Here is a 55,736-nt window from a genome sequence, read left to right on the forward strand (position 1 = left end):
GGCGTCGTTCTGGTGGAAGACGGCGATCTTCTTCAGGCCCAGGCTGGTGGTCTGCTTCACGATCAGCGCCGTCTCGTCGTTGTACGAGGCGCGCAGGTGGAAGGCGTAGCGGTTGAAGGGCTGGCGCAGGCCCATGGCGCCGGTGAACGGGGCGAAGAAGGGGGTCTTCGCGGCGGTCGCCAGCGGCAGCGCCGCCAGGCTGGTGGGCGTGCCGACGTAGGCGAACAGCGCCAGCGGGTCGTCCGCCAGCAGCTTGCGGGTGTTCTCGGCGCAGCGATCCGGCTCGTAGCCGTCGTCGAGCCGCACCAGCTCGATCGGCCGGCGCTGCACGCCGCCCTGGGCGTTCACCTGCTCGAAGTAGAGCCGGGCGCCCTGGTGGAACTGGATGCCGAGCTGCGCGGCGGGGCCGCTGAAGGGGGCGGATTGGGCGAGCAGGATGCGCTCGGACTGGGCGCGCAGGGCGGGCGCGGCGAGGGAGGCCGCAGCGCCCGCCGCGGCGCCGGCAAAGGCACGACGGGTGAGCATGCCGCCATTGTCGGCGGCGCCACCTTCGGCAGGCTGACGACGCGCGGCCTACTCGCGCACGCGGCCCTGTGAGTCGATCAGGCTCAGCTCCACCATCTTGGAGGCCACCCGCTCCTCGGCGAAGTGCACGCGGAAGCCGCCCACGCTGACGTCGTCCAGGGCCTGGATGGCGGCGCGGAACTTCGCGCGGGTGGGGTCGCCCTTGGGAATGCGGCGCAAGGCTTCGGTGAACACGCGCGCGGCGATGTAGCCCTCCAGCATGTACACGTTGGGCTTGCCCGCCTGGCCGGCCTGGGCGTCGGCGATTAGGTCGCGCACCACCGGCACCTTGGCGCTGTCGCTCTTGGGCACCACCCGCACCACCACCACGCCGGCGCCGGCCGGGCCGAGTTCCTCGGCCAGCAGGCTTTCGCCGGTATTGGAGAAGCCGTAGATCGGGCCGCGGAAGCCCTTGGCACGCAGGTCGCGCACGGCGCTGGCGGCCGTGCTGGCGCTGCCGATCACGAGGATCGACTCCGGCTTCGCCGCAATGGCCTTGTCCACGCTGTTGGCGATGCTGCCGCTCCTGAGCGGCGCGTTGACCACCACGTTGGCCCCCATGCTGGGCATGGTGCGCGTCGCGGAGTCGAGGGCTGCCATCGACTCGCCGTCGGACTCGTGCAGGATGCCCAGCTTGCGCGCGCCCAGTGTCTCGGCATGGCGGGTGATCGCCGCGGCTTCCTCGGCGTAGCCGGGTCGCAGCGAATAGACGTTGGTGTAGAGCGCCCCGCGGAACTCATCGGCCGCGGCCATGGGCGCGAACAGCATGATCTCGGTGTCCTTGATCAGCGGGTAGGCCGCGGTGACCTGCGGCGAGCCGTAGTAGCCGAACAGGGCGAACACGCCCTGGTCCAGCAGCTGCTTGGTGTTGGCGGCCGTGGTCTGGGGGTTGCCGCGATCGTCCAGCGTGACCAGCTCGATCTTGCGGCCGCCCACGCCGCCGCCGGCGTTGACGCGGTCGAAGTAGAGCTTGGCGCCCTTGTGGAAGGCGCTGCCCAGCGACGAACCGGGCCCGGTGAGCGCCACCGACTGGCCGACGACGATGCTGGTGCGGCTGACCCCCTCGACCGCCTGCGCATGCGCAGCCGTGCCGCTGGCGGCGAGGGCGGCTACCATCACGAGCCGGGTGAGGAACTGGATGGTTCTCATGCTGTCTCCTTTGGCACCCCGCCGGCAGACCGGCGGGCAACGACTGTTTTCATCGATCTTCCTGCTCAAACATGGCTGAACTTCCTGCCAGGCCGGACATGACGCAGCACACGGTGCGCGGTGCGTGCCCCCACGACTGCCCGGACACCTGCGCACTTCTGACTACAGTACAGGACGGCGTGGCGCTCAAGGTTCAGGGGAATCCCGCCCATGGGCCGACGGGCGGCGTGCTGTGTGCCAAGGTTTCACGCTATCCCGAGCGCACCTACCACCCCGATCGTGTCCTGCGGCCGCTGCGCCGCGCGGGCCCCAAGGGATCGGGCCGCTTTGAGCCCGTGAGCTGGGACGAGGCGCTGGACGACATCGTCAGCCGGCTGCAAGCCATCGCGGCGCGCGACCCACAGGCCATCGTGCCCTACAGCTATGCCGGCACCATGGGCCTGGTGCAGGGCGAGTCGATCGCCGCCCGCTTCTTCCATCGCCTGGGTGCCTCGCTGCTGGATCGCACCATCTGCGCCTCGGCCGGCGGCGAGGGCCTGGTGCACACGCTGGGCGGCAAGGTGGGCATGCGGGTGGAGTACTTCGCCGAGTCGCGGCTGATCCTGATCTGGGGCAGCAACTCGATCGGCAGCAACCTGCACTTCTGGCGGCTCGCGCAGGAGGCCAAGCGCAACGGCGCGCGCCTGGTGTGCATCGACCCGCGGCGCACCGAGACGGCCGAGAAGTGCCACGAGCACGTGCAACTGCTGCCTGGCACCGATGCTGCGCTGGCGCTCGCCCTGATGCACGAGCTGGTGGTCCACGACTGGCTCGATGCCGACTACATCGAGCGCCACACGCTCGGCTGGGAGGCACTGCGTGCGCGCGCCCTGCAGTGGGCGCCCGAGCGCGCCGCCGCGGTGTGCGGCGTGCCGGCCGAACAGATCCGGCGGCTGGCGCGTGACTGGGGCACCACGAAGCCGGCGGCGATTCGCCTGAACTACGGCGTGCAGCGCGTGCGCGGCGGCGGCAACGCGGTGCGCGCCATCGCCTGCCTGCCGGCGCTCACCGGCGCCTGGCGCCACCGGGCCGGCGGGCTGCTGCTGTCCTCCAGTGGCTGGTTCCCGGTGAACCAGGCCACGCTGCAGCGGCCCGACCTGCTGGCCGGCCGCCAGCCGCGCACCATCAACATGAGCACCATCGGCGACGCCCTGCTCGCGCCGGCCTCACCCGCGTTCGGTCCCGCCCTCGAGGCCCTGGTGGTCTACAACAGCAACCCCGTCGCGGTGGCGCCGGAGTCGGCGCGCGTGGTGCGCGGCTTCGCCCGCGAGGACCTGTTCACCGTGGTGCTGGAGCATTTCCTCACCGACACGGCCGACCACGCCGACTACGTGCTGCCGGCCACCACGCAGCTGGAGCACTGGGACATCCACCGCGCCTACGGCCACACCGACGTGCTGCTGAATCGCCCCGCCATCGCCCCGCTGGGCGAGGCACGCCCCAACACGTGGATCTTCCGGCAGCTGGCCGCGCGCATGGGTTTCGACGACCCCTGCTTCGCGGAGGATGACGAGGCGCTGTGCCGGCAGGCCTTTGGCGAGCGCGTCGATTTCAACCTGCTGATGGAGCAAGGCTTTGCCAGCGTCGCCTTGCCGGAGGCGCCGTTTGCCGAGGGGGGCTTCCCGACGCCTTCGGGCCGCTGCGAGTTCTTCAGCGAGCGCCTGGCCCGGCAGGGCCTGGACGGCCTGCCGGATCACCTGCCCAATCACGAGCCGCTGGGCAGCGATCCCCGCCATCCGCTGGCCATGATCTCGCCGCCGGCACGCAACTTCCTCAACTCCACTTTCGTCAACGTGCACAGCCTGCGCGATGCCGAGGGCGAGCCGCTGCTGGAGATCCACGCCGAGGACGCGCAACCGCGCGGCATCGCCGATGGCGCCATCGTGCGCGTGTTCAACGATCGCGGCGAGTACCGCTGCCGCGCCCGCGTGAGTGACCGCGCCCGCCCGGGTGTCGTCAATGGCCTGGGCATCTGGTGGCGCAAGCACGGCCTGGCCGGCACCAACGTGAACGAGGTCACCAGCCAGCGCCTGACCGATCTCGGCCGGGCGCCGGTGTTCTACGACTGCCTGGTGGACGTGCGGCCGGCGTGAAGCGCGGGCCGCTCCTGGTCATGGCGGGCTTGGCGTCCCTGGTGCTGGCTGGCGTGGCCGCGGTGTGCCTGACCGGCTGCGCGAACATCGGCTACTACGTCGATTCGGCCTCCGGCCACCTGCGCCTCATGAACGCGGCGCGCCCCGTGCAGGAGGTGGTGGACGACCAGCAGACCCGTCCCGCGCTGCGTGAGCGTCTGCGGCTGGCCCAGCGCATGCGCGAGTTCGCGGTGCGCGAGCTGCACCTGCCCGACAACGCCAGCTACCGCCGCTACGCGGACCTGGGGCGGGCCGCCGCCGTCTGGAACGTGGTGGCCGCGCCGCCGCATGCCATCGAACTCAAGACCTGGTGCTTCCCCGTCACCGGCTGCGTGGGCTACCGCGGGTACTACGACGAGGCGGCGGCGCAAGCCGAGGCCGCTGCCGTGGCCGCGCAGGGCTTCGAGGTGCAGGTCTATCCGGTGCCGGCCTACTCCACGCTCGGCTGGCTCAACTGGGCCGGCGGTGACCCGCTGCTCAGCACCTTCATCGGCTACCCCGAGGGCGAGCTGGCGCGCCTGCTGTTCCACGAACTGGCGCACCAGGTCGTCTATGTGCAGGGCGACACCATGTTCAACGAGTCCTTCGCCACCGCGGTGGAGCGTCTCGGCGGCGCGATCTGGCTGCAGCGGGAGGCATCGTCCGAGGCGCGCGCGGCCTATGCGGACTTCGATGGCCGGCGCCGCCAGTTCAGGGAGCTGGCGCGTCGCACGCGCGAGCAGCTCGCGGCGCACTATGCGGCGTCCGCTGGCGATGCCGCCGCGCGCGAGGCCGGCAAGCAGCGCATCCTGGCGGCGTTCCGCGACGACTATGCGCGCCTGCGCGCGGGCTGGACCGGCGACGCGTCGCGCTGGCGCGGCTACGATGCCTGGGTGGCGCGCGCCAACAATGCGTTCTTCGCGACGCAGGCCGCCTACGACGGGCTGGTGCCCGGGTTCGAGGCGATCTTCGAATCCGTCGGGCGTGACTGGCCGCGGTTCTATGATGCGGTGCGCGCGCTGGCCCGCCTGCCGCGCGAGGAAAGGCACAGGCGATTGAAGGAGTCCCCCGGTGGCTGACATCCACATCATGCGCAAGCACCACCTGGGCCTGGCCCAGGCCCGCAAGCTGGCATTCCGCTGGGCCGAGGTGGCCGAGCAGAAGCTGGACATGGAGTGCATCTACGAGGAAGGCCGCACGTCCGACGTGGTGCGCTTCCAGCGGCCCGGCGCGAGCGGCGAGCTCAACGTGGCCAAGGACCATTTCGAGCTGAATGCCCGGCTGGGCCTGCTGCTGGGCGTGTTCAAGGACCGCATCGAGCGGGAGATCGTGAGCAACCTCGACGCCCTCCTGTCCGAGGAGGAGCCGCTGTCGGCCTTCGAGCAGGGGCTGGCCGCGCACGAGGCGGGCCACGACCCGAAGTCCGCGAAGACGGCCAAGGCGTCAAGGACGGCCGCCAAGCCGGCGGCGCGCAAGACCTCGGCGAAGGGCCGTTGAGCCCGCCGCCGCAGGCGGGCTCAGCTGAGCGACTGGATCAGGTCGATGTACTGCTGCATGGCGTCATCGGCCGAGGTGCCCTTCAGGCTGTTCCAGGCATCCCACTTCGCGCGGCCCACCATGTCGCCGAAGCCGGGCTTCTTCTCGGTGTTGTCGCCGGCCGTGGCCTGCTTGTAGAGGCCGTAGATCTTCAGCAGCGTGGCGTTGTCGGGGCGCTCGGAGAGCTTCTTGGAGTTGGCAACGGCGGCTTCGAAGGCGGCTTTGAGATCGGCCATGCGGCGGGCTCCTGAGGGAACGGTGAGAGGGTGCGGGAAACTTCGCGCTATCTTAAGCGCGCGTGTCGGCCCAGAATAGGGGTGCCATTCCATAAACAGAACCGACAACAAAGCAAGCGACATGGAGCTGCCCACATGGTGACCCGCATCGATGCACGCCGCGCCGCCGGCACCGTGCGCCGCAACGCCCAACGCGCCGCCACCGGCGTGCTGGGGCTGGCCGGCGAGCGCATGACCAAGGTCGACACGGCCTGGCTGCGCATGGACTCCGACAGCAACCTGATGATGATCGTCGGCGTGTGGGTGCTGCGCCCGGGCGTGCGCTACGAAGACCTGTGCCAGCGCCTGACGGATCGCCTGCTGCCCTATCACCGCTTCCGCCAGCGGGTGGAGGAAGATGCCGCCGGTGCCACCTGGGTGGAGCACCCGGTGGACGTGCGCGACCACGTCACGCGCGAGAAGCTGCCCCGCCACAAGGCGGGCGAGGGCCAGCTGGCCTTGCAGAAGCGCGTGGGCGAACTGGCGATGACCCCGCTCGACCGCGCCCGGCCGCTCTGGCACATGCACCTGGTGGAGTCGTATGACGGCGGCAGCGCGCTCATCGTGCGCATCCACCACTGCATCGCTGATGGCATCGCGCTGATCGCGGTGATGTTGTCGCTGGTCGACGGCGGCGCCCCCCCGCCGGAGCGCAAGCGGCGCGGCGCCCCTGCGGGCGCCGAGGACTGGATCGCCGATGCGCTGATCCGCCCGCTCACCGACATCACCGTCAAGGCGCTGGATGCCGCCGGTGACGGCGCCGCCAAGTCGCTGCACATGCTGCGCGATCCGCAGCAGGGCCTGGCCGGCTCGGTGGACCTGGCGCGCATGGCCTACCAGGTGGTCAGCGATGCCGCCGCCCTGGCGCTGATGCCAGACGACTCGCCCACGCGCCTGAAGGGCAAGCCGGGCCGGGCCAAGAAGGTGGCCTGGTGCGAGCCGCTGCCGCTGGACGAGGTCAAGGCCGTGGGCAAGGCGCTCAACTGCTCGGTGAACGACGTGCTCCTGAGCTGCGTGGCCGGCGCCATCGGCGAGTACCTGCGCCTGCAGGGCGACAGCACGGCCGGCGTGGAGATCCGCGCCATGATCCCGGTGAACCTGCGGCCGATCGAGAAGGCGTACAAGCTGGGCAACCGCTTCGGGCTGGTGCCGCTGGTGCTACCGGTGGGCATCGACAACCCGATCGAGCGGGTGTACGAGGTGCGGCGCCGCATGAATGCGCTCAAGGGCAGCACGCAGCCGCTGCTGGCCTTCGGCCTGCTGGCGGTGGCCGGCCTGCTGATCAAGCCCGCGCAGGACGCCATGCTCAACCTCTTCGGCCGCAAGACCACGGCCGTGATGACCAACGTGCCCGGCCCGCGCGAGAAGCTCAAGTTCCTGGGCGCCACGCTGGAGCAGAGCATGTTCTGGGTGCCGCAGTCGGGCGATATTGGCCTGGGCGTCTCGATCCTCAGCTACGGTGGCGGCGTGCAGTTCGGCGTGATCACCGACACGCAGCTGTGCCCCGAGCCCCAGGCCATCATCGACGAGTTCGAGCCCGAGTTCGCGAAGCTCTCGCTGGTGACGTTGATGCTGCCGTGGGGAGAATGAAACCGCGCCTCAGTCAGCCAGTTCCGCCCGCGCCAGTTCCACGTCGAGCCACTCCGCCGCGTCCTGCGGCTTGCAGGCGACGGCCTGCTCGTACAGGCGCGCGGCGTCCTTCTGGGCCGGCTCGCCTTCCAGCATGAGCAGGCCGCGGGCGTATTCGACCATGCCGATGGCCGAGCCCGGATGGATGCGCAGCGCCTCCTGGAACATGCGCAGGCCCACTTCCTTGCGGGCGCCATAGGTCATGCCGCCGATGAGCGCGCCGACCTTGTCGATCACCTCGGCGTGGAAGGTACCCAGGGCGATGTGCGCATCCGCATGCCGCGGCTGCAGCGCGATCACCCGCTCCAGCGCGTCGCGCACGCGGCTGCCCAGGCCCTGCGCCAGCGCCTTGGCCACGCTGATGCCCTGGCTGTAGCGGCCGAGCGCGTAGGCCTGCAGGTACCAGGCATTGGCGTTGCGCGGGTCGGCGGTGGCCTGCGCCTCGGCCCGCTGCACCACCTCCAGGAACAGGTCGAGCCGCGCCTTCTCCTTCTTCTCCAGATAGGTCGCGTGCATGCAGGCGGCGCGGTTGGCCGCCGTGATGCCTGCGCCGCCGGCCGCGAGCCCCGCCTCGGTGGCGCGCTGGAACTCGCCGGCATGATAGAGGGCCCAGGCCTGCAGCACCGCCTCGTCTGCCGGCAGCGGCTCGGCGTCACCGGCATGCAGCCGGGGCCATTGCCGTCGCAGCGTCGCCGCGTCGAAGGCAAACAGGCCGGGCTGCGGAAAGGGCGTCCACTTGGCCATGCGTCGTCTCCCCGTCTTCAGCCGCCCTGGTCGTTGCCCGCGTAGGCGCCGACCAGTTGCAGCAGGTGGTTGCGCTGCGCGGGTTCCAGGTAGGGCACCAGCAGGTTCAGCACATGGTGGGCGCCGCGCAGCAGGGCAGCCTGCGCGCTCTCGGGTTCCAGTGCGCGACGCGGATCCCGCACGTACTCGTAGCTGAGCCAGTAGGTCAGCACCACCACCATGCTGGTGGCCGTGGGCTCGGCCTCGCGTGAATCCATGCGCACGGCGCCCGCGCGCGCCATGCCGTCCAGCATCGCGCGCACGGCGCGGGTCTTGTTCTTCAGCACCCACTGGAAGTGCGTCTCCAGGCGCCGGTTCTTCGACAGCAGGTCGTTCAGGTCGCGGTAGAGGAAGCGGTATTGCCAGATCAGCTCGAACAGCGTGTGCATGAAGAACCAGGCGTCCTCCACATCGCGCACGCCGTCGCTGGCATTGAGCAGCTCGCCCAGCGACCGCTCGTAGCGGTCGAAGAGCGAGTTGATCAGTTCGTCCTTGGCGGGGTAGTGGTAGTAGAGGTTGCCGGGGCTGATGTTCAGCTCGGCCGAGATCAGCGTGGTGGAGACGTTGGGCTCACCGAAGCGGTTGAAGAGGTCGAGCGTGACCTCCAGGATCCGTTCGGCCGTGCGTCGGGGCGCCTTCTTCGCCATGGGGGTCTCGCTGTCTCGTCGTGCCGTGGTCTCAGTGGGCCCGGGCCGGTTCGGCCTGGCGCAGGGCGTGGCCCAGGTCGTCAGCCACCTCGTGCAGCGTCGCCAGTGCCTGGCCGAACCGGCCGCGCTCCGGCGCGGGCGCCACCAGGTGACGCCGCGGGTCGTCGAGCACCGCTTCGTCGAGCGTGATGCCGTGCCGCGCCAGCGTGGGTGCCAGCGTGGACCGGCGCGAGCGCAGCAGGCGACGCGTCTCCTGGTAGGCATGCTCGGCCAGCTCACGCCGCTGGCGGTAGCTGAAGGTGTTGGCCAGGTAGAGCTGCGGGTCGCGCGGATCGGGCTCGAACAGCAGGATGTCGGCCTGCGGGTAGGTGCGCTCGTACTGCTTCATGCCCAGCTCCATACGCGAGTGGATCATCGAGCGGAAGGTCTGGCTCAGTACGGCGGGCAGGCCGCCGTCGGCGATGCGCGGGATGGCGCGCTGCTCCGCCGGCAGGCCGCGCTGCATGGTGCCGGCGCGCGGCTCCAGGGCGTTGAACGGCACGAGCGGGTTCAGGCACAGCAGCAGATCGGCACCGTCTTCCAGCGCCACCGAGGCGTGCATCGTCTTCTTCAGGGCGCCGTCCACGTAGCAGTGCTCGTCGATCTCCACCGGCGGGAACAGGCCGGGCAGGGCGGCCGTGGCCTGCACCGCGCGCGAGATCGGCACGTGGTCCCAGCCGGGCTGGCCAAAGGGCGCGGATTCGCCGCTGTCCAGGTTCGTGGCGACCAGGGTCAGATGGGTGCGCAGCTGCCGGAAGTCATTGCTGCGGCCTGGCTGGCTGAACAGGCGCTCCAGCCGCACGTGCACCTCCTCGCTGGAGAACACGCCGGTGGGCAGCAGCGGCCCCAGGCCCTCGATGGCCTGCAGCAGGGACTTGCGGCCGGCCGAGAAGCGCCAGGCCGCGCGGGCCAGCAGGCCGGGCGCCATGATGGCGCGGCGCGCGTACTCGCCGTAGGCGGGCACCATCAGCCACGCCGGGTCGAACACTTCACTGGCGCCCTCGTTCTCGATGAAGGCGGCGCACAGCTCGCGCGGCCGCATGCCATTGGCCAGGCCGGCGGCGATGAAGCCACCGGCGGAGACGCCGACGTAATGGTCCAGCGCCGCGAAGTCGAGCCCGCCGAGTGCTTCTTCCAGGGCGCACAGCGCCCCGATCTCGTGGATGGCGCCGAGCGGGCCGCCGCCGGCCAGGGCCAGGGCGATGCGCGACTTGCCGGTCTTGGAATCCTTCATGGTCGATCAGTGTAGGGGGCCGGAGACGGCCGGGATGCTGCGTTGCAGCAAGCGGACAGCAAAAAGGGGCGCCGAAGCGCCCCTTGCTATGGCGTGACGACGAGGGTCACTCGGCGGCCGCGGGCGCCTTGCGGGCCGGGGCCCGCTTGCGGGGCGCCTTGACCGCGGCCTTGGCGGAGGGCTCCTTGCCGGCGGCGGCCTGGCGCGCGCTCAGCCGGGCCACGTTGCGATTGAGCTCGTCGATGCGGGCGATCAGCGCATCGACATCCTTGGCGGAGGGCACGCCCAGCTTGTTCAGCGCGCGGGAGACGCGCTCCTCGAAGATGCTTTCCAGCTTGTCCCACTGGCCGGAGGCCTTGGAGGACAGGTCGGTCGCCATGGAGGCCATGCGGGTGGTGGCCTCGCTCAGCTTCTCCTCGGCCACGGACTGGGTCTTGCGCTGGATGGCCATGCCTTCCTTGACCAGGGCCTCGAACACCTTGCCGCCTTCTTCCTGCGCCTTCGAGAAGGCGCCCAGGCCGGCCAGCCAGATCTGCTGGGCGGAGTCCTTGACGGTGCCGGACAGCGGGGGGACCTGCTTGCGCTCGGCGCCCTTGTCGGCGCCCTTCTGCAACTTCTTCACCATGGCATTCACTCTCTTGTAGGGGGGTTGATCCTGGGCCACACCTGCGGCCTACGCCAGTCGAATGTAAGGGCGAGCGCCGCCCGCGTTTAGACGGCCGCTCCTAAAAGGCTAAGCTGCGGCCTCCAGACCGCGCGCGGGTTTGTGCGGAATGATCGCGCCCACGCTTTGGGAAAGAATCCCCGCGCAAGACCCAGAACCCTCCGGAGGCAAATTCATGCACTACTTCGTCACCGGCGCGACCGGTTTCATCGGCAAGCGCCTGGTCAGGAAACTGCTTGAGCGCAAGGGCGCCGTCGTCCACTTCCTGATCCGCAAGGAAAGCGAGGGCAAGGTCGCCGCGCTGCGCGAGTACTGGGGCGCGTCTGCCGCCAAGGCGATCCCGGTGTATGGCGACCTCACCGCGCGCAAGCTCGGCGTGTCCGCCGAGGACGTGAAGAAGCTCAAGGGCCAAGTCGACCACTTCTACCACCTGGCCGCCGTGTACGACCTGGGCGCCGACGAGGAGAGCCAGATCCAGGTGAACATCGAGGGCACGCGCAACACGGTGGAACTCGCCAAGGCCATCGACGCCGGGCACTTCCACCACGTGTCGTCCATCGCCGCGGCCGGCCTGTACGAGGGCGTGTTCCGCGAGGACATGTTCGAGGAGGCCGAGAACATCGACCACCCGTACTTCATGACCAAGCACGAGAGCGAGAAGATCGTGCGCAAGGAGTGCAAGGTGCCGTGGACGGTGTACCGCCCCGCCATGGTGGTGGGCGACAGCCAGACCGGCGAGATGGACAAGATCGACGGCCCCTACTACTTCTTCAAGCTGATCCAGCGCATGCGCCAGGTGCTGCCGCCGTGGATGCCGGCGGTGGGCCTGGAAGGCGGCCGCATCAACATCGTGCCGGTCGACTACGTGGTCGACGCGCTGGACCACATCAGCCACAAGGCCGGCATCGAGAAGAAGGCCTTCCACCTGGTGGACCCGGTGGGCTACCGCGTGGGCGACGTGCTGGACATCTTCAGCCGCGCCGCGCATGCCCCGCGCATGAACCTGTTCATCAACGCGGCGCTGCTGGGCTTCATTCCCAAGAGCGTGAAGAAGGGCCTGATGGCCGTGGCGCCGGTGCGCCGCGTGCGCGCCGCGGTCATGAAGGACCTGGGCCTGCCCGAGGACATCCTCACCTTCGTCAACTACCCGACCCGCTTCGACAGCCGCGACGCCCAGGCCCTGCTCAAGGGCTCCGGCATCGAGTGCCCGAACCTGAAGGACTACGCCTGGCGCCTGTGGGACTACTGGGAGCGCCACCTCGACCCCGATCTCCACATCGACCGCTCGCTGCGTGGCACGGTCGGCGGCAAGGTGGTGCTGGTCACCGGCGGCTCCTCCGGCATCGGCCTGGCGGCGGCGCACAAGTTCGCCGAAGCCGGCGCCATCACCATCATCTGCGGCCGCGACCAGGACAAGCTCGACGAGGCCTGCAAGGAGGCCAAGGCCAAGGGCTACGCCTTCGTCGCCTACCAGGCCGACATCGCCGACATGGCCGACTGCGACCGCTTCGTGAAGGTGCTGATCGAGAACCACGGCGGCGTGGACTTCCTGATCAACAACGCCGGCCGCTCCATCCGCCGCGCCATCGAGTCGAGCTACGACCGCTTCCACGACTTCGAGCGCACGATGCAGCTCAACTACTTCGGCTGCCTGCGCGTGACCATGGGGCTGCTGCCGGGCATGGTGGAAAAGCGCAAGGGCCACGTGGTGAACATCAGCTCCATCGGCGTGCTGACCAACGCGCCGCGCTTCTCGGCCTACGTGGCCTCCAAGGCGGCGCTGGACGCGTGGACGCGCTGCGCCTCCAGCGAGTTCCAGGACCAGGGCATCACCTTCACCACCATCAACATGCCGCTGGTGCGCACGCCGATGATCGCGCCCACCAAGATCTACAACAACGTGCCCACGCTGTCGCCGGAAGAGGCGGCCGACATGATCGCCCAGGCCTGCATCTTCAAGCCGGTGCGCATCGCCACCCGCCTGGGCATCACCGGCCAGCTGATGCATGCCCTTGTGCCTCGCGTGGCCCAGATCGTGATGAACACCAGCTTCCGCATGTTCCCGGATTCGTCCGCCGCCAAGGGCGACAAGGGCGCGAAGCCGCAGCTGTCGCCCGAAGCCATCGCGATGCAGCAGATGATGCGCGGCATCCATTTCTAGGGGTCGTCCAGGCGGTCGCTGCCGTCGCCGGGGCCGGTCGGCCCCGGTGCGACAATCGCGCCAGTCATGAAGATCCTGTTGTTGGGCAAGAACGGCCAGGTCGGCTGGGAGCTCCAGCGAAGCCTGGCACCGCTGGGCGAGCTGGTGGCGCTGGATCGTCATGGGGCCGAGGGCCTGTGCGGCGACCTGGACGACCTGTCCGGCCTCGCCCGTACCGTCCGCGAGCTGCGGCCGCATCTGGTGGTGAATGCGGCGGCCCACACCGCGGTGGACCGTGCCGAATCCGAGCCGGACCTGGCGCGCCGGCGCAACGCCGAGGCGCCGGGCGTGCTGGCCCAGGAGGCGGCCCGCCTGGGCGCCTGGCTGGTCCATTACTCGACCGACTACGTCTTCGACGGCTCGGGCGAAGCCGCCTGGCGGGAAGACGACCCGGTCGCGCCGGCCAGCGTCTACGGCCGCACCAAGGCCGAGGGCGAGGCGGCCATCCGTGCCGCCGGCGGCCCGCACCTGATCTTCCGGACCAGCTGGGTCTACGCCGCGCGCGGCGGCAATTTCCTGCGCACCATGCTGCGCCTGGCCGCCGAGCGGGAGCGCCTGACCGTGGTGGACGACCAGTTCGGGGCGCCCACCGGCGCCGAGCTGATCGCCGACGTGACCGCGCTGGCTGCGCGCGAGGCCGCCGCCGGCCGTGCGCCGGGCGGCACCTACCACCTGGTGCCCGGGGGCGTGACGAACTGGCACGCCTACGCCTGCCACGTGATCGAGGCGGCCCGGCGAAGCGCCGGCGCGGCCGTCCGCGCCACGGCCGTCGACCCCGTACCCAGCAGTGCGTACAGGACGGCGGCCCGGCGCCCGCATAATTCCCGCTTGGACAACCACAAGCTGCAACAGGCGTTCGGCCTGGCCCTGCCCCCCTGGCAGGCCGGTGTCGACCGCGTGCTCACGGAGATCGGGTGGCCCCCCGCGGCCGGCCCCGCAACGATGGCATGACGACGCGCAAAGGCATCATCCTGGCCGGGGGTTCCGGCACCCGGCTGCATCCGGCGACCCTGGCCATCAGCAAGCAGCTGCTGCCGGTGTACGACAAGCCGATGATCTACTACCCGCTCAGCACGCTGATGCTGGCGGGCGTGCGCGACGTGCTGGTGATCAGCACCCCGCAGGACACGCCGCGCTTCCAGCAGCTGCTGGGCGACGGCGCGCAGTGGGGCATGAACCTCTCCTACGCCGTGCAGGCCAGCCCGGACGGCCTGGCCCAGGCCTTCCTGATCGGCGCCGATTTCGTGGGGGACCACCCCAGCGCCCTGGTCCTGGGGGACAACATCTTCTACGGCCACGATTTCGTGCACCTGCTGGAAAGCGCCGACCAGCAGGCCCAGGGGGCGACCGTGTTCGCCTACCACGTCGCCGACCCCGAGCGCTATGGCGTGGTGGCCTTCGACAAGGCCGGCAAGGCGGTCAGCATCGAGGAAAAGCCGGCCCGTCCGCAGAGCAATTTCGCGGTGACCGGGCTGTACTTCTACGACAGCCAGGTGGTCGAGATCGCCCGCAGCGTCAAGCCCAGCCCGCGCGGCGAGCTGGAGATCACCTCGGTCAACGAGGTGTACCTGCGCCAGGGGCGGCTCAGCGTGCAGATCATGCAGCGTGGCTACGCCTGGCTGGACACCGGCACGCACGACAGCCTGCTGGAGGCCAGCCAGTTCATCGCCACGCTGGAGCACCGGCAGGGCCTGAAGATCGGCTGCCCGGAAGAGATCGCGTGGCGCTACGGCTTCATCGACACCGAGCAGCTGCACCGCCTGGCCGAGCCCATGGGCAAGACCGGCTACGGCCAGTACCTGCTGCGCCTGCTGAAATGAGCCGCCCATGAAGGCCACGCCCACCGACCTGCCCGAGGTCCTGCTGCTGGAGCCGCGGGTGTTCCAGGACGAGCGCGGCTTCTTCGTCGAGAGCTACAACCGCCGCACCCTGGCGGAGGTCGCCGGCCTGCACGACGAGTTCGTGCAGGACAACCACAGCCGCAGTGCGCGCGGCGTGCTGCGCGGCCTGCACTACCAGCTGCTGCAGCCGCAGGGCAAGCTGGTGCGCTGCAGCGCCGGCCGCATCTTCGACGTGGCCGTCGACCTGCGGCGTGCCTCCCCGCGCTTCGGCCGCTGGGTGGGCGTGGAGCTGTCGGGCGAGAACTTCCGCCAGCTGTGGGTGCCGCCGGGCTTCGGCCACGGCTTCCTGGTGCTGAGCGACACGGCCGAGGTGCAGTACAAGACCACCGACTACTACGCGCCCCAGCACGAGCGCTGCGTGCGCTGGGACGACCCCGCGGTGGGCATCCGGTGGCCTGACATCGGCATGGCGCCGGTGCTGTCGGCCAAGGACCGCCAGGGCCTGCCGCTGGCCGAGGCCGAGGTCTTCGACCGCTGAAGCCGGCGGAGTCCCCTTGATCCCCCTGTACTCCGCCGCGGCTGTCCACGAGGGACTGGACCTGCGCGCGCCGCTGCTGCGCGTGCTGGCGCGCCAGTGGTTCGTGCTCGGCGAGGAGGTGCGCGGCTTCGAAGCCGAGTTCGCCGCCTGGTGCGGCGTGCCCCATGCCCTGGGCGTGGCCAACGGCACCGAAGCGCTGGAGCTGGCTCTGCGTGCGGTGGGCGTGCGGCCGGGCGACGAGGTGCTGTGCGCGGCCAACGCGGGCTTCTATGGCAGCACCGCCGCGCGCGCCCTGGGCGCGGTTCCTGGCTACGCCGATGTCGACGCGACAACCCTCACCCTCGACCCCGCTGGTCTGCGCGAGGCGCTCGCCCGCCGCCGGCCTGCTGCAGTGATCGTCACCCACCTGTACGGCCAGCTCGCGGACATGGCGGCCATCGTCCCGATGTGCCGGGCCGCTGGCGTGCCGCTGGTGGAAGACTGCGCGCAGGCCCACGGCGCGCAGCGCGACGGGCGCCGCGCCGGTGCCTTCGGCGACGTCGCGTGCTTCAGCTTCTACCCGACCAAGAACCTCGGTGCCCTGGGCGATGGCGGCGCGGTGGTGACGCCGCGCGACGACATCGCCGCGGCGGTACGGGCCTTGCGCCAGTACGGCTGGGAGGCCAAGTACCACGTGGTGCACGACGGCGGCCGCAACAGCCGGCTGGACGAACTGCAGGCGGCCGTGCTGCGCGACAAGCTGCCCCACCTGGATCGCCAGAATGCGGAGCGCCGGGCCATTGCGCGCCGCTACAACGCGGCCTTCGAGGGCCTGCCGCTGCGCCTGCCCGCGGTCGGCGACGACCACGCCATGCACCTCTACGTGGTGCGGCTCGCGGCGCGTGACGCGCTGCGCGCTCACCTGCTGGCCGCCGGCGTCGCCTCGGAGGTGCACTATCCGGTGCCCGACCACCGCCAGGCCGCTCTCCACGCGGCCGGCGAGGCGCCGATGCTGCCGGTGACCGAGGCCGCCTGTGCCAGCGTGCTCTCGCTGCCCTGTTACCCGGGCCTGCGGCCGGACGAGGTCGACCAGGTCATCGCCGCCGTGCGCGGGTTCTTCGCCGCGCGGGGCTGAGCGATGCTGTCGCTCGTCATTCCGGTCTACCGCAACGAGGGCTCGCTGCCCGAGCTGCTGACCGCGGTGGAGCAGCTCGCCCGCGACCTGAAGGGCGCGCTGGAGGCGGTGTTCGTGGTCGACGGCAGTCCGGACCGTTGCTACGAGATCCTGCGCGCGGAGCTGCCGCGGCGCGCCTTTGCCAGCCGCCTGGTGCTGCTGGCGCGCAACTTCGGCTCCTTCGCCGCCATCCGCTGCGGGCTCGCGCATGGCGCCGGCGAGCGCTTCGCCGTGATGGCGGCCGACCTGCAGGAGCCGCCCGAGCTGGTGCTGCGCATGGATGCCGCCCTGCGCGCGGGTGACGTGGACGTGGTCGTGGGCGTGCGCGAGGCCCGCGCCGACCCGCTTGCGAGCCGGCTGCCCGCGCAGATCTTCTGGGGGCTGTACCGGCGCTTCGTGGTGCCCGAGATGCCGCCCGGCGGCATCGACGTGTTCGGCTGCAACCGCGCCTTCCGCGACACGCTGCTGCGCCTGCAGGAAAGCCACAGCTCGCTGGTCGCGCAGGTGTTCTGGCTCGGCTTCCGCCGCCGCACGCTGGGCTATGAGCGCCAGGCGCGGCGCCACGGCGAATCGGCGTGGACGCTGCGCAAGAAGGTCGCCTATCTGATGGACAGCGTGTTCGCCTTCACCGACCTGCCGATCCGCCTGCTGATCCGCTTCGGGCTGGGTGGCTCGCTGCTGGCCGGCGCCTTCGGCGTGGCAGTGGTGGCCGGCCGTCTGTCTGGCGCGATCACCGTGCCCGGCTACGCGATGACGGCGATCCTGATCGTCTTCTTCGGCGCGCTCAACCTGCTGGCGCTGGGCATCGTGGGCTCCTACGCGTGGCGCGCGTACGAGAACTCCAAGGCCCGGCCGCTGGCGGTGGAGCTGCGCGCCGAGCGTTTCGAGGGCGAGGTGCACCATGGCTGAGGCCAGCCCGGGCCGCGTGCGCGAGAGCCGGGTGCGCGGCGTGCGCCTGCACGAGCAGCTCGACGTGAAGGACCCGCGCGGCAACCTCTCGGTGGGCGAGTTCGGCCGTGACATCCCGTTCGAGGTGCGCCGCTACTTCCTGGTGTACGGCGTGCCCAGCCGCGAGACCCGCGGCGAGCACGCGCATCGCCAGTGCCACCAGTTCCTGATCGCGGTGCACGGCAGCGTGAGCGTGATCGCCGACGATGGCCGGCGCACGGAGGAATTCGTGCTCGACCGGCCCAGCCTGGGGTTGCACCTGCCGCCCATGGTGTGGGGCGTGCAGCACCGCTACAGCGCCGACGGCGTGCTGCTGGTGTTTGCGTCCGACCACTACGATGCGGCAGACTACATCCGCGACCGCGCCGAGTTCATGGCGCTGGCCACTGCACGAGCCGCCGCATGATCAAGAAGCCCAAGCCCCGGATCCGCCGTGTGGCCCAGCTGCCGGGCCGCACGATCCTGCTGCGCGAAGTGCAGGAGGCGGACGCCGCCTTCATCCTGTCGCTGCGGCTCGACCCGCGCAAGAACCGCTACCTCTCGCCGGTGGTGGACGACGTGGACCGCCAGCGCGAATGGATCCGCGGCTACCTGCGCTCCGACGGCCAGGCCTACTTCATCATCTGCGCGCAGGACGACGGCGAGCCGATGGGCACGGTGCGCCTGTACGACGCCATCGGCGACAGCTTCTCCTGGGGCAGCTGGATCCTGAAGGACGGCGCTCCCCCGTCGGCGGCGGTGGAGTCCGCCGTGCTCGTGTACAGCCTGGGCCTGCACTGGGGCTTCCGGCATGCCCACTTCCAGGTTCACCAGGGCAACAGCTCGGTGCTGGCCTTCCATGAACGCTTCGGCGCCCGCCGCACGGCGGAGACCGAGGAGGAAGTCCACCTCGCGATCGACGAACCCGCCATCAGGCGGTCCCTGGAGCGCTACGCCGCCTTCCTGCCGGACCACCTGGACCTGGAATGACACCGGCCGCCCGGGCCGCGCTCTGGCGGGCGCTGGCCGTCCGCACCCTGGTGGCGGTGCCGCTCGTGTGCTTCGCGCTCGCCGTGCTGGCGTGGCTGCGCTACGCGATCGACCTGCCCTGGTACGACGACTGGCGTGGCTACGAAGGCGGCTGGATCGAGTCGCTCGATCTGCGCCGGCTGTTCACCCCGATCAACTACACCCTGTCGCCGGTCGGGCTGGCGCTCGACGCGCTCGCGCAGCGCGGGCTGGACGGCAACTCGGTGGGCTACCAGCTGCTGTCCATGGTGGCCGTGCTGGGCGCGCTGCTCACCCTGCAATGGCGGCTGCTGATGCACGCCCTGCGCGACCGGCTGCAGGCCGCTGCCTGCTTCACGCTCACGCTGCCGATGCTGCAGCCCGGCTCCTACTGGGGGCTGGAGAACCTGGCTTACCACCAGGCGCTGCCGCTCGTCTTCCTGGGGGCGGCGCTGTGGCTGCTCGTGACCGCGACTGCGCCCTGGCGCTGGCGCGGCCCGGCCGTCGCCGCCCTGGCGCTGCTGGCCGGCTTCAGCTACATCTCCGGCGCCTTCGCCGGCACGGCCGCCGCGCTGGCCCTGGTGGGCGTCATCGCCTGGAGCGCGCCCGCGGCGGAGCGTGGCTGGCGCCTGCGTGAAGCCGCGTGGCTGGTCGCGGGCGCCTTGCTGGCCACCGCGGTGCAGTTCCACTATTCGTTCCAGGCCTCGCACGCGTCGGCTGGCGCCGTGCCGCTGGCCATGCCCTGGCAGCCCGCGTTCTGGTGGTTCTACCTCGGCAAGGTCGGGCGCGCGCTGATGCTGCCCGCCGAGCGGCCGCTGGTCGCGGCGGTGCTGACCGTCGCCGCCTGCGTGGGCACCGTCGCCCTGGCCGCGGCCGTCGTGCGGCTGGCGCGGCAACCGCAGGCCGCGGGGGCCCGCGCAGTGGCGGGCATCTTCGTCCCGCTGCTGGCCGCCGTCGCCGTCTACCTGGTGCTGGTGGCCGCGGGCCGCGGCGCGCTGCGCCCGGCCGGCGTGGACCAGCCGCTTGCCATCTTCGCCTTCGGCTTCGTGCGCTTCCACTATTTCTGGGCGACGTTGCTGTGGCCGTGGGCCGCCGCGGCCGTGCTGGTGCTGCTGGCGCCCCGCCTGGAGCGCGGCCAGGTCGTGGCGCGCACGGGGCTGGTGCTGGTGGCCGTCGCGGTGGCGGTCCTGGCGGTGGCGGCGGGCGGCTTCGAGCACATGGCCCACCAGCGCGGGCTGGCCGCCGACCGCGAGGTGAAGCTGCATTGCCTGCAGCAGGAGCTGCAGAAGCTGGAGGCGGTGCGCTGCCCCGGCCTGCTGCCGCCGCGGCCCGGTGACGTGGTGCCGGACGCGCGGCCGGCCTACCTGCACGGCATCCGCATCGGCGCCAGCTTCGCGCGCAAGATCCTCCTGCTGCCCGACAGCCCGTCGCTGCGAGCCTCGCCCAAGCTGTTCGACCTGGACGGCAGCGCCGGCCGGGTGGAGATGCGCCATCTGAAGCGTACCGGTGCCGCGCGGTTTGAGGTGGACGTGCGCGATCCGCAGATGGACATGCACCCTGCGCTGCCAGACCTCATGCGCCGCTGCACCACGCTGGAGGTGCTGGCCGAGATCCGTGTCGAGGAGCGCGAGTTCGTGCAGGTGTTCTGGGGCGTCGCCGGCAGCGAGGGGCCGTTCACCGAGGGCCGCTCGGATGCGCGCGTGATCGAGCCCGGCCGCCTGGAGACGGTGAGCATGCGGCTGCGCAGCCCGACCGGCTTCCGGCCGCTGCTGCGCTTCGATCCGGTGGCGGGCGGTCGGGCCTTCGAGCTGCGTTCGCTCAGGGTGTACTGCGTGCGGGCACTGGACTGAGGCCGGGTGCCGGCGCGGCCGGCCTGGCCGCCGGCTGAGACTCGCGGCCCCCCGCGAGCATCGTGCGCACCGCAGCGTACAGGTGGTCGGAGCCGTATTCGGGGTTGGCGGGATCGAACGAGAACAGGTTCGCCCGGTCCGAGATGCGCTGGCCGGCCCAGCGCGGCTCCAGGAAGAACGAGACGAAGTCCATGCCGCGCACCGCATGGCGGTCGAGCGTGGCCCGCAGTTCGACGGCGTCGAGCGCCCGCAGGGGATGGAACTCGGTGATGCCGTAGCGCGCCGTGGGGCCGCCGCGCCCGCGGCCGAGCCAGTCGAGGAACGAGCTGCCGTAGGTGGGCTCGCCATACAGGCTGATGCCCAGGTCCAGTCCGGCAATCGGCTGCAGCGAGGCCTCGATGGCAAAGCGCGTCTCGTCCCAGCCGGGGTTGGTGAACGGGATGATCTGGTGCGTGTAGTGCGGCACCTGCCCCAGGCAGGGCGTGCGCACCGCGGCGCTGAAGTGGCGCAGGTAGTCCACCACCTGCTGGCCGCGGAAGGCGTGCCACAACGGGGCCATCGGGTTGTAGAAGAAGGACGACTGGTCGCGCGGCACGTCCACGTCGCCGCGGGGCTCGCCGTCGCGGCCGGCCATGGGGCGGCTCGCGGGCAGCGCCGTCATCTGCATCGGCTGCGGCGTGGCCTGCCGGCGGTCCATGATGGCCACCTGGCGCGAGGCCAGCTGCACCAGGCCGCCCTGGCCGTCCTCCAGCAGCACGTCGATGCGGTGCAGCCCGGTGGGCAGCTCGCGGAAGTCGAGGTCGAAGCGCCAGCCCGTGTTGGCGGTGCCCACCGAGGGCACGGCCGCCAGCACGTCCTGCCGGCCCATGGCCACGGGCACGCGGCCGGCGAACTCGCCGTTGCGGTAGACGCGCACATGCGTGGCCGCGCCTTCCGCCAGGCCGGGGCGCCAGGCCCAGCCGGTGATGGGCAGGCGCCCGTGGGCATAGGCGTCGATGTGTTCCGTGTAGTCGCGCAGCGGCTCCTGCCGGATGTCCTTGGCGGGCGGCTCGATGTCGTCGAACGACGCCCAGTGGCTGCCCAGTGCCTTGTTCAGCGCCCCGATGGTGCCGAAGCGCTGCCGCAGCCACGCGCGGAAGGCCTGGCGCGAGGCCTCGCTGTAGTCGGTCACCCGGTACGGCTTCTCGAAGCCCATGCCGGCCTCGAAATCCGGGAACAGGTGGTGCAGCTCGCCCAGCAGCGTGACGCCGCGCAGCTTGGCGGCGTGCTCGGGCCCCAGCGCGCAGACGGCATCCAGCACCGCCCGGGCGGCCTCCACGCGGCGCTGCGTCAGGGGCGTGTCGGTCCGGGCGAAGGTCCAGTTGTAGAGCGGGTCGCCGTAGTAGGTGCTGTGCGCCAGCGGGCCGTCGCGCGTCCAGCCCAGGTTGGCGGAGTCGGCGGCCAGCTCCTTCTCGATCGGGGCGTGCTGCGCGAAGTGGGTGGAGAAAAGGTACAGCACCAGGGGGCGGCGGTTGTCCCGCACGGTGCGGGCGATGCGGCCCACCTTGTCGGCGTCGATCACCCAGCGTTCGCCTTCGCGCCGGTACAGGCGCAGCAGCGGCACATGCAGGGTGTAGCCCAGTTCGTGGCGGGACGAGCGGTGGCCGGGCGTCTCCAGTGCCGACAGCGTGTCTTCGACCACGCGCCCCGCCGAAGCCTGCGGCCCGAGGCAGGCCGCCATCAGCTGCTTTTGCAGGTCGGGCGAGCTGGCCAGGGTGTCGCCGGTGAGCGAGATGCAGGGCTCCAGGCCGATCATCGGCGCCAGCAGGATGGGGCCGACCGCGCTCTGGTGGCGGGCTGCATACAGGCCCAGGCCAAGCGCCACCGCAGTGGCCAGGGCCGCCGCCGCGGGCAGCGCATACCGTGATGCGGTCGACTTCATGGCTCTCCCGGCAAAGCCAACTACTTTACAGGCAGCCGGGAACCCGCCGGCCGCGGCAGGCTCCGAAGGGCAGGGCCCGGCGTCGCCGGACGCGATAATCCGGCCCGGCTACCGCGGCGCACCCGCCCGCCTCCACATGACCGCAAGCACCACCACCACCGATCCCGCCCAGGCCTTTGGCGAGCTGCTCGTCGCCGCCGGCAAGCTGAGCGCGCGCGATCTCGAGCGCGCCCAGGCGGCCCGGCAGGAGATGGGTGGCTCCCTCGGCGGCGTGCTCACCCAGCTCGGCCTGGTGGCCGAGGCGGACGTCGCCCAGGCCCGCGCCCAGGCGCTCGGCCTGCCGCTGGCCCAGGCCGACGACTTCCCGGCGGAGTTGCCGGAGGTGCCCGGCCTGCAGCCGGACTTCCTGCACACCCACCAGATCTGCCCGCTGCGCGCGGCGGAAGGCGTGCTGCATGTGGCCATGGCCACGCCGGAGGATGCCTTCCTGCGCAAGGCCCTGCGCCTGGCCACCGGCCTGGAGGTCCGGCCCTACGTGGCGCTGTCGGCCGACATCGCACGCGCGCTCGCCCAGCCTGCCGCCGACGCCACTGGCGACGATGCCGGCGAGGGGCTCGACGCCGATTCCGGCGACTTCGTGGAGCACCTGCGCGACCTGGCGAGCGAAGCGCCGGTGATCCGGCTGGTCAACGCCATCATCGGCCGGGTGACGGAGCTGCGTGCCTCCGACATCCACCTCGAACCCTTCGACGACGGCCTGCACGTGCGCTACCGCGTCGACGGCGTGATCCATGCCACCGAACTCGTGCCGCCACGGCACGGCGCGGCCGTCACCTCGCGCGTGAAGCTGCTGGCGCACCTCGACATCGCCGAGCGCCGGCTGCCGCAGGACGGCCGCATCAAGACGCGCGTGAAGGGCCGCGAGCTCGACCTGCGCGTGTCCACCGTGCCCACCGTGCACGGTGAAAGCGTGGTGCTGCGCGTGCTGGACCGCGCCAGCGTGCGCTTCAGCCTGGAGCAGATGGGCTTCGAGTCCGACACGCTGGCGCGCTTCCAGGAGCTGCTGGCGCGGCCCCATGGCATCGTGCTGGTGACCGGCCCCACCGGGTCAGGCAAGACGACGACCCTGTACGCGGCGCTGTCGAAGCTCGACGCGTCGACGCAGAAGATCATCAACGTCGAGGACCCGGTCGAGTACCAGCTGGAAGGCATCAACCAGATCCAGGTGCATGCGCAGATCGGCCTCACCTTCGCCAACGCGCTGCGCTCCATCCTGCGGCAGGATCCGGACATCATCATGATCGGCGAGATGCGCGACGGCGAGACGGCGCAGATCGCGGTGCAGTCGGCGCTGACCGGCCACCTCGTGCTCTCGACCCTGCACACCAACACCGCCGCCGGCGCCGTGGTGCGCATGAAGGACATGGGTGTCGAGAGCTACCTCATCACCTCCTCCGTCAACGGTGTGCTGTCGCAGCGGCTGGTGCGCACCCTGTGCCCGAAGTGCCGCGTGCCCGAGGTGCCCTCGGCGGCGCTGCGCGAGCGTTCCGGCCTGGCGCGCTGGCTGCCGGAAGGCCAGCCGATGTACGTGGCGCGCGGCTGCCCGCACTGCCGTGACACCGGCTACCTCGGCCGCACCGGCATTCACGAACTGCTGGTGCTGGACGACGCGCTGCGCCGCGCCATCCTGGGCGGCGCCGATGCGACGCAGCTGCACGCCCTGGGTGTTCAGGCGGGCATGCGCACGCTGCACGAGGACGGCCTGCGCAAGGTGGCACACGGCGTGACCTCGCTGGAGGAACTGCTGCGCGTCACGCAGGACGGCGGCGATGCCTGACTTCACCTGGCGCGCCGCCGACGCGGGCGGCCGCATGGCCGAAGGCACGCTGGAGGCCGCGTCGCCCGCCGCCGCCGCGCGCGTGCTGCGCGAGCGCGGGCTGGTGCCGGTGCGCATCGAGGCCGGCTCGGCGCCGCCGCCTGCCGCCGTGGCGCCCGCGGGGCTGGCGGGTGGCCCGGGCCGACCGCAGCGCGGTCCGGTGACCCCGGCCGACGTGCTGGCCTTCACCTCGGAGCTGGCCATCATGCTGCGGGCCGGGCTCACGCTCGCGAACGCGCTGCGGGTGCTGATCGAGATGAGTGCCAAGCCGTCGGTCACTGCGCTGCTGCAGCAGGTGCTGGACGATGTGAAGGGGGGCGTTCCGCTGTCGCAGTCGGTGGCCCGCCGGCAGGAGCTCTTTGGCGACTTCTACGTCAACATGGTGCGCGCCGGCGAGGCCAGCGGCCAGCTCGCGGCGGTGCTGGCGCGCCTGGTGGAGCACATGGAACGCCTGCGGGCCCTGCGCGAGAGCGTGGTCTCGGCCACGATCTATCCGGCCATCCTGCTGGCCGTGGCCGTGGTGTCGCTGATCGCGATGCTGGGCTTCGTGGTGCCGCAGTTCGAGCGGCTGTTCACCGACATGGGCGATGCGCTGCCGCTGCCCACCCTGGTGGTGATGCGCGCCGGGCAGTGGTTCCGCGCCTGGGGCGTCGAGTTCGCCCTGGTGCTGGCAGCGGCCGGCTGGCTGGCGATGCGCTGGCTGCGCACGCCCGGCGGCCGCGCGGCCTGGCAGGCCGGCGTGCTGCGCCTGCCGCTGCTGGGCCCGCTGCTGCTGAAGTTCCAACTGCACCTGTTCGCCCGCTCGCTGGGCACGCTGCTGGGCAACGGCGTGCCGCTGCTGGCCGGCCTGCAGATCGCCACGCAGACGGTCGGGAACCAGATCGTGCGTGCCGCACTCCTACCGCTGACGCCGGCCGTCAAGGAGGGGGGCCGGCTGGTCGATGCCATGCGCGCGACCGGTGTCTTCGAGCCGCTGGCCATCAATCTGGTGCGGGTGGGTGAGGAAACCGGCCGCCTGGGACCGATGATGATCGAGCTGGCCCAGGCCCTGGACCGTGAGGTCGAGACGCGCATCCGGCGCCTGCTGACGCTGCTGGAGCCGGCACTGATCATCGTGCTGGGCCTGGCCATCGCCGGGATCATCGTCTCGATCATGCTGGGCATCCTGTCCATCAATGACCTCGCCGTATAATTTCGCAAGATGAAATCCAACAACCAGAAGCATCGATATTCGGCGCGTGCGCGAGCCGGCTTCACCCTGGTGGAACTGCTGGTGGTGCTGGCCATCCTGACGCTGCTGGCCGGCCTGGTGGGCCCCCGCGTGCTGAACCAGCTCGGTGGCGCCAAGGCCAAGAGCGCGGCGGTGCAAATCGCCGATTTCGAGAAGGCGCTGGAGCTGTTCAAGCTGGATGTCGGCCGTTTCCCGACCAAGGAAGAAGGCCTGGACGCGCTGAACAAGAAGCCGGCCACGGCCAACGGCTGGCAGGGCCCCTACCTCAAGGGCACCGGCATCCCGGCCGACCCCTGGGGCCATCCCTACCGTTACGCCAATCCCGGGCCGAATGGCGGCATCGAGATCCTTTCGCTGGGCGCCGACGGCGCCCCGGGTGGCGACGGTGAGAACGCCGACATCCGCAACGGCAAGTAGCCGCCGGGTCGTCCCCCACGGGCGGCGCGGGGCTGCCGGCTTCACGCTCGTCGAACTGCTGGTCGTGCTGGCCATCGGCGCGGGTCTGGCCGCGCTGGTACCTCCCGCCTACGATCGCTTCCGTGAAGCCGCCCAGTACCGGGACACGGTGCGCGCGATGGTGATGGACCTGCGCGCGGCGCGCCTGCAGGCCCAGGCCGAGGGGCGGGAGGTGCGCTTCCTGGTCCACCTGGCCGATCGCACGTATGGCGTGCAAGGGCGCACGCCGCGCCCGCTGCCAGCGGCCTTGCAAGTGCGCGCCACCGTGGCCAGCATCGAACTCTCACCCGACCACCAGGCCGCGATCCGCTTCCTGCCCGGTGGCGGCGCCACCGGCGGCGCGATCGACCTCGTGCGCCCCTCCGGCGCGGGGGCGCGGCTGGCGGTGGACTGGTTCTCGGGCCAGGTCACGCAGAGCCCGCTGGACTCGCCGTGATGCACCGTGTCCGCGGCCAGGCCGGCTTCTCGCTGCTGGAGCTGCTGGTGGCGTTCGCCATCATGGGCGTGGCCATCGGCCTGATGTACCGCGCCACCGGCGCCAGCGCGCGCCAGGCGGGCGACGCCGCCCGCGCCCAGGAGGCGGTGCTGCTGGCCGAGTCGCTGCTCGCCTCGCGCGACAGCGTGCCGCCCCAGGGCTGGCAGGCCGACGGCCGCAGCGGCGACTTCGCCTGGCAGGTCCGCAGCACGCCCTATCCGACGCCGACCGGGCGCAACCAGCCGGCGGCGGTGCCGCTGCACGAAGTGGTGCTGCGCGTGGATTGGCAGGAGGGCGAGCGCGCCCGGCATGTCGCCATCCAGACCTTGCTGCCGCAGAACGCCGGGGAGGGGCCATGAGGCGTGGCACCGCGGCACGCGAGCACGGCTTCACCCTGGTGGAGGTGCTGGTGGCCATCACGCTGCTGTCCGTGCTGATGCTCGGGCTGGGCGGCGCCGTGCACAACATGGGCCAGGCCGAGCAGCGCATCGACGCCCGGCTCGCTCTGGCCGACGAGATGCGCATGGCCGATGCCTTCCTGCGGCAGTCGCTGGGCCGGGTCTCGCTGCGTCGCGTGGCGTTGCCGCCGCCGGCGCGCCCCGCGGTGCTGTTCAGCGGCTCCGCCCAGCAGCTCGCCTGGGTCGGGGTCATGCCCGCGCGCTACGGTGCCGGGGGGCGCTATTTCTTCCGCCTCGCCGCCGAGCCGCTCGAGTCGGGCGGCACCGGCCTCGTCGTGCGATTCGTCCCCTGGGCCGACGCGCCCGGGTTCCCCGACTTCGCCCGCGCCGAGTCCCGGGTGCTGGTGCGCGACCTGCGCACCGTCCGCTTGGCCTACCTGGACACCGAGCCGCGTGTGCCGGTGTGGCTGCCCGCCTGGGAGCCGACGACCCGTGCTCCCGACCGGGTGGAGCTGGCCATCGAGACCGGGCGCGCGGCCTGGCCGCCGATCACGGTGCCGCTGCGCCCGCTGGCAGCCAGCGATGCCTCGTCCGGCGGCGCTGCCTTCGGCGGGAGCGACTGATGCGCGCGCGCGTTCGATCCCGCGGGCTGGCATTGGTCGCGGTGTTGTGGATCGTGGCAGCGCTGGCCGTGATGGTGACGAGCCTGTCGCATGCGGTGCGACAGGAGGTGCGGGCCGTCTCGACCTCGCGCCAGGCCCTGGCCGCCCAGGCCCTGGGGCAGGGCTCCATCCATCTGGTGCTGCAGGATCTGGCGGCCCGGGTGGACCGGCCGGCGCGGGCCTTCTGGATCGACGCCCACTATGCCGGCGTGCCGGTGACGGTGCACGTACTGCCCCTGAACGGCCTGATCGACCTGAACAACGCCCCCCAGGGCCTGCTGGCCCTGCTGTTCCAGCATGGCGGTGGCGTCGATCCAGGCCGTGCCCAGTCACTCGCGGCGGCCGCAGTGGCCTGGCGTTCGGCCCTCGACACGCGCGGCCGGGCGGTGGGCTTCGAGGCCGCCGAGGACCTGCTGCGCGTGCCGGGGGTGGACTACCCCCTCTATGCTAGACTCGCGACCCTCGTGAGCGCTGACTTGCGCGGTTCCGGCCGTGTGAACGTGCACGCCGCGCCCCCGGAGGTGCTGGCCGTGCTGGCAGGCGGTGACCGCGGCCGGGCGGAGGCGTTGGCGGTGGCCCGCGACGCCGGACAGCCGACGCTGGACCTGACGGCGCTGCGAGGGGAGTACGTGGAGACGCTGGCTGCGACGTCCCGTTACCGGCTTCTGGCACGGGTGCCGCTCGCGGCAGGAACTTTCCTCCAAGTGATGCGCACCGTCGATTTCGCGGCAGCGCGCCATGGCGTGCCCTGGCGCATCCTGCACGGTCACCACCAGTTCGAGTCCATCCAGTAAGCCTGCCCATGTCGGCCCCTTCATCGACGCGCGCCCCCCGCCCGGACCTGGGCCGGCTCGTGGCCGAGCTGCGAGCAGCCTGGGCCAGCCTGCTGGCTTCGCCGCTGGTGCAGCGTCTCGCCCCGGCGCAACCGGTGCGCCTGCTGGGCGCCGACCGCACGGCCACGCTCTGGCGCGCCAGCGGCGGCCAGCTGCAGCGCGCCGATGGCGAAGCCACGCTGGCGCCCTTCACGGCGGTGGAGCTGCCGGAAGAGCGGATCCTGCTGCGCACCCTGCGCCTGCCGCGGCTGGGCGAGGATGAACTGGCCCATGCGGTGGCGCTCGAGGCGGCCGCCTGCAGCCCGTTCCCCGCGGCGGACACGCTGTGGGGCTGGGGTCGCAAGCCCGTGGCGGGTGGCCAGCTCGATGTCGTGCTCGCGCTGACCTCGCGCGCCCAGACGCAGGCCTACCTCGCGCAGGCGAACCTGCCCGCAGGGGCGGAGCCCCCGGAGGTCTGGGCGCATGCGCCAGGCTTCCAGCCCATCGTGCTGCCCGGCTTCGGCGAGGCGCGCAGGCTCGGGCGGCAGCAGGCCGGCCGGCGGCTCGCCCTTGGCCTGGCGGCGCTGGGCCTGGTGCTGCTGGCGGCCATGGCCGTGACGCCCGTGCTCCAGGCGCGGCAGCGCGCGATCGCCGCGGTGGAGGCCATGGATGCGCTCGTGCGGCGCGCCGAACCGGCAACGCGCCAGCGCGCGGCCCTGGTCCAGGCCCAGGATCAGGCGGCGGCGCTGTCGGAAGTGGTCGCCCGCGCGCCGCAGCCGCTGACCATCCTCAACCTGCTGACGCAGACCCTGCCCGACGACACTTCGCTGCTCGGCGTGCAGGTCGATGGCGCCAAGGTCACGATCAACGGACTCACCACCGACGCGGCGGCATTGATGCAGCTGCTGAGCGCCCGCCCCGAGTTCAAGGACGTGAAGGCGCCTTCGGCCGCCACGCGCCCGCTGGGTTCGAACAAGGACCTGTTCACGATCGAGTTCACGATGGCCGCCGTTGCCCCCGCGGCGGGGTCGGCGCCTGCACCAGCCACGTCCCCGGCCGCTGGTGCGCCGACGGCCGGTGCCTCGGGCCCGGTGGCCGCGACCGCGTCGCCGGCCGCCTCCGCCACGGCCGCTGGCGCGGCGCCGCCCGCTCCCACTTCGGGCGGCGCCAGCTTCGGCGGCGGCGCCTCGTTTGGCGGCGCACCCGCGAGGAAGCCATGAGCCGCAGGGCCGTCCCAAGGCGAATCCCGCAGTGCCTGGCGCGGAGGGTCGACCTGTGAGCCGCCCTGCCATGTCCTTGCGGCCGCTCGCCTGGCTGGTGCTCGCCGTCATGGTCCTCCTGCCCATTGCCGGCGCCGGCTTCTACGTTCTGAACAAGCAGCGCTGGGCCGCCGAGCGGCTGGCCGAGATCGAGCCGCGCTATGCCCGCCTGCTGGGGCTGGAGGGCAGCCAGGCCGAGCTGCAGCAGGCGCGTCGCGCTGTGCAGGGCTATGTCGAGCGGCATGCCTACCCGGCCACGCGCGACGCCACGCAGACCGGCACCGAGGTGCAGCAGCGCGTGCGCAACGTCGCCGCCGTTGCCGGCCTGTCGATCATCAGCAGCCAGGTGCTGCCGGCCAAGGCCGAAGGGGGGTTCGACCGCATTCCCCTGGTGCTCAAGCTCGAAGGCGAGCTGGGCGCCCTGCAGGCGCTGCTGGTGGTGCTGGCGAGCGAGGCCCCCATCATCCACTTCGACGGCTTCTCGGTGCGCACCATCGGCGCCGTGCGCGCGGATGCGCCGCAGCGGCTGGATATCCAGCTGCAGTTGTTCGTGCTGAGGGCACGGCCATGAAGCGCGGCCTGATCACCGCGCTGATCGCGCTCGACCTGCTGCTCGCCGCCGGCCTGGCCGCCCTGTGGGTCGGCGCGGACGGCCGGCTGCGCAACATCCACTGGAACGCGCCGGCTGCCATCCGCCCCGATCTGTCGCAGCCGCTGGCACAGCTGGCCGGGCGGCGCAGCGACGACGTGGGGCAGCTCGTGGCGATGGCCGATCGCCCCCTGTTCTCGCCCACGCGACGCCCGCCCCCGCCGCCTGCGCCACCGGCGCCGCCGGATCCGCTGGGCAACGTGCAGGTGCTGGGGATCTATGCCGGGTCGAACGGGGCCGGGGCCATCCTGCGCGTCGACGGGCGCATCCGGCGGGCCTCCGCCGGTGAGCGCATCGGCGAGTGGTCGCTGAAGTCAGTGGATGACCGCGAGGTGACCTTCGTGCGGGGCGCCGACAGCCGCGCCTTCCGGATGGCGCGCCCGCGCGGCGAGCGGGCCGGCGCGGCGCCAGCGGCGGCCCCTGCCGCACCCGTTGCGGGAACGCCGCCGGCCGCGGCGACTCCCATGACGGGCGCCCAGCGCATTGAGGAAGAGGAGCGTGCCCGGCTGCGCGCGATCAACGAAATGAACATCCGCAACGGCCTGCCGCCCGTGACCCACAGATAGTATTCGCGCCCATGCCTGACCATCGCCCCGTCCTCGCCGCCCTGGCCCTGGCCTGCTGCCATCTGGCGGTGGCGCAGCCGGCCACGCCCCCCTCGCCCCTGATCCGCGGCAGCGACAAGGTGCTCGGCACCCCGCGCGAGGCGCCGGCGCTGCAGGGCATGGCCAGCTCGTTCCGTTTCGAGGACGCGCCGATCACCGACGTGGTCCACGTGGTGATGCGCGACATCCTCAAGGTGGACTACGTCATCCACTCCGCGCTGGGCGGCAACCTCACCCTGGCCACCCGGGGCGAGGTGACGGCGGACCAGGCGATCTACCTGCTGGAAAGCGCGCTGCAGGCCAATGGCGTGGCAATGGCGCGTGACCCGCGCGGGGTCTATCACATCGGCAAGCCGGAGGCGCTGCAGGGCATCGTGGCGTCGCCGCGCATCGCCTCGGGCGGCGTGCTGCCCCCGGGCACGGGCACGGTGATCGTGCCGCTGCAGTACATCGGCGCCGCCGAGATGGCGGCCATCCTGCGGCCCCTGCTGCCGCCCGCCGCGCTGGTGCGGGTGGACCCGCTGCGCAACCTGCTGGTGCTGGCCGGCAGCCGCACCCAGGCCGAGGGCTGGCTGGACATCGTGGCCACGTTCGACGTCGACCTGCTGAAGGGCATGTCGGTGGCGATGGTGCCGCTCAAGTACGCGTCGGTGCGCGATGTGGAGTCGGCCCTGCGCCTGTTCGCCCAGGGCGTGACGCCCGCGGCGGCCGCGGCGCGGCCGCAGGCGGCCTCGCCGGCGGGCCAGGCTGCGCCAGGCGGGGCCACTGCACCGGCCGCTACCGCCGCCGCGCAACCGGCGGCCGCCAGCGCGTCCGGCGAAGGCGTCGCGCTCTTCGGCGCGATCCGCGTGCTCCCCATCGAGCGCATGAACAGCCTGCTGCTGGTGTCTGCGCGTGCCGCCTACCTGGAGGAGGCGCGCGCCTGGATCGATCGTCTCGACCGCCCGGGTGCCAATGCCGCCGAGCCGCAGCTGTACATCTACCCCGTCAAGAACGGCTCGGCGCGACACCTCGCCGAGGTGCTGAGCGGCATCTTCGGTGGTGACGGCCGTTCGGCCGCGCCTGCGGCGACATCGCAGGTGGCGCCGGGGCTGACGCCGGTCACGGCCGGCACCACGACAGCCGGCCAGCCGGCTGTCAACAGCCTGGCGGGCGCGTCGGGCGGCGTGGGGCAGGGCGCTGCGGCGGCCCAGGCGTCGCGGCTCGGATCGGTCAGCACCACGCAGAACGGTGCCCGCGTCATCGCCGACGAGCTGAACAACGCCGTGCTGATCTATGCCGTGGCCAGCGAGTACGCCAAGATCGAGGCCGCCCTACGCCGGCTCGACGTCTCGCCGGCCCAGGTGCTGATCGAGGCCAGCATCGTCGAGGTGACCCTCGGCGACGACCTGCAGTACGGCCTGCAGTGGTACTTCACGGACAAGGTGCGCAGCGGGCTCTCGGGCACCGGCGTCATCAGCAACGTGGCAGGCGGCACCGGCACCGGCACGGGCGTCACCGGCGTGGGCATCCTGGGCGCGGCCAGCGCCGGCTTCTCCTACACCCTGCGCAATTCGCTGGGCAACGTGCAGGCGGTGCTGAGCGCACTGGCCGAGAAGTCGCTGGTCAAGGTGATCTCCAGTCCCTCGGTGATGGTGCTGGACAACCACACCGCCGGCATTGCAGTGGGCCAGCAGCAGCCGGTGCGCTCGGCCGAGACCGTCACCAGCGGCGGCAACGTGACGACGAGCATCCAGTACAAGGACACGGGCGTGAACCTGCAGGTGACGCCCTCGGTGAGCGCGGAGAACGTGGTGACCATGGCCATCAACCAGGCCGTCACCGACGTGGGCCAGATCGACACGGCTACCGGCCAGCGCAGCTTCCTGCAGCGGCAGATCCTCAGCAAGGTGGCGGTTCGCTCCGGCGAGACGCTGGTGCTGGGCGGCCTGATCCGCGACAACGACACCTCCGGCACCAGCGGGCTGCCCCTGCTGTCCAGCGTGCCGGTGCTGGGCGGCCTGTTCGGCACCCAGACGCGCAGCGCGCAGCGCACCGAGCTGCTGGTGGTGATCACGCCGCGCGTCGTCCGCTCCGACCTGGACGCCCGCGACGTGGGCGCCGAGCTGCGCGAGCGGATGAAGACCTTTACCGGCCACGACATGCTTCGTCGGCCCTGAAAGCCGCCTGGGGCCGCGTGCCCTGGCGGAATTCCCACGACCTAGAAGGAGAGTACGACCATGAGTAGTCGCGAAACAACAACGTTCCGGTCCGGCATGACGCTCGCGCTGGCCGCCCTCGCCCTCGCGGGATGCGCCGCGATGGACTCGCGCCAGCCCGAGGACATCGTGCGCGAACGCGCGACCAAGCGCGCGGAAGCCTACGTGAAGTCCGATTTTGCCGGCGCATACGCGCTTCTGACGCCCACCTACCGCAAGGTGCGCGACGTCGACGCCTATCGGCGCGGCTTCGGCGCGGGCGCCGTCTGGCAGAAGGCCGAGGTGGCCAGCGTTGCCTGCGAGGCACAGCGCTGCAAGGTGTCGCTGCGGGTGAGCGTAAAGCCTTTGATCCCCGGTATGTTTAACGATACGATCACCGTGCAGTTCGAGGAAACCTGGTTGCTGGAGGACGGCAATTGGTGGCTGCATCAGCCCTTGTGACCATCACTCTTTGTTTGTGGGGGAGACGAGCCTATCGATCGAGAGTCCTAAGGTGTGTTTCTTTCAAGCAACATGCGACGCATCCCTGGGCTTGTTGCCTTGCGACCAAAAATTGCACTGTGCTACCATTTCCCGGCGTTTTTCTTGGTAGTCACGCTTACCAAACTTTTTAACTGGAGTTCTTGATGAGAAAGAATGCTCTCGCGATGAGTGTTGCTACCCTGGTGGGTAGCCTGGGTTTCGTTGGCGCGGCTTCCGCTGACGTCGTTGTCGGTACCGGTGCCGCCCCGACCAACGCTGTGCTGGGCCTGACGGACGCCACGCAGCTGCAAGTGTCCCCCGGCGGTGTGGGCCACATGCTGCTGGTGCCGTACTTCAACGCGCAGAACGGCAACGCCACGATCATTTCCCTGACGAACACCGACACCGGCAACGGCAAGGTCGTCAAGGTCCGTTTCCGCGGCGCCAGCAACTCTGACGACATTCTGGACTTCACGGTTCTGATGTCCCCCGGTGACGTGTGGAACGCCACCGTGACCGCCCCGACCGCCACGTCGCCGGCCCAGATCGTCACCAGCGACCGCACCTGCACGCTGCCCCAGCTGTCGCCCGGCGTGGCCCAGCCGTTCGTGACCGCCCGCCTGACCAGCAAGGGTGGCAACGACATCCCGAACAACACCCGTGAAGGCTACGTTGAAATCTTCAACATGGCCGACATCCCCAGCACGCTGGTGTATGGCGCTGGCGCCAACGCCAACAGCGCGCTGTACACGGCCATCAAGCACGTGAACGGCGTCCCGCCCTGCACGGCTGCGGCCATCAACGCTGCCATCCTGACCACGAACCACACGACGGAAGCCACGGCTGCCGCCCAGGGTCTGGCCACGCCGCAGACCGGCCTGTTCGGCAACTGGACCATCATCAACGTGCCCCAGACCACCACGTACTCCGGCCCGATGGTCGCCGTGCGCGCGCTGACGGCCGGTGGTGCCAACGGTCGTGGCAACTTCGTGGTGTTCCCGCAGAGCGCCACGCAGTACCCCGGCGTGATCGACAACGTCACGGCTGACCCGATCCTGCGTACGGTGGCCTACGCGACCAAGACCGCCGTTGGCGTGCCTGGTGGCGCCACTGCCGCCGCTGCGATCCCCGCCGCGTTCTTCGACCTGCCCGACATGTCGACCCCGTACGTGGCCGCCGCTGCGAACATGACCTCGCCGCTGACGCAAGCCAACGTTCTGACGAACGCGCTGGCCGTCAACAGCATCGTCAACGAGTACGCGACCGACGCCATCATCACCGCCAAGACGGACTGGGTGTTCTCCATGCCCACCCGCCGTTACAGCGTGGCGATGGACTACGCCCCCGCCACTTCCCGCCGCCTGTACTCCATGGTGCCGGCTGCTGGTGGCCAGTGGTTCCACGACGGCAACACCCGCATCAACCCGTCCAACACGCAGCAGATCTGCGTGGACGCCACGTCGCAGACGTTCTATGACCGTGAAGAGACCACCAAGTCTTCGGGCGCCGTGTTCTCTCCGGGCAACATCAGCGTCACGACGTTCTGCGGTGAGACCTCCGTGCTGAGCTTCGCTGACACCGGCGTCTCCGTGCTGGGTGGTTCCGTGGCCCGTCAGGACACCGGTTCCTCCGCGTTCGTGAGCGGCTGGGGCAACGTGAACGTGGTGAACGCCACCACCGGCGCCGGCCTGCCGATCATGGGTGCCGCCTTCATCAAGGCGACCAACCCGCAAGTGTCTGCTGGCCAGTCCGGCACCTACGGTATCACTTCCGATCACCGTTCGCGCTAAGCACTTCACAGTGTGAGCCAAGAAGGGCGGGGTTTCCCCCGCCCTTTTTCCATTGGACATCCGTATTTCCATCAGATGATTTCCACGCCTTTCTTCCGAAACCTCGGCCTTGCGGCCGTCCTTTCCGTTGCGGCCGGTGCCGCCCTCGCGGCCGATGGCGTGTTTGCCGAAGGGGCAGGAGGCGTCCAGATCACCCTGGACGACATCACGGCTGATGCCCAGCGCATCCCCGCCGGCCAGCGCTACCAGGCCCTCAGCAAGCCCGACGCGGTGCAGCAGGCCGCGCAGAATCTCTATATCCGTCGCGTGCTGGCCCAGGAGGCTGTGCGTGATGGTCTTGACAAGGATCCCCTGGTCATCGCGACCTTGCGCCTAGTGCGCGAGCGCGTGCTGTCCGACGCGCGGCTCGCGAAGATCGACGAAGCCGCCAGACCCACCGATGCGGCGATCGAGGCCGCTGCGCGGGCCAACTACAACGCTGCGCCCGAGAAGTACCGCACCGCGACCCAGACGCGCGTGCGCCACATCCTCCTGATGGGCAACACCGAGAAGGGCCAGCAGGTCGCCGAGCAGGTGCTGGCGGAGATCAAGGCCGGCGCCGACTTCGAGAAGGTGGCCATGGAGCGCTCGCAGGACGGCAGTGCCGCGCGTGGCGGCGACCTCGGCTGGTTCGAGCCGGGCCGCATGGTGCCCGAGTTCCAGGACGCCGTGGATCAGCTCAAGAACCCGGGCGACGTGAGCGGTCTCGTCCGCACGCAGTTCGGTTGGCACATCATCAAGCTCGAGGGGCGTCGCCCGGGTGGCCAGCGCACCTATGAGGAAGTGCGCGACGAGCTGCGGGCGATGGCGGTCAACCAGCTGCAGAGCGACGCGCGGCTGCGCGAAGCGCGGCGCATTGCCGAGGGCTTCAAGCCGGATCGCAAGGTGATCGAGGCGTTCTCGGCGGCTCAGAAGCCGTAAGGCCGCCGACCTCAGAGGCCGCAGACAACAGCATGCGTACCCTTTCCCGGGAACTGGCCGCCCTCTGGCGCGGCCGGTCCCTGGCATGGCTGCTTGCCCGACGGGACCTGGCCACGCGCCACGCGGCGGCGGCAGGCGGTATTGCCTGGGCCTACGTCCAGCCGCTGCTGGTGGTTGCCGCGTACTACCTGCTCTTCGACGTCGTCTTCTCGATGCGCGTCGGCGATGCCGGCGGACGCGGCAAGCCGGCAGGCCAGTTCCTGATCGTCGGAGCGCTCGCCTGGATGGCGTTCTCCGATGCCTTGTCGCGGGGCATGAACAGCCTGCTGGAGGCCGGGAGCCTGCTGCAGAAGAACGCGCTGCCTGCCGTGCTGTTTCCCGCGCGGGCGGTGCTTTCTTCCGGCATCGTGTACCTGCCGCTCTTCGTCGTCGTGGCGTGCATCTACGCCGCCACCCACGGCCTGCCGTTGGCGGTCGCCGCGGTGGTGCCCCTGCTGCTGATGCAGTTGGTGCTGAGCTTCATCCTGGGCTACCTGCTGGCGATCCTGGCGGCCGCGTTGCGTGACACGGTCCAGATCGTCACCTTCTTCCTGTCCGTCGGCATCTTCCTGTCGCCGGTCCTCTTTCCCCTGTCGATGTTTCCCGAGGCCTGGCGCTGGGTCCTGTGGCTCAATCCGATGACGCCGCTGGTCGTGGGCTACCAGGCGATCCTGCTGGACGCGCAGTGGCCGCCACTGCTCTGCTGGGTGGTGCCGCTGGCCTGGATCGCGGGCGCCGCCGCGCTGGTGGACCTGGTGCTCGCGCGGTGCAGTGAACAGCTGGTGGATTGGCTCTGATGAACATGGTCGACAGCGCTCCTCCATCCCCCGCCCCTGCGGCCGCGCCGGGATCGTCCGTGCTGGCGGTCCGGGGCCTGGGCAAGGAATACCGCCTCTACGACACCCCGAGACAGCGCCTGAAGGCCCTCTTCACATCGGGCACCCATCACCGCAGCCACTGGGCCCTCAGCGAGGTCTCGTTCGAGTTGCATCGCGGCCAGTGCATGGGGCTCATCGGTGACAACGGCGCGGGCAAGAGTTCGCTGCTGAAGCTCATTGCCGGCACGATGCAGCCGACCACCGGCGAGGTTCGCCGCATCGGCCGGGTGACGGCCATCCTGGAGCTGGGGGCCGGCTTCCATCCCGATTTCTCGGGCCGCGACAACCTGCGCTTCAGCGGCCACCTGACGGGCCTGGACCCGGAGGAGATCGCCCGGCTCGAGCCCGAGATCATCGAATTCTCGGAGCTGGGTTCCGCCATCGACCGGCCCGTGAAGACCTACTCCTCGGGCATGGTGGTGCGGCTGGCGTTTGCCCTGGTCACTGCCAAGCAGCCCGACGTGCTGATCATCGACGAGGCGCTGGCCGTCGGTGACCAGCACTTCCAGAAGAAGTGTGTGGAGCGCATCACGGCGTTCCGACAGAATGGCTGCACCATCCTGTTCTGCTCGCACAGCCAGTACCACGTCCGGCAGCTGTGTGACGTGGCGCTCTGGCTGGACGGCGGGCGGATGCGCGCCCTCGGCGCCACCGACACGGTGCTGGCCGCCTACGAGGCCCATGTCCGTGCACAGGACCTCGCGTCGGCCCCTGCCCCGAGTCCGAGCCCCGAGCAGGCGGTCGCGGCTGCGCCGCCCCCCATCCTGGCCGGCCAGCGGGGCCGGATCACCCGCCTCGCGATCGACCATCTCGGGCCGGGCACGCCGCCCTTGCTGGCAAGCCGTGACCTCGTCGTCACCGTCGAGGCTCTCGTCGAAGGCGGCGAGATGCCGCACATTGCCGTGATGCTGGAGCAATCGCATGGCGTGGGCATCACCTCCGTCGCCACGCACGCAGATGGCGCCCATCCGCAAGCCGTTGGCCCGGATCTCTGGCGATCGGTGTGCACCTTCCCGGACTTGCCCCTGCACTCCGGGGAATACGTGGTCAGTGCCTACCTGTTCGATTCGAAGGCGCTGGTGGTGTATGACCAGTGGTACCAGCACCAGCACTTCCGGTTTCACTTTCCCACCCTCACGCCGGGGCTTGTGCGACTGCCCCACCACTGGTCGTGATGGCTGGCCTGCGCGCCCGCCTGGGCGCAGAGGCGCGCGACCTGCTCGAAGTCGTGCTGGTGCCCGGCCTGGCCGCGCTGCTGCCCTGGCCCTGGGCCTATCGCCTGTTCCGCCGGATCGCCGCAAGACCCTGGCTCTACGAGTCGTCGGTCGCTCGCGCCGCCGCCCAGGCACGCGCCAGGCAATGGGTCGGCACCAGCGAGGCCGACTGGATGCTGCGCCGACGTCTCACCACATTGGTCGACCACGCCGATCACTACCTGAGCCGCACGCGCGGTGCAGGCTGGCTGAGCCGGTTCGTCCATCAGGAGGGCGAGTGGCCCCGGCCTGGCCAGCCGGCCCTGTGCCTCACCTTCCACTGGGGGGCCGGCATGTGGGGGCTGCGCAGCGCGGCGGCAGCCGGTGTCCGGGCCCATATGCTCGTCGCGTCGCCCGACGCCGCGCACTTCAGGGGCCACGCGGTCCTGCACCGCTACATCCTCGCCCGGATGAACTCGATCACGAAGGCACTTGGCCGCGAGTGCATCGACGTGTCGGCCGACATGCGCCAGGTGCCCCGCGCGCTGGCGGCAGGCGATGCGGTGTTCGCGGTCATCGACGTGCCGGCGGACCAGGTCACCGCCAGTGCGCCCATCCGCGTGCTGGGCCTACCCGCACGGCTGCCGACCGCGCTGCTGCGCATGGCCGTGGCGAAAGCCATCCCGGTGCACGTGTACGTCACCGGCTACCGGCTGGAGGACGGCCACCGCTTCGTGCGCATCCAGTCACTTGGTGCACCCAGGGATCTGGCCACGCTCGTGGGACAGGTCGAGACCCTGCTGGACGAAGCCATCCGCGCCGATGCGCCGATGTGGCATTTCTGGGGCGAGGCGGACCGTTTCTACCGGCCCTGAGCGCGCTGTCAGCGCGCGCTGCCGCGCTTGCCGTGCAGGGCCGGCAGTTCCAGGACGAAGTACGACAGGCTCGCCAGCGCCAGGGCTGTCGGTGCGCAGATCAGCAGCGTCTGCCACACCGTCAGGTCGAACACCGCGTAGCAGGCCCAGATCAGGGGGTAGTGCCACAGGTACATGCCGTAGCAGATGGCGCCGAGGTACAGCGACACCGGGTTCTGGAACACGAAGCGCAGCCCCAGCCCCGTGGGCGTCTTCAGGAACGACATGATCAGCAGCAGGGACAGCACGACGAACAAGGGCTGCTGCCATGCGTACCACGGGCCGTGGAACACGTTGACGCGGAAGGCGCCTGCGAGCATGACGATGATCATCACCCACACCAGCCAGGGCCGTGCCAGCCAGGCGCAGGCGCGCTGGACCACCGGCGTGTCGAACAGGATGGCCAGCAGCGCGCCAAGGGCCAGGCTGTCCAGGCGCATGTCGGTCCCGTTGTAGAGGCGCTCCCAGGACGCTCCCTGCGTGGCCAGCCAGGCGCGCCAGGCCATGGCGCCCACCACGACCAGCCCCAGCGTGAGGCACCAGAAGGGCAGGTGCAGCCGACGCGGCTGGTCAGCGCGTCCCCGGGTGAGGGCGAGGCCGGCCGCCAGCAGGGCCGGCCACACCAGGTAGTACTGCTCCTCGATCGACAGCGACCACGTGTGGCCCAGGTACTTCTCGTGCGGGATCTCGAAGGCGCGCAGCCAGTTGCCGAAGTAGAAGAGCGTGCCGGCGACATTAAGCATGCGGTCGAACCCGTGACCGAGCCATCCCCAGACGAACAGCACGGCCACCGCCACCATCGCCAGCAGGGCCGGATAGAGCCGGCGCAGCCGCCGCAGGTAGAACGAGGCGAAGTGGATGCGCCCGTGGGTCAGCCAGTCCTTCAGCAGCAGCCGCGTGATGAAGAAACTGCTCATCATGAAGAAGCAGTCCATGAAGATGATCGCGCCGGGCAGCCACTGGTAGGACACGTGGGCGACGAAGACGCCCACGGTCATCATGCCGCGCATGCCGTCCAGGGCCGGCCAGCGCGTGAGCGAGGGCCGCGCCGGTGCGTCCGTCGCGGCGGCGTGCACCACCGCCTCAGTCAGCCGGGACATCCACGTGCTCCGGTGGCAGCCCCGCCGAATGGCGTTGCCAGATCATCTCGAATGCGCATTCCAGGTGCCGCGTGAAGCGGCCGGAATCGAACAGGGGCAGGACGTGGCGCTGCCCGGCCAGATGGCGCTTCAGCGCGAGCAGGCGCCCGGGCTGCGTGGCCAGTGCCAGCGCCGTCTGCCGGTAGTCCGCCAGCGTCGGGCAGATCAGCTCGGGCAGGCCCGCGGCCTGCAGCAGGCTCGCACCCACGCGCCCTGCGAAGCCGGCGCCCGCGAGCGTGACCACGGGCACCCCCATCCACAATGCGTCACTCGCGCTCGTGTGCGCATTGCACGGGAGCGTGTCGAGAAAGAGGTCCGCGCAGCCGATGCGGGCCAGGTGCGCCTGCGGATCCAGCAAGGGCGCGAAGCGGATGCGTGACGGGTCGATGCCCTGCGAGGCGGCGGCCTGCAGCAGATGCTGGCGCGGTCCTTCGCCGCCATCGAGCTGCCACAGCACGCTGCCTGGCACATCGCGCAGCAGCGCCATCCAGGTCGCGAAGACCTCCGCCGTGATCTTGTAGGGGCTGTTGAGGCTGCAGAAGACGAACGCGTCCTCGGGCAGGCCCACCTGCGACCGCGGCGGCGGCGCGGGGCAGGCCCGTGTCTCGTCGTTCACCTGGTAGCTGCCGGGCAGCGTGATGATCTTCTCGCTGTAGTGCGCGCGGGCGTCAGGCGGGACCACCGTCGCATCGGCGACGAGGTAGTCCATCCAGTCCGCACCCAGGGTGCACGGATAGCCGAGGTAGGCCACTTGCAGGGGCGCTGCGCGCGCTGCAAAGACACCGGGCCTGGCATGGAGCGACAAACCTTTCAGGTCCACCGCGATCTGGAGGCCGCGTTCCCGCGCGAGGCGCGCCGCCGTCACGTCGTCCAGCGCATCGATGTCGTGGAACTCGTCGAAAGCCGCGCGCAGGCGTTCGTGCATGGCATCGCGCCGGGCCGGGCCGAGCTGGAAGCCGACGATCTCGAATCGTTCGCGGTCGTGGCGCTCGAACAGCCGGGCCATCAGGAAAGCGGTGGCATGCGCATGCAGATCCGCGGAGAAGTAGCCGATGCGCAGCCGCCGGCCGGCGGGCCGGAAGGCCGGCGCGGTCAGCGCGGCGGGCAGCCGCAGGTGGGTGACGTAGGACCGCGCTGCGGGCAGCAGCAGATCCGGCCGGTCCATCAGCGCGAAGATGCGGGCCGGCGACACCAGCGGGCTGCCCCGGCGGATGGCGGCCTCGATGGCCTCGCGGTCGGCCTGCGCGTGGCGCCAGTCGCACAGGCGCGCCCGCGCCAGGGCCAGTGCGTCCAGCAAAAAGTCCGTCTGCGGCGCGATCGCCAGGGCCTTCTGGTAGGCGTCGACGGCGGCCGGGGCATCGCCCAGATCCAGCCTGGCGTGGCCGAGGGCGGCCCAGGCCTCGCCCTGCCCGGGGTCGATGCGCAGGGCCTGCTCGAAGTCGGCCACCGCCGCATCCAGGCGGCGCAGCGCGCTGCGGACCAGGCCACGCTGCGTCCATGCCACCGCCAGGCCCGGCGCGAGCCGCAGCGCCTCGCCCAGGCTCTGTTCAGCCTCGACCCGGCGCTGCAGGCGTGCCAGCGCCAGCCCGTGGTTGAACCAGAGGTCGGCCTGCGCGGGTGCCACGCGCAGGGCCTGCGACAGCACATCGACCGCCTCGCCGGCACGGCCGGCGCGCAGCAGACAACTGCCCAGGTTGCACAGGGCATCCGCATGCGTAGGCTGCCGTCCCAGCACGCGCCGATAGGCTTCGGCTGCACCTGCGTGGTCATGCAGGCCATGCAGCCACTCGCCCTGCAGCAGCCACAGTGGCACCGGGTCTGCGGCGCTCGTCGCAGCGGCGTCCAGCCAGCGCACGGCCTCATCGATTCGCCCCAGCGCGTGCAGCGCCTGGGCCTTCATCAGCGGGGCCTTGGGGTGCGCGGGCTGTCGGCTCAGCACGGACTCAAAGGCCTCCAGGGCCTCCTGCGACCGCCCGGCCTGATGCAGCACCAGCCCGCGGTTGAAGGCCACGCCGGCATCCCCGGGGACGAGCCGCGCCGCGGCATCGAAAGCCTCCAGCGCCTGGGGCAGATGGCCCTGGGTGAATTCCGCCAGCCCCAGCATCTGCCAGATGTCCGGGCGGGCCGGCGCGGCGGCCAGCACCTGGCGATACAGCCGCGCGGCAGCCTCCAGCTGACCCGACCGATGCAGGCCGAGTGCCGTCTGCAGCTCGTCTTGGGCGGCGGCGGGCATCGGGCCTCGCTCAGGCGAGCAGCCAGTCCTTCACGCGCCGCTGCACCTGGGCGGGCACCAGGCGCGCGACCCAAGCCAGCGCGGCGCTGCGCCGCAAGGCCTGCACGCCGGCCATGGCCACGCGCTTGAGGGGCTGCCGCGGCACGTCGATGCCGGCCACGGGCTCGGGGCGCGAAGCCGCGAGCAGGTCCACCGCCAGTCCGGTGACGGGGCGCGCCGCCACACCACGCAGGTAATCCAGGTCGTGCGACCAGCTTGGTGGCTCGGCCGCACCTGCAGCGGCGGACGTGGCGGGTGGCGGCGGCGCCACGCCCGCGACGAAATGCGCCTCGCGGATGCGCGCCAGCTCGCCCACCATCTCCGCCGCCGGCAGGTTCCATGGCACGACCCAGCTCCAGGCGCGGCCGGCCAGGCGCTCGGGAAACGCGCCGAGATCGGGCGCCAGCACCGGCAGGCCGGCCTGCAGGCAAGCACTCAAGGTGTAGCTGTAGGTTTCCGGCCACTGCGCCGGGAACCACACCAGGTGCGGCTGCAGCCATTCCAGCAGGCGGGGCAGATCTTCCTCCTGGTAGGCGCCATGCACGGTGAGGGCGGCCTGCGGCTGCGTGCGCAGGCTGCGGTAGCCATGGCCAATGAGGTGGAACTCCAGTGGCGCGCCCTGCCTGGCTGCGCGTTCCGCGACGGCTTCGAGCACATCCGCGCCCTTGATGCGCGAGAGCCCGCCCAGGACGGCGACCCGCAGCGGCGTGCCCGCTTGCAGCGGCTTGACGTGCGGTGTGGGCAACGCTTCAGGCGTGATGTCGGTGTGCGGCGCCACGTGCAGGCGCAGCGCCGGCCACATGCGTGCATAGCGCAGCGCTGTGTCGCGGCTGGGCGCCAGTACCGCACGCGCGGCGCCGAGGAACTCGCCATGGCGCTGCCGCCAGCCCGCGAGATCGCCACCGGGAGCCTGCCGCGCGCAGCCCTTGCAGCGGCCGCTGCCGTCCTCGCCGCAGTAGCGGTCATCCGTGCCGGTGAGCGAGATGGCGGGGCACATCGGGTAGTAGTCGTGCGCCGTGAAGTCCCAGGACACCCCCAGCTCGCGTGCCAGGCCGAGAATGCGATCGGCATGGCCGATGACGTGGTGGTAGTGCACATGGCCCACGCCGAGTCCGCGCAGGGCGTCGAGCAGACGGTCCCAGTCCTGCGGAAGCTGGAACGCCAGCCGGAACGCGGCACCGTCCTCCAGCCGCTCCAGCCACACCGCGCCACCGGCCGCCGGCGAAAGGGAGAAGAAGATCGCTCGCCCCTGGAAGTGCCGGGCCAGTTCGCTGGCGTGCCGCTGCGTGCCGCCACCGCGGTTGTGCAGCACCGCCAGCACCACCGGCAGGCCGCTCGTGGCCACGCGCTGGATGTCCGCCCGCAGGCGCGCCACGCGCGCCGGATCCTGCGCCACATAGGCCATCACGATCGGCTCATAGGTGGGGTGCAGGCGGCGCAGCTTCTCCATCGCGTCCAGCTCGCGCTGGCTCTTGCTGGCGCCGAAGCTCACGCCGCCGGCATGGCGCACGAAGCAGTCGAGCGCGTGCAGGTTGCGCCAGCCGGCGTCCGCGGCGCGCCGGCAGAAGTCGTTCTCCTCGCCATAGCCCTTGCCGAACTGCTCGACGTCGAACAGGCCGACCTCGCGCAGGCAGTCGCGGCGGATGTACATGCAGAAGCCCACACCCGTGGGCACGTCCACCGCCTGCCCGGCGTTCGCCTCGGCAAACACGCGGTCGAGGCGGGCGGTGTCCCAGCCCGGGGGCAGCTCGTTGGCCTCGCAGAACTTCGGGTAGCTGCAGATCGTCGCGTTGTTCGAGAAGGGCGTGACCGACGCCACCCGGGCATCGCGGTAGGCCGCGGCACGGATGCGGTCCAGCCAGTCGTTCGCGACTTCGGCATCGCTGTTGAGGAGCACCACGTCATGGCGGTCGCTGACCGACATGCCGCGGTTGACCGTGCCCACGAAGCCCAGGTTCTGCTCGTTTTCCAGCAGCAGCATGCGCGGCTCGCGCGCGGCGGTGTCGCGCAGCCATTGCGTCACTTCCGGCTCCGGACTGCAGTCGTTGATGACGACCACCCGCCAGGGCGTGCGGCACTGGCTCGCGATCACCGATTCGATGCAGCAGCGCGTGTCGTCCAGGCCTCGGTAGACCGGCACGATGACGTCCACCGTGGCTTCCGTCGGCTCGATGCGCCGCTCAGCCGGCGGCAGCGGCGCTGGTTGCGGCGCGGCCGCGCGCCCGAGCAGGCGGTCCAGCGCCATCTTGGCGTGCACCAGCGGCCGCGTGGCGCGGAAGACGGTGGAGTTCTCGATCCAGCGCAGGTGGTCGGCGAGCTGCTGGAACTGCTGGCGCGATTCGCCCAGCTCGCGTTGCAGGCCGAGTCGCTCCTGCGTGAGCTGCCGCACGTCCAGCGACAGCTCCCCCTGGCGGCGGCGCAGGTCGTCGACTTCGCGCGCCTGGGTCGTCATGCGGTGCTGCGTCTCGGTGAGCTCGGCCTCGCGCGCCGCGGCCAGCGCAGACGATGCATCGAACTGGCTAGACAACCGGCTCAGCTCCTGCTGCGCATCCGCCAGCCGGGCCTCGGCGTGCGCCGCTCGGCGTTGCTCGCCCTGCAGGGCAGCTCGCACGGCATGGGCCTCTGCGCGCAGATGGCCTGCATCATCTGCCAGCGGGCGCATCAGGCCTGCCAGCGCCAGATAGTCGGCCGACATCGGCCAGCCGAGATCCACTTCCAGCGTGGCCGCGCCATGCGCACCTGCCAGCACCTCGTGCGGCACCGGCAGCTCCACCCACGGATCGTCGCCCAGCAGCAGCACCAGGCCGGCCGCCGCCGGCCAGCCGGCCCGCCACGTCATCTGCTGGTGCGTGCAGGCCTCCAGCGTACGAAGGCCAGCGTCATCGGGTGTCCAGCGCCAGCGCTCGTCCGCGCCTGCCAGCACGCGCATGCCGTGCAGATGCAGGAACCCGGGGCGATCCGCCGGATCGAGCCGCAGTCGCGTGGCATCGGCCGGCACCGCGAAGCGCAGGGTCTGCCGCTCTGTTCCGACGCGACCGGCGACGGTGATCTTCTGCGCCTCGGCGTAGCCTTGCTCGCCGGCCCAGTAGAGCTGCGCGGTGAACAGCGCGACAGCCGTGTCGCCAGTCGCGCGTTCCACGCCGGGCGCATGCCCGACATCGGGCTCGGCCTGCGCAATCAGCTGGTAGGTGCCGGCATCGGGGGTGGCCAGCAGGTAGCGGGCCACGGCCGGCGGCAGATCGTCGAACCGGGTGTGGAACTCGGATTCGTTGAGTGGTCGCTCCACCGTGTGCAGCGCGCGCACGCCGTAGCCCTGGCCGGCCAGCGTCTCGAGCAGGCTGCGGCGGGTGAAGAAGCGCAGGTGCGTGCGATCGAGCAGGCCTTCCTTGCGGTAGCGGAAGTCGCCCTGCAGCAGGTCCGCCACCAGGCCGCAGTAGCCGGCGTTCGGCACCGAGATGAGCAGGCTGCCGCCCGGCGCCAGCAGCGCGCGGCACGCCTGGAGCGTCTGCTCCGGCTCGCGCAGGTGCTCCAGGACGTCGGCGCAGACGATGCGGTCATAGCGCTGGCCCGAGAAGACCGCCAGGGCGTTGGGGTCCTCCAGGTCCGCGACCACCAGGCGGCGGTAGCCGGTGGTGGCCAGGGCAGCCTCTTCCGCGCTGATGGTGACGCCATCGACGACGCAGCCGCCGTGGGCACTGAGGTGGGCGCCGAGCGCGCCGCTGCCGGTGCCGAGATCAAGCACGGTCGCGCCGGCCGGCACCAGCCCGGCCAGCAGCGACAAGGACGTGCGTTCACCCTGGTCGATCTGTCGCAGGTACACGTGGCGGGGCCGTGAGGACTCTGTCATGGTCGCTGGATCGGAGGGGCCCGAAGCCCGGGAACGGGGCCGGTCGGCAACCGGCCGCTCAGGCGGCGGATGCCGCTTCGGCCGGTGCGCCGTATTGCTGCGCGATCCACTGGCGGTAGGCACCGCTGGTGACCGACTCGACCCAGTCCGCGTGGTCCAGGTACCACTGCACGGTGCGGTCGATACCCTCCTCGAACGGCACGGCCGGCTTCCAGGCCAGCTCGCCGGCGATGCGGCTGTCGTCGATCGCGTAACGGCGATCATGACCAGGGCGGTCGCGCACGTGCGTCACGAGCTCGGCGTAGGCGCGGCCATCCGCGCGCGGACGAAGGCGGTCGAGCGTGGCGCAGATCGTGTGGACCACCTGCAGGTTGGCGCGCTCGGAACGGCCGCCGATGTTGTAGGTGGCCCCCGGTGCGCCGCGTGCCAGCACCGCGCGCAGGGCGCTGCAGTGGTCGTCCACGTGCAGCCAGTCGCGGACCTGCTGACCGTCGCCGTAGACCGGCAGCGGCTCGCCGCGCAGCGCATTGCGGATCACCAGCGGAATCAGCTTCTCCGGGAACTGGCGCGGGCCGTAGTTGTTGGAGCAGTTGGTGGTGAGCGTGGGCAGGCCGTAGGTATGGTGGTAGGCCCGCACGAAATGATCCGAGGCCGCCTTGGACGCCGAGTAAGGGCTGTTCGGCTCGTAGCGGTGCTGCTCGGTGAAGGCGGCGTCGCCCGGGCCGAGCGAGCCGAATACCTCGTCGGTGGAGACGTGCAGGAAGCGGAAGGCCGCGGCCTCCGCAGCCGGCAGCGCGCGCCAGTGTTCGAGCGCGGCCTGCAGCAACTGTAGCGTTCCCACCACGTTCGTCTGCGCGAAGGCGAGCGGGCCGGAGATCGAGCGGTCGACGTGGCTCTCGGCCGCGAAGTGCACGATGGCGCGCGGACGATGGCGCCGCAGCAGATCGGACACCAGCGCCGTGTCACCGATGTCGCCGCGCACGAACACGTAGCGCGGGTCGTCCGCCAGCGACGCCAGGTTGCCCGGATGCCCCGCGTACGTGAGCAGATCCAGATTCACGACCGGCTCGCCGGCCTCGGCCAGCCACTGCAGCACGAAGGCCGAGCCGATGAACCCGCAACCGCCGGTCACTAGAATCATGGGAGAACCTGTTCTAATTACGCTTTTTTGACAGCCCAGATTGTAAGTGCTCCCTTCACGAGCCCTCCGATGACCCTGGATCGACCCGTCACGGTATCGATCGTGAGTCACGGGCATGAGGACCATGTCGCCCGGCTGATGCAACAGCTCTGTGGCGCCAGCGCGGTCCTGGTGTCGCGAGTCATCCTCACCCACAATCTTCCGGCCGAGCCCGTGCGCTCGCCGGACGGCGGCTGGCCCTTTGCCTTCACCGAAGTCTTCAATGAAGACCCGCGGGGCTTCGGCAGCAACCACAACCGGGCCTTCGCGCACTGCCAGACCGACTTCTTCTGCATCGTCAACCCGGATGTCGAACTGGTGGAGGAGGTTACCCTCGCGCGCCTGCTCGAATCCGCGCGCCAGCCGGGCGTGGGCTGCGCCTATCCCGAGCTGTTCAACCCCGACGGCAGCCGCCAGCAGAACGAGCGCGAGGTGCTGACACCTGCGTCGCTGCTGCGGCGCCATCTGCTCCACGTGTCCTCGCAGCGCATCGACTGGGTGAGCGGTGCGTTCTGGATGGTGCCCGCGACGGTCTGGCGCACCCTGGGCGGCTTCGACGAAGGCTTCTTCATGTACTGCGAGGACGCCGAGTTCTGCTTCCGGCTGCAACTGGCCGGCTGGACGCTGGCGCGCGCCGGCACGCGGGCCGTCCACGATGCCTCCTGGGCCAGCCGACGTCCCGGCCGGCCCATGGTCTGGCACATTCGCAGCCTGTTCCGGCTCTGGGGGTTGGGGTCGTATCGCGAGTTCCTGGCGCGGGTGCGGCATCAGCCGGCGGCCTCCAGCCAGGCCAAGTAGTCAATCCCCGCGTCTCCGCATGCTGATCCTGCTGCTCGTCTGCGCTGCGCTGTCCTTCGTGCTGACGGGTCTGTTGATCCGAAGGGCCCGGCGCCATGCCATGGCCTACGCGGAGACCATGCCCCAGCGCTTCCACGTGGGTCATGTGCCGCGCCTGGGCGGCGCGGCGATGTTCGCGGCCTGTTCCCTGTGCTGGGGCTGGCTGGCCGGCGCAGCGATGTACGGGTGGCCGGCGCCGGTGCACATCGACCCCGACCTGGCCCTGCGGCTGTGGCTGGTGACGCTCGTGCCCGCGGCAGCCGGCATCATCGAGGACCTGACGCAGCGTCTGGCCGCGCGCTGGCGACTGCTGCTCACGCTCATCGCCGGTGGCATCGCCGTCTTCGCGCTCGACCTCAGTTTCGGTCGTGCCGGCATCCCCGTTGTCGACAACTGGTTCCTCGCATATCCCTGGATCGGCATGGGGCTCGCCATCCTGGCCATCGGCGGCCTGCCGCACGCCTACAACCTGATCGACGGGTACAACGGTCTCGCTGGCACGGTGGCGCTGATCTGCTGCATGGCGCTGGCCTATGTGGCCTTCAAGGTCGGTGACCGGCAGCTCGCGGGCATCGCGCTGGCGCTGGCGGGTGCCACGGCCGGTTTCCTGGCCTGGAACTACCCGCGCGGGCTGATCTTCGCCGGTGACGGCGGCGCCTACCTGTGGGGCGCGGTCATCTCGACGTTGTCCCTGATGCTGGTGGCGCGCCATGCCCAGGTGTCCCCCTGGTTCCCGGTGCTGCTGATGCTCTACCCGATCCAGGAGACCCTGTTCTCCATTTACCGCAAGGTGGTCCGGGGCCAGTCGCCCGCCATGGCCGATGCGCTGCACCTGCACCAGCTGATCTACCGGCGCCTCGTGCGCGGCGTCTTCCACGACGACGAAGCCCGTCGCGTGCTGATGCGCAACAACCGCACCTCGCCCTATCTCTGGGGCTTCACGCTGCTCACGGTGCTGCCGGCCGTGCTGTTCTGGAACCAGACGGGCCTGCTGCTGCTGTGCATCGTGGCCTTCATCGTCGTGTACGTCTGGTCGTACTCCAGCATCGTGCGCTTCAAGCTGCAGCGCTGGGTGCGGCGCTGAGCCGGCGCGCCCGGCGCGGTCGCGCGCTTGGGGCAAAATCGCGACTCCCCGATACGCACGCCCGCCCGCCATGACCGACGTTTCCCGGATCGCCCCGCGCGACAAGGCCGAGATCCTCGCCCAGGCCCTGCCGTACATCCGCAAGTACCACGGCAAGACCATGGTCATCAAGTACGGCGGCAACGCCATGACCGATCCGGAGCTGCAGGCCGACTTCGCGGAAGACGTCGTGCTGCTCAAGCTGGTCGGCATCAACCCGGTGGTGGTGCACGGCGGCGGCCCGCAGATCGAGACCGCGCTCAACCGCCTGGGCAAGAAGGGCGAGTTCATCCAGGGCATGCGTGTCACCGACGCCGAGACCATGGAAGTGGTCGAGTGGGTGCTGGCCGGCGAGGTGCAGCAGGACATCGTGGGCCTGATCCACCAGGCCGGCGGCAAGGCCGTGGGCCTGACCGGCCGCGACGGCGGCCTGATCCGGGCGCGCAAGCTGAAGATGGTGGACGCCAAGGACCCGACCAAGGAGCACGACGTCGGCCAGGTGGGCGACATCGTGCAGATCGATCCTTCGGTCGTGAAGGCGCTGCAGGACGACCAGTTCATCCCCGTGGTCAGCCCGATCGGCTTCGGCGAGGCCAACGAGAGCTACAACATCAACGCCGATGTCGTCGCCAGCAAGCTGGCCACCGTGCTGCGCGCCGAGAAGCTCGTGCTGCTCACCAACACGCCCGGCGTGCTGGACAAGTCGGGCAAGCTGCTGACGGATCTCTCTGCGCGCGAGATCGACGAACTGTTCGCCGACGGCACCATCTCCGGTGGCATGCTGCCCAAGATCAGCGGCGCGCTCGACGCCGCCAAGAGCGGCGTGAACGCGGTGCACATCATCGACGGTCGCGTGCCGCACGCCATGCTGCTGGAGATCCTGTCCGACCAGGCCTACGGCACCATGATCCGTTCGCACTGATGTCCCACCCCCGAAGCGCCTTCGGCGCCTCCCACTCAAGGGGGCGCAACCAGCGGCCCGGCAAAGCCGGTTCCGCGGTCGCCCCCGCGAAGGCTTCCGGGCGAAGTTGACATGAGACTCTTGTTGGTCGAGGACGACGTGATGGTGGCCAGCGGCATCAAGCTGGGGCTGGCCAACGCGGGCTACGCGGTCGACTGGGTGGGCAGCGGCGAGCGCGCCGAGGAGGTGCTGCGCACCGAGCCCTTCGACGCCGCGATCATCGACATCGGCCTGCCCAACATGGACGGCCTGGAGCTCACCCGCCGCCTTCGCCGCCCGGACATGCCCAGCCAGAACATGCCGGTGCTGATCCTCACCGCGCGCGATGCGCTGCATGACCGCGTGCAGGGCCTGGACCTGGGTGCCGACGACTACATGATCAAGCCGTTCGAGCTGCCCGAGCTGCTGGCCCGCCTGCGCGCGCTGCTGCGACGCTCGCAGGCCGCCACTTCGGCGGTGCTGAGCTTCGGCCCGATCGAGCTGGACACCGCGAACCGCCGCGCCAGCGCGCAGAAGAACGGCCAGGCGGTGCCCATCGAGCTGGGCCCGCGCGAGTGGACGGTGATGGAGTACCTGCTGATCCACGCGCCCAAGCCCGCCAGCAAGGAGAAGCTGCTGCAGGCGCTGACCGGCTGGGACAAGGAAATCACGCCCAACGCGGTGGAGGTCTACATCTCGCGCCTGCGCGGCAAGCTGGAGCCGCACGGCGTGGCGCTGCGGTCGATCCGCGGCTTCGGCTACCGGCTCGAGCTGCGCTCGGCCGAAGGGGAGTGAAGTCCGCCCCGGTGCCCGCCGGCCGCCGACGGCCCGGCGGCGTGCTGGGCATGACATCCGGCCTGCGCCGGCGCCTGCTGGTGATGCTGATCGCGCCGCTGATCGGCCTGGCCGTCCTCAACGCCTGGTTCGACTACCGCTCGGCCGACAACGTGGCCATCCAGCAGGACCAGCGGCTGCTCGCCCTGCTCCCCCTGCTGGCGGATTCGGTCATCGGCGAGAACGTGGGCCGGCCCCTGCTGCTGCTGGCGCCGCCGCTGGAGGAGTTCCTGAACGACCGGCCCGACAGCGCCGGCTTCGCCGTGCTCGACGCCGACGGCAAGCTGCTTGCCGGCCTGCCCTGGCTGGCTGGCCTGCCGCCCGGGGGCAGCGAGCCCGAGTTCCACAGCGAGGAGCACGAGGGCGCCACCTGGCGCATCGTGCGCCAGCGGCAGCCCACCGTGCTGGGCGACACGGTGCTCGCGGTGGCCGACGGATCCGACCCGCGCCAGCAGTGGACGCGGTCGGTGCTGTTCAAGGTGCTGCTGCCCAACCTGGTGCTGATTGCCGCCGCCGCCTTCGCGGTGCGCTGGGCCGTGGAGCGCGCGCTCAAGCCGCTGCTGGACCTGAAGGACGCGGTGGAGCGCCGCTCGCCGCGCGACCTGAGCGCGCTCGATGTCTCGGCCTCGCCGGAGGAGGTGCGCCCGCTGGTCGATTCGCTGAACCGCCTGTTCGTCCTCGTCAATGCGCAGGCCGAGAGCCAGCGGCGGTTCGTGGCCGACGCCGCCCACCAGCTGCGCACGCCGCTGGCCGGGCTGCAGGCGCAGGTGGAGGCCTGGGCCCAGGCGGCGCAGGCCACCGGCGGGCAAGGCCACCTGCAGTTGCCGGTGGACCAGGTGCGCAAGCTGCGCAATGCGACGCGGCGCACCTCGCAGCTGGCGAACCAGCTGCTGGCGCTGTCGCGCGCCGATGCGCGCAGCATGCAGCCGCAGCCGGTGCAGCGCGTGGACCTCAAGGACCTGTGCGAGGACATGCTGCAGACCCACCTGGACGCCGCCTCGGCGCGGCACATCGACTTCGGGCTCGATGCCGGGCCGGCGCAGGTGATGGGGCATGAGTGGCTGCTGCGCGAGATGCTCTCGAACCTGGTGGACAACGCGGTCAAGTACACCCGCCTGGGCGGCACGGTCACCATCCGGTGCGGCCTGCGGCAGGGACAGGCCTTCGTCGAGGTGGAGGACGACGGCCCCGGTGTCGCGCCCGAGGAACTGCCGCGTATCCTGGAGCGCTTCTACCGGGTGCAGGGCACCGAGGGCGAGGGCAACGGCCTGGGCCTGGCGATCGCCGAGGAGATCGCGCGGGTGCATCACAGCCACCTGCAACTGCAGGCCGGCACCGGCGGACGCGGCCTCCGGGTCACGCTGGTGTTCCCGGGGTAAGCGCGCACTTGGCCGGCAGCTTGCGTGCTGGCTGCAACCGTGCCGCGCCGCCACGGGGGAAACCCCCAAGCGCCGTGTGCGAAAATCAATTGCACACTGCCCCTGTCAGCCCATGTCCCACGCCGAGCTCGAAGCCTCCGAGACACCTCCCAGTGGCGGCGGTGACGCACCCGCCACGGTGCGCAAGCGGCCCAAGCCGGGCGAACGCCGGGTCCAGATCCTGCAGGCGCTGGCCACCATGCTGGAGCAGCCGGGCGCCGAGCGCATCACCACGGCGGCCCTGGCGGCCCGGCTCGATGTGAGCGAGGCCGCGCTGTATCGCCACTTCGCCAGCAAGGCGCAGATGTTCGAAGGCCTGATCGAGTTCATCGAGCAGACGGTCTTCACCCTCATCAACCAGATCACCGAACGCGAGCCCGATGGGCCCACGCAGGCCGCCCGCATCGCCACCATGCTGGTGCAGTTCGCCGAGAAGAACCCGGGCATGACGCGCGTGATGGTCGGCGATGCGCTGGTGTTCGAGAACGAGCGCCTGCAGCAGCGCATGAACCAGTTCTTCGACAAGATCGAGGCCTCCCTGCGGCAGAGCCTGCGCCCCGCGGCGGACGCATCGGCCACCCCGACGGTGGAGGCGCAGGTGCGCGCCTCGGTGCTCACCGCCTTCATCGTCGGGCGCCTGCAGCGCTTCGCCCGGTCGGGCTTCAAGCGCATGCCGTCCGAGCACCTGGAGGCGAGCCTCGCGCGCGTGCTCTGAGCCGCGCGGGGCCGGCGCCGGCCGGCAGCGTCCATGCAGATCGACCTGGCCGGCACGCGCGCCGAGCTGCACGCTTGCGGCGCGCTCCACCTCCCCGAATGGCACACCGTGCTGGTGGCCGACGCCCACTTCGGCAAGGCGGTGAGCTTTCGCCGGCTGGGCGTGCCGGTGCCGCGCGGTACCACGCTCGACACCGTGTCCCGGCTCGACGCGGTGCTGGCCGCCACGGGCGCGCGTCGGGTCGTGTTCCTCGGTGACTTCCTGCACTCGGCGCGGTCCCATGCCACGGGCACGCAGGCCGCGCTGGCCACCTGGCGCGCCGGACACCGCGACCTGGCCTTGACGCTGGTGCGCGGCAACCATGACGACCGCGCCGGCGATCCGCCTGCGGCGCTGGGCATCGAGGTGGTGGACGAGCCGCTGCCGCTGGGGCCCTTCGCGCTGTGCCACCATCCCGCGCCGGTGGAGGGTGCCTACGTGCTGGCTGGTCACTGGCACCCCTGTGTCCACCTGATGGGGCGCGGCCATGAGCGCCTGCGCCTGCCGTGCTTCTGGCTGCGCGAGGGCGCCGTCGCGGTGGGGGTCCTGCCCGCGTTCGGTGCCTTCACCGGCATGCATCCGATCGACCGGCGTCCGGGCGACAGGGTCTACGCCATCGCGGGGGACCAGGTGCGCGCGGTGCCGGCGGGCTGACCGCCGGCACCTGCTCAGTGGTCCAGCCGCACGCCGACGCGACGGCCGGCCGCCACGATCTCGGCCCAGGTCTGGTCGTCCAGGCGGATGCCCTCGCGTTCACGCCGTGCGCGCGCCTCGCGCTCGGGCTCGCCGGCGATGCGCACGCCGCCCGGCTCTGGCGAGGGGCTCTGGCGCAACCAGTCGATGAAGGCCAGCGCCTCGGCCTCGAAGGCCGCCTGCGTCCCAAGCCGCGCGGGATCGATCACGATCGTGAGCATGCCGTTCAGCACCGCCCGTGACGCGTCCGCCGGCCGGTGCCAGGTACCGCCGCCGGTGAGCGCGCCCCCCAGCAGCTCGCAAGCCAGCGCCATGCCGTAGCCCTTGTGTTCGCCGAACGGGAGCAGGGCGCCGAACAGGCCTTCGGGCGGCTGCGGCACCACCACCACCCCGGGGTCGGTCGTCGGCCGGCCCTGGGCGTCGATCAGGTAGCCGGGCTCCACCTGGCGCCCCTCGTTGTGGGCGACGCGCATCTTGCCCTGCGCCACGCGGCTGGTGGCGAAGTCCAGCACGAAAGGCTCGCGGTCCGCCAGCGGCACGCCCACGCAGAACGGGTTGGTGCCGAAGCGGCCGTCGCCACCGCCCCACGGGGCCACCACGGGCCGGGACAACACGTTGACGAAGTGGATGGCGACCAGGCCGCGGGCCACCGCAAGCTCGGCAAAGTGGCCGATGCGCCCGAGGTGGTGGGCCTGGGCCAGCGCCAGGATACAGCTGCCATGGGTTTCGGCGCGGTCCATCGCGAGCGACATTGCCTGTACCCCGACCACCTGGCCGTAGCCCCGCTGGCCGTCCATCGACAGCAGGGCGCCGGTGTCGAGCACCACCCGCGCGGTGGCATTGGGGTGCAGGCCACCCTCCTGCACGGCATCCACGTAGCGCGGCGCCATGCCCACGCCGTGGGAGTCGTGGCCGCTCAGGTTGGCCAGCACCAGGTTGTCGGCGACCTGGGCGGCCTCGGTCGCGCTGCTGCCTGCGGCGGCGAGGATGGAGGCGATGCTGCCGCGCAGGTCGGCGGCGGGAATGAGGCGTGCCATGGCGACTACATCACTGCGCCGACCTGCCAGGGCACGAACTCGTTCTGCCCGTAGCCATGCCGTTCGCTCTTGGTGGCTTCGCCCGAGGCCGTGGCCAGCACCAGGCGGAAGATGCGCTCGCCCATCTCCGCCACGGAGGCCTGTCCGTCGACGATCTCGCCGCAGTTGATGTCCATGTCCTCCTCCTGCCGCTGCCAGAGGGCGGTGTTCGTGGCCAGCTTGAGGGAGGGCGCAGGGGCGCAGCCATAGGCGGATCCGCGCCCGGTGGTGAAGCAGATCAGGTTGGCGCCGCCGGCCACCTGGCCGGTGGCCGACACCGGGTCGTAGCCCGGCGTGTCCATGTAGACGAAGCCCTTCGCGGCGACGGCCTCCGCGTACTCGTACACGGCTTCCAGGTTGGTCGTGCCGCCCTTGGCCACCGCGCCGAGCGACTTCTCGAGGATGGTGGTCAGGCCACCCGCCTTGTTGCCGGGCGAGGGGTTGTTGTTCATCTCGCCTTCGTTGATCTTTGTGTAGTGCTCCCACCAGCGGATGCGCGCGATCAGCTTCTCGCCCACCTCGCGCGTCACCGCGCGACGCGTGAGCAGGTGCTCGGCGCCATAGATCTCCGGCGTTTCCGACAGGATGGCCGTGCCGCCGTGGGCCACCAGCAGGTCGACCGCGGCGCCCAGCGCCGGATTGGCGCTGATGCCCGAGT

51 protein-coding genes (1 of these 51 running past the window's edge) are annotated in these 55,736 nt (G+C 70.9%); 37 read left to right on the forward strand and 14 right to left on the reverse strand.

Annotation, left to right across the window (positions count from 1 at the left end; translation table 11 throughout):
* Positions 1-525, reverse strand: a 525-nt coding sequence (locus tag ACE3T5_RS04390) for an ABC transporter substrate-binding protein (RefSeq protein ID WP_374664857.1), incomplete at its 3' end; no start/stop codon positions are given.
* A gap of 48 nt (positions 526-573) precedes the next feature.
* Complete coding sequence (locus ACE3T5_RS04395) at positions 574-1,713, reverse strand: ABC transporter substrate-binding protein (protein WP_374664859.1); 1,140 nt, start codon at positions 1,711-1,713, stop codon at positions 574-576.
* Positions 1,714-1,784: 71 nt separating this feature from the next.
* Here ACE3T5_RS04395 and ACE3T5_RS04400 point away from each other — a divergent pair, with 71 nt between their 5' ends.
* Genes ACE3T5_RS04400 through ACE3T5_RS04410 form a run of 3 tightly spaced genes read left to right on the forward strand, consistent with a single transcriptional unit; the run spans position 1,785 to position 5,360 of the window.
* Positions 1,785-3,845: a molybdopterin-dependent oxidoreductase gene (locus ACE3T5_RS04400; protein ID WP_374664861.1), complete on the forward strand. Its 2,061-nt coding sequence runs from the start codon at positions 1,785-1,787 to the stop codon at positions 3,843-3,845.
* Positions 3,846-3,865: 20 nt separating this feature from the next.
* Positions 3,866-4,942 carry an aminopeptidase gene (locus ACE3T5_RS04405; RefSeq protein WP_374664863.1) on the forward strand — a complete coding sequence of 359 codons (1,077 nt, stop codon included), beginning with the start codon at positions 3,866-3,868 and terminating at the stop codon, positions 4,940-4,942.
* Positions 4,935-5,360 carry a polyhydroxyalkanoic acid system family protein gene (locus tag ACE3T5_RS04410; RefSeq protein ID WP_374664865.1) on the forward strand — a complete coding sequence of 142 codons (426 nt, stop codon included), beginning with the start codon at positions 4,935-4,937 and terminating at the stop codon, positions 5,358-5,360. The genes ACE3T5_RS04405 and ACE3T5_RS04410 overlap by 8 nt, the downstream gene beginning before the upstream one ends.
* Positions 5,361-5,380: 20 nt before the next feature.
* On the opposite strand, the gene ACE3T5_RS04415 is transcribed toward ACE3T5_RS04410, so the two are convergent.
* On the reverse strand, positions 5,381-5,635 hold the full coding sequence (locus ACE3T5_RS04415) for an acyl-CoA-binding protein (RefSeq protein WP_374664867.1): 255 nt from the start codon (positions 5,633-5,635) through the stop codon (positions 5,381-5,383).
* Positions 5,636-5,770: 135 nt separating this feature from the next.
* Between ACE3T5_RS04415 and ACE3T5_RS04420 the strand changes: the two genes are divergently transcribed.
* Positions 5,771-7,264, forward strand: coding sequence for a wax ester/triacylglycerol synthase family O-acyltransferase (locus ACE3T5_RS04420; protein ID WP_374664869.1), 1,494 nt, complete (start codon positions 5,771-5,773; stop codon positions 7,262-7,264).
* A 9-nt stretch (positions 7,265-7,273) separates the two neighbouring features.
* Here ACE3T5_RS04420 and ACE3T5_RS04425 read toward each other — a convergent pair whose 3' ends face one another.
* The 4 genes from ACE3T5_RS04425 to ACE3T5_RS04440 form a co-directional block, all read right to left on the reverse strand.
* Positions 7,274-8,047 carry a hypothetical protein gene (locus tag ACE3T5_RS04425; RefSeq protein ID WP_374664871.1) on the reverse strand — a complete coding sequence of 258 codons (774 nt, stop codon included), beginning with the start codon at positions 8,045-8,047 and terminating at the stop codon, positions 7,274-7,276.
* Between the two features lie 17 nt (positions 8,048-8,064).
* Entirely contained in the window at positions 8,065-8,733 is a 669-nt protein-coding gene (locus tag ACE3T5_RS04430; RefSeq protein ID WP_374664873.1) for a TetR/AcrR family transcriptional regulator, read from the reverse strand.
* Positions 8,734-8,764: 31 nt separating this feature from the next.
* A complete protein-coding gene (locus ACE3T5_RS04435) occupies positions 8,765-10,006 on the reverse strand; it encodes a patatin-like phospholipase family protein (protein ID WP_374664875.1) in 1,242 nt (413 codons plus the stop codon).
* 106 nt (positions 10,007-10,112) lie between these two features.
* Positions 10,113-10,631, reverse strand: a complete 519-nt coding sequence (locus tag ACE3T5_RS04440; RefSeq protein ID WP_374664877.1) for a phasin family protein — start codon at positions 10,629-10,631, stop codon at positions 10,113-10,115.
* 214 nt (positions 10,632-10,845) lie between these two features.
* Between ACE3T5_RS04440 and ACE3T5_RS04445 the strand changes: the two genes are divergently transcribed.
* From ACE3T5_RS04445 to ACE3T5_RS04485, 9 genes are all read left to right on the forward strand, one after another.
* A complete protein-coding gene (locus ACE3T5_RS04445) occupies positions 10,846-12,831 on the forward strand; it encodes an SDR family oxidoreductase (protein ID WP_374664879.1) in 1,986 nt (661 codons plus the stop codon).
* A 66-nt stretch (positions 12,832-12,897) separates the two neighbouring features.
* Entirely contained in the window at positions 12,898-13,821 is a 924-nt protein-coding gene (rfbD, locus tag ACE3T5_RS04450; RefSeq protein WP_374664881.1) for a dTDP-4-dehydrorhamnose reductase, read from the forward strand.
* Complete coding sequence (rfbA, locus tag ACE3T5_RS04455; protein WP_374664884.1) at positions 13,818-14,690, forward strand: glucose-1-phosphate thymidylyltransferase RfbA; 873 nt, start codon at positions 13,818-13,820, stop codon at positions 14,688-14,690. The genes rfbD and rfbA overlap by 4 nt, the downstream gene beginning before the upstream one ends.
* Positions 14,691-14,697: 7 nt before the next feature.
* The gene (gene rfbC, locus ACE3T5_RS04460; protein WP_374664886.1) at positions 14,698-15,249 is read left to right on the forward strand and encodes a dTDP-4-dehydrorhamnose 3,5-epimerase; all 552 of its coding nucleotides are present in this window, start codon (positions 14,698-14,700) and stop codon (positions 15,247-15,249) included.
* A 16-nt stretch (positions 15,250-15,265) separates the two neighbouring features.
* Positions 15,266-16,363 carry a DegT/DnrJ/EryC1/StrS family aminotransferase gene (locus tag ACE3T5_RS04465; protein WP_374664888.1) on the forward strand — a complete coding sequence of 366 codons (1,098 nt, stop codon included), beginning with the start codon at positions 15,266-15,268 and terminating at the stop codon, positions 16,361-16,363.
* Positions 16,364-16,366: 3 nt separating this feature from the next.
* Positions 16,367-17,311, forward strand: a complete 945-nt coding sequence (locus ACE3T5_RS04470) for a glycosyltransferase family 2 protein (RefSeq protein ID WP_374664890.1) — start codon at positions 16,367-16,369, stop codon at positions 17,309-17,311.
* Positions 17,304-17,756, forward strand: coding sequence for an FdtA/QdtA family cupin domain-containing protein (locus ACE3T5_RS04475; protein WP_374664892.1), 453 nt, complete (start codon positions 17,304-17,306; stop codon positions 17,754-17,756). The genes ACE3T5_RS04470 and ACE3T5_RS04475 overlap by 8 nt, the downstream gene beginning before the upstream one ends.
* The gene (locus ACE3T5_RS04480; protein WP_374664894.1) at positions 17,753-18,319 is read left to right on the forward strand and encodes a GNAT family N-acetyltransferase; all 567 of its coding nucleotides are present in this window, start codon (positions 17,753-17,755) and stop codon (positions 18,317-18,319) included. Before ACE3T5_RS04475 ends, ACE3T5_RS04480 begins: the two co-directional genes overlap by 4 nt.
* Complete coding sequence (locus tag ACE3T5_RS04485) at positions 18,316-20,187, forward strand: hypothetical protein (protein WP_374664896.1); 1,872 nt, start codon at positions 18,316-18,318, stop codon at positions 20,185-20,187. The genes ACE3T5_RS04480 and ACE3T5_RS04485 overlap by 4 nt, the downstream gene beginning before the upstream one ends.
* On the opposite strand, the gene ACE3T5_RS04490 is transcribed toward ACE3T5_RS04485, so the two are convergent.
* Positions 20,156-22,108, reverse strand: coding sequence for a beta-galactosidase (locus ACE3T5_RS04490; RefSeq protein ID WP_374664898.1), 1,953 nt, complete (start codon positions 22,106-22,108; stop codon positions 20,156-20,158). The genes ACE3T5_RS04485 and ACE3T5_RS04490 overlap by 32 nt on opposite strands.
* Positions 22,109-22,244: 136 nt before the next feature.
* On the opposite strand from ACE3T5_RS04490, the gene ACE3T5_RS04495 reads away from it, so the two are divergent.
* From ACE3T5_RS04495 to ACE3T5_RS04575, 17 genes are all read left to right on the forward strand, one after another.
* Positions 22,245-23,945 carry a GspE/PulE family protein gene (locus ACE3T5_RS04495; protein WP_374664900.1) on the forward strand — a complete coding sequence of 567 codons (1,701 nt, stop codon included), beginning with the start codon at positions 22,245-22,247 and terminating at the stop codon, positions 23,943-23,945.
* Entirely contained in the window at positions 23,938-25,176 is a 1,239-nt protein-coding gene (locus ACE3T5_RS04500) for a type II secretion system F family protein (protein WP_374664902.1), read from the forward strand. Before ACE3T5_RS04495 ends, ACE3T5_RS04500 begins: the two co-directional genes overlap by 8 nt.
* Before the next feature lie 9 nt (positions 25,177-25,185).
* Positions 25,186-25,632 (forward strand): type II secretion system major pseudopilin GspG, encoded by a 447-nt coding sequence (gspG, locus tag ACE3T5_RS04505; RefSeq protein ID WP_374664904.1) that lies wholly within the window; start codon positions 25,186-25,188, stop codon positions 25,630-25,632.
* Positions 25,601-26,107, forward strand: a complete 507-nt coding sequence (locus ACE3T5_RS04510) for a Tfp pilus assembly protein FimT/FimU (RefSeq protein WP_374664906.1) — start codon at positions 25,601-25,603, stop codon at positions 26,105-26,107. Before gspG ends, ACE3T5_RS04510 begins: the two co-directional genes overlap by 32 nt.
* Complete coding sequence (locus ACE3T5_RS04515) at positions 26,107-26,505, forward strand: type II secretion system protein (RefSeq protein WP_374664908.1); 399 nt, start codon at positions 26,107-26,109, stop codon at positions 26,503-26,505. The genes ACE3T5_RS04510 and ACE3T5_RS04515 overlap by 1 nt, the downstream gene beginning before the upstream one ends.
* Entirely contained in the window at positions 26,502-27,167 is a 666-nt protein-coding gene (locus ACE3T5_RS04520; protein WP_374664910.1) for a prepilin-type N-terminal cleavage/methylation domain-containing protein, read from the forward strand. The genes ACE3T5_RS04515 and ACE3T5_RS04520 overlap by 4 nt, the downstream gene beginning before the upstream one ends.
* Positions 27,167-28,000, forward strand: coding sequence for a general secretion pathway protein GspK (locus ACE3T5_RS04525; protein ID WP_374664912.1), 834 nt, complete (start codon positions 27,167-27,169; stop codon positions 27,998-28,000). Before ACE3T5_RS04520 ends, ACE3T5_RS04525 begins: the two co-directional genes overlap by 1 nt.
* Before the next feature lie 8 nt (positions 28,001-28,008).
* Complete coding sequence (locus ACE3T5_RS04530; RefSeq protein ID WP_374664914.1) at positions 28,009-29,238, forward strand: PilN domain-containing protein; 1,230 nt, start codon at positions 28,009-28,011, stop codon at positions 29,236-29,238.
* A 55-nt stretch (positions 29,239-29,293) separates the two neighbouring features.
* Entirely contained in the window at positions 29,294-29,848 is a 555-nt protein-coding gene (gspM, locus tag ACE3T5_RS04535; protein ID WP_374664916.1) for a type II secretion system protein GspM, read from the forward strand.
* Entirely contained in the window at positions 29,845-30,492 is a 648-nt protein-coding gene (locus tag ACE3T5_RS04540) for a hypothetical protein (protein ID WP_374664918.1), read from the forward strand. Before gspM ends, ACE3T5_RS04540 begins: the two co-directional genes overlap by 4 nt.
* A gap of 11 nt (positions 30,493-30,503) precedes the next feature.
* Positions 30,504-32,690, forward strand: coding sequence for a type II secretion system secretin GspD (gene gspD / locus ACE3T5_RS04545; protein ID WP_374664920.1), 2,187 nt, complete (start codon positions 30,504-30,506; stop codon positions 32,688-32,690).
* A gap of 60 nt (positions 32,691-32,750) precedes the next feature.
* A complete protein-coding gene (locus tag ACE3T5_RS04550) occupies positions 32,751-33,170 on the forward strand; it encodes a hypothetical protein (RefSeq protein ID WP_374664922.1) in 420 nt (139 codons plus the stop codon).
* A 206-nt stretch (positions 33,171-33,376) separates the two neighbouring features.
* Positions 33,377-34,981 (forward strand): cell surface protein, encoded by a 1,605-nt coding sequence (locus ACE3T5_RS04555; protein WP_374664924.1) that lies wholly within the window; start codon positions 33,377-33,379, stop codon positions 34,979-34,981.
* 75 nt (positions 34,982-35,056) lie between these two features.
* A complete protein-coding gene (locus ACE3T5_RS04560; protein ID WP_374664926.1) occupies positions 35,057-35,941 on the forward strand; it encodes a peptidylprolyl isomerase in 885 nt (294 codons plus the stop codon).
* A gap of 32 nt (positions 35,942-35,973) precedes the next feature.
* Complete coding sequence (locus ACE3T5_RS04565; RefSeq protein ID WP_374664928.1) at positions 35,974-36,777, forward strand: ABC transporter permease; 804 nt, start codon at positions 35,974-35,976, stop codon at positions 36,775-36,777.
* Positions 36,777-38,033 carry an ABC transporter ATP-binding protein gene (locus tag ACE3T5_RS04570; RefSeq protein WP_374664931.1) on the forward strand — a complete coding sequence of 419 codons (1,257 nt, stop codon included), beginning with the start codon at positions 36,777-36,779 and terminating at the stop codon, positions 38,031-38,033. The genes ACE3T5_RS04565 and ACE3T5_RS04570 overlap by 1 nt, the downstream gene beginning before the upstream one ends.
* Positions 38,033-38,926, forward strand: coding sequence for a hypothetical protein (locus ACE3T5_RS04575; protein ID WP_374664933.1), 894 nt, complete (start codon positions 38,033-38,035; stop codon positions 38,924-38,926). The genes ACE3T5_RS04570 and ACE3T5_RS04575 overlap by 1 nt, the downstream gene beginning before the upstream one ends.
* A gap of 8 nt (positions 38,927-38,934) precedes the next feature.
* Here the strand turns inward: ACE3T5_RS04575 and ACE3T5_RS04580 are convergent, their stop codons facing one another.
* From ACE3T5_RS04580 to rfbB, 4 genes are read right to left on the reverse strand one after another with little or no spacing between them, the layout of a single operon-like run.
* Positions 38,935-40,065 carry an acyltransferase family protein gene (locus tag ACE3T5_RS04580; protein WP_374664935.1) on the reverse strand — a complete coding sequence of 377 codons (1,131 nt, stop codon included), beginning with the start codon at positions 40,063-40,065 and terminating at the stop codon, positions 38,935-38,937.
* Positions 40,049-42,337 (reverse strand): tetratricopeptide repeat protein, encoded by a 2,289-nt coding sequence (locus ACE3T5_RS04585; RefSeq protein ID WP_374664938.1) that lies wholly within the window; start codon positions 42,335-42,337, stop codon positions 40,049-40,051. Before ACE3T5_RS04585 ends, ACE3T5_RS04580 begins: the two co-directional genes overlap by 17 nt.
* Positions 42,338-42,347: 10 nt before the next feature.
* Positions 42,348-46,223, reverse strand: a complete 3,876-nt coding sequence (locus tag ACE3T5_RS04590; protein WP_374664940.1) for a methyltransferase domain-containing protein — start codon at positions 46,221-46,223, stop codon at positions 42,348-42,350.
* A 58-nt stretch (positions 46,224-46,281) separates the two neighbouring features.
* The gene (gene rfbB, locus ACE3T5_RS04595; RefSeq protein ID WP_374664942.1) at positions 46,282-47,364 is read right to left on the reverse strand and encodes a dTDP-glucose 4,6-dehydratase; all 1,083 of its coding nucleotides are present in this window, start codon (positions 47,362-47,364) and stop codon (positions 46,282-46,284) included.
* Between the two features lie 138 nt (positions 47,365-47,502).
* On the opposite strand from rfbB, the gene ACE3T5_RS04600 reads away from it, so the two are divergent.
* The 7 genes from ACE3T5_RS04600 to pdeM all read left to right on the forward strand — a co-directional run bounded on the left by ACE3T5_RS04600 (position 47,503) and on the right by pdeM (position 53,963).
* Positions 47,503-48,201, forward strand: coding sequence for a glycosyltransferase family 2 protein (locus ACE3T5_RS04600; protein WP_374664944.1), 699 nt, complete (start codon positions 47,503-47,505; stop codon positions 48,199-48,201).
* Positions 48,202-48,220: 19 nt separating this feature from the next.
* On the forward strand, positions 48,221-49,324 hold the full coding sequence (locus ACE3T5_RS04605) for a glycosyltransferase family 4 protein (RefSeq protein ID WP_374664946.1): 1,104 nt from the start codon (positions 48,221-48,223) through the stop codon (positions 49,322-49,324).
* Between the two features lie 70 nt (positions 49,325-49,394).
* Entirely contained in the window at positions 49,395-50,285 is an 891-nt protein-coding gene (gene argB / locus ACE3T5_RS04610; RefSeq protein ID WP_374664948.1) for an acetylglutamate kinase, read from the forward strand.
* Between the two features lie 111 nt (positions 50,286-50,396).
* Positions 50,397-51,098 (forward strand): response regulator, encoded by a 702-nt coding sequence (locus ACE3T5_RS04615; RefSeq protein ID WP_374664950.1) that lies wholly within the window; start codon positions 50,397-50,399, stop codon positions 51,096-51,098.
* Between the two features lie 50 nt (positions 51,099-51,148).
* On the forward strand, positions 51,149-52,516 hold the full coding sequence (locus ACE3T5_RS04620) for an ATP-binding protein (RefSeq protein WP_374665023.1): 1,368 nt from the start codon (positions 51,149-51,151) through the stop codon (positions 52,514-52,516).
* 112 nt (positions 52,517-52,628) lie between these two features.
* Complete coding sequence (gene slmA / locus ACE3T5_RS04625) at positions 52,629-53,270, forward strand: nucleoid occlusion factor SlmA (RefSeq protein ID WP_374664953.1); 642 nt, start codon at positions 52,629-52,631, stop codon at positions 53,268-53,270.
* A gap of 33 nt (positions 53,271-53,303) precedes the next feature.
* Positions 53,304-53,963: a ligase-associated DNA damage response endonuclease PdeM gene (gene pdeM / locus ACE3T5_RS04630; protein WP_374664955.1), complete on the forward strand. Its 660-nt coding sequence runs from the start codon at positions 53,304-53,306 to the stop codon at positions 53,961-53,963.
* A gap of 14 nt (positions 53,964-53,977) precedes the next feature.
* Here pdeM and ACE3T5_RS04635 read toward each other — a convergent pair whose 3' ends face one another.
* Together ACE3T5_RS04635 and ACE3T5_RS04640 are read right to left on the reverse strand one after the other, a co-directional pair.
* Entirely contained in the window at positions 53,978-55,039 is a 1,062-nt protein-coding gene (locus tag ACE3T5_RS04635) for a malate/lactate/ureidoglycolate dehydrogenase (protein WP_374664957.1), read from the reverse strand.
* Between the two features lie 5 nt (positions 55,040-55,044).
* Positions 55,045-55,736, reverse strand: the 3' portion of a protein-coding gene (locus tag ACE3T5_RS04640) for a UxaA family hydrolase (protein WP_374664959.1). Its footprint extends 835 nt past the window's final position; 692 of the gene's 1,527 nt are visible here — the last part of the coding sequence; the start codon falls outside the window, past its right edge; it ends in the stop codon at positions 55,045-55,047.

The organism is Ramlibacter sp. (genome assembly GCF_041916345.1).
GTDB lineage: Bacteria > Pseudomonadota > Gammaproteobacteria > Burkholderiales > Burkholderiaceae_C > Ramlibacter.

Excerpts from the sequence above, each read along its gene's own strand:
- ACE3T5_RS04395 (WP_374664859.1), bottom strand. The coding sequence starts at position 1,713 with ATGAGAACCATCCAGTTCCTCACCCGGCTCGTGATGGTAGCCGCCCTC.
- ACE3T5_RS04400 (WP_374664861.1), top strand. The coding sequence starts at position 1,785 with ATGGCTGAACTTCCTGCCAGGCCGGACATGACGCAGCACACGGTGCGC.
- ACE3T5_RS04405 (WP_374664863.1), top strand. The coding sequence starts at position 3,866 with ATGGCGGGCTTGGCGTCCCTGGTGCTGGCTGGCGTGGCCGCGGTGTGC.
- ACE3T5_RS04415 (WP_374664867.1), bottom strand. The coding sequence starts at position 5,635 with ATGGCCGATCTCAAAGCCGCCTTCGAAGCCGCCGTTGCCAACTCCAAG.
- ACE3T5_RS04420 (WP_374664869.1), top strand. The coding sequence starts at position 5,771 with ATGGTGACCCGCATCGATGCACGCCGCGCCGCCGGCACCGTGCGCCGC.
- ACE3T5_RS04425 (WP_374664871.1), bottom strand. The coding sequence starts at position 8,047 with ATGGCCAAGTGGACGCCCTTTCCGCAGCCCGGCCTGTTTGCCTTCGAC.
- ACE3T5_RS04430 (WP_374664873.1), bottom strand. The coding sequence starts at position 8,733 with ATGGCGAAGAAGGCGCCCCGACGCACGGCCGAACGGATCCTGGAGGTC.
- ACE3T5_RS04435 (WP_374664875.1), bottom strand. The coding sequence starts at position 10,006 with ATGAAGGATTCCAAGACCGGCAAGTCGCGCATCGCCCTGGCCCTGGCC.
- ACE3T5_RS04440 (WP_374664877.1), bottom strand. The coding sequence starts at position 10,631 with ATGGTGAAGAAGTTGCAGAAGGGCGCCGACAAGGGCGCCGAGCGCAAG.
- ACE3T5_RS04445 (WP_374664879.1), top strand. The coding sequence starts at position 10,846 with ATGCACTACTTCGTCACCGGCGCGACCGGTTTCATCGGCAAGCGCCTG.
- rfbD (WP_374664881.1), top strand. The coding sequence starts at position 12,898 with ATGAAGATCCTGTTGTTGGGCAAGAACGGCCAGGTCGGCTGGGAGCTC.
- rfbA (WP_374664884.1), top strand. The coding sequence starts at position 13,818 with ATGACGACGCGCAAAGGCATCATCCTGGCCGGGGGTTCCGGCACCCGG.
- rfbC (WP_374664886.1), top strand. The coding sequence starts at position 14,698 with ATGAAGGCCACGCCCACCGACCTGCCCGAGGTCCTGCTGCTGGAGCCG.
- ACE3T5_RS04470 (WP_374664890.1), top strand. The coding sequence starts at position 16,367 with ATGCTGTCGCTCGTCATTCCGGTCTACCGCAACGAGGGCTCGCTGCCC.
- ACE3T5_RS04475 (WP_374664892.1), top strand. The coding sequence starts at position 17,304 with ATGGCTGAGGCCAGCCCGGGCCGCGTGCGCGAGAGCCGGGTGCGCGGC.
- ACE3T5_RS04480 (WP_374664894.1), top strand. The coding sequence starts at position 17,753 with ATGATCAAGAAGCCCAAGCCCCGGATCCGCCGTGTGGCCCAGCTGCCG.
- ACE3T5_RS04485 (WP_374664896.1), top strand. The coding sequence starts at position 18,316 with ATGACACCGGCCGCCCGGGCCGCGCTCTGGCGGGCGCTGGCCGTCCGC.
- ACE3T5_RS04490 (WP_374664898.1), bottom strand. The coding sequence starts at position 22,108 with ATGAAGTCGACCGCATCACGGTATGCGCTGCCCGCGGCGGCGGCCCTG.
- ACE3T5_RS04495 (WP_374664900.1), top strand. The coding sequence starts at position 22,245 with ATGACCGCAAGCACCACCACCACCGATCCCGCCCAGGCCTTTGGCGAG.
- ACE3T5_RS04500 (WP_374664902.1), top strand. The coding sequence starts at position 23,938 with ATGCCTGACTTCACCTGGCGCGCCGCCGACGCGGGCGGCCGCATGGCC.
- gspG (WP_374664904.1), top strand. The coding sequence starts at position 25,186 with ATGAAATCCAACAACCAGAAGCATCGATATTCGGCGCGTGCGCGAGCC.
- ACE3T5_RS04515 (WP_374664908.1), top strand. The coding sequence starts at position 26,107 with ATGCACCGTGTCCGCGGCCAGGCCGGCTTCTCGCTGCTGGAGCTGCTG.
- ACE3T5_RS04520 (WP_374664910.1), top strand. The coding sequence starts at position 26,502 with ATGAGGCGTGGCACCGCGGCACGCGAGCACGGCTTCACCCTGGTGGAG.
- ACE3T5_RS04525 (WP_374664912.1), top strand. The coding sequence starts at position 27,167 with ATGCGCGCGCGCGTTCGATCCCGCGGGCTGGCATTGGTCGCGGTGTTG.
- ACE3T5_RS04530 (WP_374664914.1), top strand. The coding sequence starts at position 28,009 with ATGTCGGCCCCTTCATCGACGCGCGCCCCCCGCCCGGACCTGGGCCGG.
- ACE3T5_RS04540 (WP_374664918.1), top strand. The coding sequence starts at position 29,845 with ATGAAGCGCGGCCTGATCACCGCGCTGATCGCGCTCGACCTGCTGCTC.
- gspD (WP_374664920.1), top strand. The coding sequence starts at position 30,504 with ATGCCTGACCATCGCCCCGTCCTCGCCGCCCTGGCCCTGGCCTGCTGC.
- ACE3T5_RS04550 (WP_374664922.1), top strand. The coding sequence starts at position 32,751 with ATGAGTAGTCGCGAAACAACAACGTTCCGGTCCGGCATGACGCTCGCG.
- ACE3T5_RS04555 (WP_374664924.1), top strand. The coding sequence starts at position 33,377 with ATGAGTGTTGCTACCCTGGTGGGTAGCCTGGGTTTCGTTGGCGCGGCT.
- ACE3T5_RS04560 (WP_374664926.1), top strand. The coding sequence starts at position 35,057 with ATGATTTCCACGCCTTTCTTCCGAAACCTCGGCCTTGCGGCCGTCCTT.
- ACE3T5_RS04565 (WP_374664928.1), top strand. The coding sequence starts at position 35,974 with ATGCGTACCCTTTCCCGGGAACTGGCCGCCCTCTGGCGCGGCCGGTCC.
- ACE3T5_RS04570 (WP_374664931.1), top strand. The coding sequence starts at position 36,777 with ATGAACATGGTCGACAGCGCTCCTCCATCCCCCGCCCCTGCGGCCGCG.
- ACE3T5_RS04575 (WP_374664933.1), top strand. The coding sequence starts at position 38,033 with ATGGCTGGCCTGCGCGCCCGCCTGGGCGCAGAGGCGCGCGACCTGCTC.
- ACE3T5_RS04580 (WP_374664935.1), bottom strand. The coding sequence starts at position 40,065 with ATGTCCCGGCTGACTGAGGCGGTGGTGCACGCCGCCGCGACGGACGCA.
- ACE3T5_RS04585 (WP_374664938.1), bottom strand. The coding sequence starts at position 42,337 with ATGCCCGCCGCCGCCCAAGACGAGCTGCAGACGGCACTCGGCCTGCAT.
- ACE3T5_RS04590 (WP_374664940.1), bottom strand. The coding sequence starts at position 46,223 with ATGACAGAGTCCTCACGGCCCCGCCACGTGTACCTGCGACAGATCGAC.
- rfbB (WP_374664942.1), bottom strand. The coding sequence starts at position 47,364 with ATGATTCTAGTGACCGGCGGTTGCGGGTTCATCGGCTCGGCCTTCGTG.
- ACE3T5_RS04600 (WP_374664944.1), top strand. The coding sequence starts at position 47,503 with ATGCAACAGCTCTGTGGCGCCAGCGCGGTCCTGGTGTCGCGAGTCATC.
- ACE3T5_RS04605 (WP_374664946.1), top strand. The coding sequence starts at position 48,221 with ATGCTGATCCTGCTGCTCGTCTGCGCTGCGCTGTCCTTCGTGCTGACG.
- argB (WP_374664948.1), top strand. The coding sequence starts at position 49,395 with ATGACCGACGTTTCCCGGATCGCCCCGCGCGACAAGGCCGAGATCCTC.
- ACE3T5_RS04615 (WP_374664950.1), top strand. The coding sequence starts at position 50,397 with ATGAGACTCTTGTTGGTCGAGGACGACGTGATGGTGGCCAGCGGCATC.
- ACE3T5_RS04620 (WP_374665023.1), top strand. The coding sequence starts at position 51,149 with ATGACATCCGGCCTGCGCCGGCGCCTGCTGGTGATGCTGATCGCGCCG.
- slmA (WP_374664953.1), top strand. The coding sequence starts at position 52,629 with ATGTCCCACGCCGAGCTCGAAGCCTCCGAGACACCTCCCAGTGGCGGC.
- pdeM (WP_374664955.1), top strand. The coding sequence starts at position 53,304 with ATGCAGATCGACCTGGCCGGCACGCGCGCCGAGCTGCACGCTTGCGGC.
- ACE3T5_RS04635 (WP_374664957.1), bottom strand. The coding sequence starts at position 55,039 with ATGGCACGCCTCATTCCCGCCGCCGACCTGCGCGGCAGCATCGCCTCC.